Annotated in this window: 50 protein-coding genes and 6 tRNA genes (2 of these 56 cut by a window edge); 31 read left to right on the top strand and 25 right to left on the bottom strand. The window is 41.7% G+C overall.

Features of this window, described 5'->3' with window-relative positions:
• The 7 genes from DRZ93_RS09055 to bioA all read left to right on the top strand — a co-directional run.
• Window positions 1–1,243 carry the 3' portion of a sugar ABC transporter ATP-binding protein gene (locus DRZ93_RS09055; RefSeq protein WP_113746402.1) on the top strand. Its footprint begins 278 nt before the window's first position, so the window shows 1,243 of its 1,521 coding nt (coding positions 279–1,521); its start codon lies off the left edge, out of view; its stop codon occupies window positions 1,241–1,243.
• Between the two features lie 9 nt (window positions 1,244–1,252).
• On the top strand, window positions 1,253–2,230 hold the full coding sequence (gene alsC, locus DRZ93_RS09050; protein WP_113746401.1) for a D-allose ABC transporter permease: 978 nt from the start codon (window positions 1,253–1,255) through the stop codon (window positions 2,228–2,230).
• A gap of 15 nt (window positions 2,231–2,245) precedes the next feature.
• Window positions 2,246–2,929 (top strand): D-allulose 6-phosphate 3-epimerase, encoded by a 684-nt coding sequence (gene alsE / locus DRZ93_RS09045; protein ID WP_113746400.1) that lies wholly within the window; start codon window positions 2,246–2,248, stop codon window positions 2,927–2,929.
• 2 nt (window positions 2,930–2,931) lie between these two features.
• The gene (gene alsK / locus DRZ93_RS09040; protein WP_172458162.1) at window positions 2,932–3,849 is read left to right on the top strand and encodes an allose kinase; all 918 of its coding nucleotides are present in this window, start codon (window positions 2,932–2,934) and stop codon (window positions 3,847–3,849) included.
• Between the two features lie 9 nt (window positions 3,850–3,858).
• Window positions 3,859–4,308 (top strand): ribose 5-phosphate isomerase B, encoded by a 450-nt coding sequence (gene rpiB, locus DRZ93_RS09035; RefSeq protein ID WP_113746398.1) that lies wholly within the window; start codon window positions 3,859–3,861, stop codon window positions 4,306–4,308.
• A 280-nt stretch (window positions 4,309–4,588) separates the two neighbouring features.
• Window positions 4,589–5,257 carry a dethiobiotin synthase gene (gene bioD, locus DRZ93_RS09030; protein WP_113744804.1) on the top strand — a complete coding sequence of 223 codons (669 nt, stop codon included), beginning with the start codon at window positions 4,589–4,591 and terminating at the stop codon, window positions 5,255–5,257.
• Window positions 5,258–5,259: 2 nt separating this feature from the next.
• Window positions 5,260–6,606 (top strand): adenosylmethionine--8-amino-7-oxononanoate transaminase, encoded by a 1,347-nt coding sequence (bioA, locus tag DRZ93_RS09025; RefSeq protein ID WP_113746397.1) that lies wholly within the window; start codon window positions 5,260–5,262, stop codon window positions 6,604–6,606.
• Between the two features lie 180 nt (window positions 6,607–6,786).
• Here the strand turns inward: bioA and DRZ93_RS09020 are convergent, their stop codons facing one another.
• Both DRZ93_RS09020 and DRZ93_RS13710 read right to left on the bottom strand, forming a co-directional pair.
• Window positions 6,787–7,692, bottom strand: a complete 906-nt coding sequence (locus DRZ93_RS09020) for a Fic family protein (RefSeq protein ID WP_218564283.1) — start codon at window positions 7,690–7,692, stop codon at window positions 6,787–6,789.
• A gap of 26 nt (window positions 7,693–7,718) precedes the next feature.
• A complete protein-coding gene (locus tag DRZ93_RS13710) occupies window positions 7,719–7,913 on the bottom strand; it encodes a hypothetical protein (protein ID WP_218564282.1) in 195 nt (64 codons plus the stop codon).
• Between the two features lie 342 nt (window positions 7,914–8,255).
• Between DRZ93_RS13710 and DRZ93_RS09015 the strand changes: the two genes are divergently transcribed.
• From DRZ93_RS09015 to DRZ93_RS09005, 3 genes are all read left to right on the top strand, one after another.
• Entirely contained in the window at window positions 8,256–8,558 is a 303-nt protein-coding gene (locus tag DRZ93_RS09015; RefSeq protein WP_113746396.1) for an addiction module antidote protein, read from the top strand.
• A gap of 34 nt (window positions 8,559–8,592) precedes the next feature.
• Entirely contained in the window at window positions 8,593–8,868 is a 276-nt protein-coding gene (locus DRZ93_RS09010; RefSeq protein ID WP_342767048.1) for an addiction module antidote protein, read from the top strand.
• A 199-nt stretch (window positions 8,869–9,067) separates the two neighbouring features.
• Window positions 9,068–11,137: an IS1634 family transposase gene (locus DRZ93_RS09005; protein ID WP_113746395.1), complete on the top strand. Its 2,070-nt coding sequence runs from the start codon at window positions 9,068–9,070 to the stop codon at window positions 11,135–11,137.
• Between the two features lie 275 nt (window positions 11,138–11,412).
• Here the strand turns inward: DRZ93_RS09005 and DRZ93_RS09000 are convergent.
• From DRZ93_RS09000 to DRZ93_RS08990, 3 genes are all read right to left on the bottom strand, one after another.
• A tRNA-Met gene (locus tag DRZ93_RS09000) sits at window positions 11,413–11,489 on the bottom strand.
• Between the two features lie 12 nt (window positions 11,490–11,501).
• Window positions 11,502–11,577 (bottom strand) — tRNA-Gln (locus DRZ93_RS08995).
• A gap of 30 nt (window positions 11,578–11,607) precedes the next feature.
• Window positions 11,608–11,682, bottom strand: a tRNA-Gln gene (locus tag DRZ93_RS08990).
• Window positions 11,683–12,135: 453 nt separating this feature from the next.
• Between DRZ93_RS08990 and DRZ93_RS08985 the strand changes: the two genes are divergently transcribed.
• The 4 genes from DRZ93_RS08985 to ilvN are packed head-to-tail and all read left to right on the top strand — an operon-like array spanning window position 12,136 to window position 17,977.
• A complete protein-coding gene (locus tag DRZ93_RS08985; RefSeq protein WP_113746394.1) occupies window positions 12,136–15,231 on the top strand; it encodes an FAD-binding and (Fe-S)-binding domain-containing protein in 3,096 nt (1,031 codons plus the stop codon).
• The gene (locus DRZ93_RS08980) at window positions 15,228–15,737 is read left to right on the top strand and encodes a methyltransferase family protein (RefSeq protein ID WP_113746393.1); all 510 of its coding nucleotides are present in this window, start codon (window positions 15,228–15,230) and stop codon (window positions 15,735–15,737) included. The genes DRZ93_RS08985 and DRZ93_RS08980 overlap by 4 nt, the downstream gene beginning before the upstream one ends.
• A 19-nt stretch (window positions 15,738–15,756) precedes the next feature.
• Window positions 15,757–17,466 (top strand): biosynthetic-type acetolactate synthase large subunit, encoded by a 1,710-nt coding sequence (gene ilvB / locus DRZ93_RS08975; protein WP_113746392.1) that lies wholly within the window; start codon window positions 15,757–15,759, stop codon window positions 17,464–17,466.
• A gap of 4 nt (window positions 17,467–17,470) precedes the next feature.
• Window positions 17,471–17,977 (top strand): acetolactate synthase small subunit, encoded by a 507-nt coding sequence (ilvN, locus tag DRZ93_RS08970; protein WP_113744798.1) that lies wholly within the window; start codon window positions 17,471–17,473, stop codon window positions 17,975–17,977.
• Between the two features lie 147 nt (window positions 17,978–18,124).
• On the opposite strand, the gene DRZ93_RS08965 is transcribed toward ilvN, so the two are convergent.
• Complete coding sequence (locus DRZ93_RS08965; RefSeq protein ID WP_113744797.1) at window positions 18,125–18,430, bottom strand: barstar family protein; 306 nt, start codon at window positions 18,428–18,430, stop codon at window positions 18,125–18,127.
• Window positions 18,431–18,832: 402 nt separating this feature from the next.
• Window positions 18,833–19,021 (bottom strand): hypothetical protein, encoded by a 189-nt coding sequence (locus DRZ93_RS13575; RefSeq protein ID WP_113744796.1) that lies wholly within the window; start codon window positions 19,019–19,021, stop codon window positions 18,833–18,835.
• 492 nt (window positions 19,022–19,513) lie between these two features.
• On the opposite strand from DRZ93_RS13575, the gene DRZ93_RS08955 reads away from it, so the two are divergent.
• On the top strand, window positions 19,514–20,521 hold the full coding sequence (locus DRZ93_RS08955) for a suppressor of fused domain protein (protein ID WP_113746391.1): 1,008 nt from the start codon (window positions 19,514–19,516) through the stop codon (window positions 20,519–20,521).
• A 64-nt stretch (window positions 20,522–20,585) separates the two neighbouring features.
• On the top strand, window positions 20,586–21,833 hold the full coding sequence (locus tag DRZ93_RS08950) for an IS256 family transposase (RefSeq protein ID WP_113743108.1): 1,248 nt from the start codon (window positions 20,586–20,588) through the stop codon (window positions 21,831–21,833).
• A 424-nt stretch (window positions 21,834–22,257) separates the two neighbouring features.
• Here the strand turns inward: DRZ93_RS08950 and DRZ93_RS08945 are convergent, their stop codons facing one another.
• A complete protein-coding gene (locus DRZ93_RS08945; protein ID WP_113746390.1) occupies window positions 22,258–23,724 on the bottom strand; it encodes a DNA recombination protein RmuC in 1,467 nt (488 codons plus the stop codon).
• A gap of 273 nt (window positions 23,725–23,997) precedes the next feature.
• Between DRZ93_RS08945 and ung the strand changes: the two genes are divergently transcribed.
• From ung to DRZ93_RS08895, 10 genes are all read left to right on the top strand, one after another.
• A complete protein-coding gene (gene ung / locus DRZ93_RS08940) occupies window positions 23,998–24,702 on the top strand; it encodes a uracil-DNA glycosylase (RefSeq protein WP_373854314.1) in 705 nt (234 codons plus the stop codon).
• A gap of 24 nt (window positions 24,703–24,726) precedes the next feature.
• The gene (gene tyrS, locus DRZ93_RS08935) at window positions 24,727–25,911 is read left to right on the top strand and encodes a tyrosine--tRNA ligase (RefSeq protein ID WP_113746389.1); all 1,185 of its coding nucleotides are present in this window, start codon (window positions 24,727–24,729) and stop codon (window positions 25,909–25,911) included.
• 12 nt (window positions 25,912–25,923) lie between these two features.
• Window positions 25,924–26,586, top strand: coding sequence for a ribose-5-phosphate isomerase RpiA (gene rpiA, locus DRZ93_RS08930; protein WP_113744791.1), 663 nt, complete (start codon window positions 25,924–25,926; stop codon window positions 26,584–26,586).
• Window positions 26,587–26,737: 151 nt separating this feature from the next.
• A complete protein-coding gene (gene fliE / locus DRZ93_RS08925) occupies window positions 26,738–27,151 on the top strand; it encodes a flagellar hook-basal body complex protein FliE (protein WP_218564280.1) in 414 nt (137 codons plus the stop codon).
• A 66-nt stretch (window positions 27,152–27,217) separates the two neighbouring features.
• Window positions 27,218–29,113, top strand: a complete 1,896-nt coding sequence (gene fliF, locus DRZ93_RS08920) for a flagellar basal-body MS-ring/collar protein FliF (protein ID WP_113746388.1) — start codon at window positions 27,218–27,220, stop codon at window positions 29,111–29,113.
• Between the two features lie 9 nt (window positions 29,114–29,122).
• Window positions 29,123–30,259, top strand: coding sequence for a flagellar motor switch protein FliG (fliG, locus tag DRZ93_RS08915; protein WP_113744789.1), 1,137 nt, complete (start codon window positions 29,123–29,125; stop codon window positions 30,257–30,259).
• 18 nt (window positions 30,260–30,277) lie between these two features.
• Window positions 30,278–31,543 carry a FliH/SctL family protein gene (locus DRZ93_RS08910; protein WP_113746387.1) on the top strand — a complete coding sequence of 422 codons (1,266 nt, stop codon included), beginning with the start codon at window positions 30,278–30,280 and terminating at the stop codon, window positions 31,541–31,543.
• 3 nt (window positions 31,544–31,546) lie between these two features.
• Window positions 31,547–32,974 carry a flagellar protein export ATPase FliI gene (fliI, locus tag DRZ93_RS08905; RefSeq protein WP_113744787.1) on the top strand — a complete coding sequence of 476 codons (1,428 nt, stop codon included), beginning with the start codon at window positions 31,547–31,549 and terminating at the stop codon, window positions 32,972–32,974.
• A 5-nt stretch (window positions 32,975–32,979) separates the two neighbouring features.
• Window positions 32,980–33,435 (top strand): flagellar export protein FliJ, encoded by a 456-nt coding sequence (fliJ, locus tag DRZ93_RS08900; RefSeq protein WP_113744786.1) that lies wholly within the window; start codon window positions 32,980–32,982, stop codon window positions 33,433–33,435.
• 281 nt (window positions 33,436–33,716) lie between these two features.
• Window positions 33,717–35,813: a DEAD/DEAH box helicase gene (locus DRZ93_RS08895; RefSeq protein WP_113746386.1), complete on the top strand. Its 2,097-nt coding sequence runs from the start codon at window positions 33,717–33,719 to the stop codon at window positions 35,811–35,813.
• 109 nt (window positions 35,814–35,922) lie between these two features.
• On the opposite strand, the gene DRZ93_RS08890 is transcribed toward DRZ93_RS08895, so the two are convergent.
• The 6 genes from DRZ93_RS08890 to dacB form a co-directional block, all read right to left on the bottom strand.
• Window positions 35,923–37,104, bottom strand: coding sequence for an MFS transporter (locus tag DRZ93_RS08890; RefSeq protein ID WP_113746385.1), 1,182 nt, complete (start codon window positions 37,102–37,104; stop codon window positions 35,923–35,925).
• A gap of 63 nt (window positions 37,105–37,167) precedes the next feature.
• The gene (locus DRZ93_RS08885; RefSeq protein WP_113744783.1) at window positions 37,168–38,652 is read right to left on the bottom strand and encodes an RsmB/NOP family class I SAM-dependent RNA methyltransferase; all 1,485 of its coding nucleotides are present in this window, start codon (window positions 38,650–38,652) and stop codon (window positions 37,168–37,170) included.
• Between the two features lie 2 nt (window positions 38,653–38,654).
• Entirely contained in the window at window positions 38,655–39,152 is a 498-nt protein-coding gene (locus DRZ93_RS08880; RefSeq protein WP_172458160.1) for a DUF4357 domain-containing protein, read from the bottom strand.
• Window positions 39,153–39,247: 95 nt separating this feature from the next.
• Window positions 39,248–39,859, bottom strand: a complete 612-nt coding sequence (locus tag DRZ93_RS08875) for a hypothetical protein (protein WP_146740846.1) — start codon at window positions 39,857–39,859, stop codon at window positions 39,248–39,250.
• 134 nt (window positions 39,860–39,993) lie between these two features.
• On the bottom strand, window positions 39,994–41,208 hold the full coding sequence (locus tag DRZ93_RS08870) for a pyridoxal phosphate-dependent aminotransferase (RefSeq protein ID WP_113744780.1): 1,215 nt from the start codon (window positions 41,206–41,208) through the stop codon (window positions 39,994–39,996).
• Between the two features lie 102 nt (window positions 41,209–41,310).
• Window positions 41,311–42,810: a D-alanyl-D-alanine carboxypeptidase/D-alanyl-D-alanine endopeptidase gene (gene dacB / locus DRZ93_RS08865; protein WP_172458158.1), complete on the bottom strand. Its 1,500-nt coding sequence runs from the start codon at window positions 42,808–42,810 to the stop codon at window positions 41,311–41,313.
• Window positions 42,811–43,463: 653 nt separating this feature from the next.
• Between dacB and fabV the strand changes: the two genes are divergently transcribed.
• Entirely contained in the window at window positions 43,464–44,663 is a 1,200-nt protein-coding gene (gene fabV / locus DRZ93_RS08860; protein ID WP_113744778.1) for an enoyl-ACP reductase FabV, read from the top strand.
• Window positions 44,664–44,768: 105 nt separating this feature from the next.
• On the opposite strand, the gene folD is transcribed toward fabV, so the two are convergent.
• Together folD and DRZ93_RS08850 are read right to left on the bottom strand one after the other, a co-directional pair.
• Window positions 44,769–45,629 carry a bifunctional methylenetetrahydrofolate dehydrogenase/methenyltetrahydrofolate cyclohydrolase FolD gene (folD, locus tag DRZ93_RS08855; RefSeq protein ID WP_113744777.1) on the bottom strand — a complete coding sequence of 287 codons (861 nt, stop codon included), beginning with the start codon at window positions 45,627–45,629 and terminating at the stop codon, window positions 44,769–44,771.
• A gap of 39 nt (window positions 45,630–45,668) precedes the next feature.
• Complete coding sequence (locus tag DRZ93_RS08850) at window positions 45,669–46,496, bottom strand: sulfite exporter TauE/SafE family protein (protein ID WP_113744776.1); 828 nt, start codon at window positions 46,494–46,496, stop codon at window positions 45,669–45,671.
• Window positions 46,497–46,788: 292 nt separating this feature from the next.
• Here DRZ93_RS08850 and DRZ93_RS08845 point away from each other — a divergent pair.
• The 3 genes from DRZ93_RS08845 (at window position 46,789) to DRZ93_RS08835 (ending at window position 47,067) form a co-directional block, all read left to right on the top strand.
• Window positions 46,789–46,865 (top strand) — tRNA-Arg (locus tag DRZ93_RS08845).
• A 22-nt stretch (window positions 46,866–46,887) separates the two neighbouring features.
• A tRNA-His gene (locus tag DRZ93_RS08840) sits at window positions 46,888–46,963 on the top strand.
• A gap of 20 nt (window positions 46,964–46,983) precedes the next feature.
• Window positions 46,984–47,067 (top strand) — tRNA-Leu (locus DRZ93_RS08835).
• A 138-nt stretch (window positions 47,068–47,205) separates the two neighbouring features.
• Here DRZ93_RS08835 and DRZ93_RS08830 read toward each other — a convergent pair.
• The 9 genes from DRZ93_RS08830 to DRZ93_RS08790 all read right to left on the bottom strand — a co-directional run bounded on the left by DRZ93_RS08830 (window position 47,206) and on the right by DRZ93_RS08790 (window position 56,884).
• The gene (locus DRZ93_RS08830; protein WP_113746383.1) at window positions 47,206–48,735 is read right to left on the bottom strand and encodes an IS1634 family transposase; all 1,530 of its coding nucleotides are present in this window, start codon (window positions 48,733–48,735) and stop codon (window positions 47,206–47,208) included.
• Window positions 48,736–48,959: 224 nt separating this feature from the next.
• Window positions 48,960–49,202, bottom strand: coding sequence for a hypothetical protein (locus DRZ93_RS08825; RefSeq protein WP_113742985.1), 243 nt, complete (start codon window positions 49,200–49,202; stop codon window positions 48,960–48,962).
• Entirely contained in the window at window positions 49,195–49,974 is a 780-nt protein-coding gene (locus DRZ93_RS08820) for an ATP-binding protein (protein ID WP_113743686.1), read from the bottom strand. The genes DRZ93_RS08825 and DRZ93_RS08820 overlap by 8 nt, the downstream gene beginning before the upstream one ends.
• A 13-nt stretch (window positions 49,975–49,987) precedes the next feature.
• Window positions 49,988–50,770, bottom strand: a complete 783-nt coding sequence (locus tag DRZ93_RS08815) for a Mu transposase domain-containing protein (RefSeq protein WP_172458156.1) — start codon at window positions 50,768–50,770, stop codon at window positions 49,988–49,990.
• 266 nt (window positions 50,771–51,036) lie between these two features.
• A complete protein-coding gene (locus DRZ93_RS08810; protein WP_172458154.1) occupies window positions 51,037–53,973 on the bottom strand; it encodes an IS66 family transposase in 2,937 nt (978 codons plus the stop codon).
• A gap of 61 nt (window positions 53,974–54,034) precedes the next feature.
• Window positions 54,035–54,544 carry a hypothetical protein gene (locus DRZ93_RS08805; RefSeq protein WP_113745867.1) on the bottom strand — a complete coding sequence of 170 codons (510 nt, stop codon included), beginning with the start codon at window positions 54,542–54,544 and terminating at the stop codon, window positions 54,035–54,037.
• A 151-nt stretch (window positions 54,545–54,695) separates the two neighbouring features.
• Entirely contained in the window at window positions 54,696–55,010 is a 315-nt protein-coding gene (locus DRZ93_RS08800) for a hypothetical protein (protein ID WP_113743094.1), read from the bottom strand.
• A 16-nt stretch (window positions 55,011–55,026) separates the two neighbouring features.
• A complete protein-coding gene (locus tag DRZ93_RS08795) occupies window positions 55,027–55,839 on the bottom strand; it encodes a hypothetical protein (RefSeq protein ID WP_113745866.1) in 813 nt (270 codons plus the stop codon).
• 70 nt (window positions 55,840–55,909) lie between these two features.
• A complete protein-coding gene (locus tag DRZ93_RS08790) occupies window positions 55,910–56,884 on the bottom strand; it encodes a DDE-type integrase/transposase/recombinase (RefSeq protein ID WP_113746380.1) in 975 nt (324 codons plus the stop codon).
• A 675-nt stretch (window positions 56,885–57,559) separates the two neighbouring features.
• On the opposite strand from DRZ93_RS08790, the gene DRZ93_RS08785 reads away from it, so the two are divergent.
• Window positions 57,560–57,671, top strand: the 5' portion of a protein-coding gene (locus DRZ93_RS08785; RefSeq protein ID WP_113745870.1) for a hypothetical protein. 509 nt of this gene lie beyond the right edge of the window; only the first 112 of its 621 coding nucleotides appear in the window; its start codon is at window positions 57,560–57,562; its stop codon lies off the right edge, out of view.

Genomic DNA, 57,671 nt, shown 5'->3' with positions numbered 1-57,671 from the left:
TGAGTTAAGCATTGAAGAAAATATTTTTTTAGGCCGCATCCCTATGAAAAAAATTATGGGTCTGAAAGTTACCGATAACAAAATGATGTCTGAAAGAACAAAAGCCTTAATGGACTCAATAAATCTTTCAGCAGATCCTACTACACCAACATCAAGATTAAGTATTTCTGAAAAGCAGATGCTTGAGATTGTTAAGGCTGTGGCCTTTAATGCTCAGGTTATTGTAATGGACGAGCCAACTTCATCTTTGACCGAAGAGGAAGTAGGTAAACTTTTTGAAATTGTTAAAAAATTAAAGGCAGCTGGCAAAGGTATTGTTTATATCAGTCACAGACTGCGCGAGTTAAAAGAAATAGGCGACCGTATCACAGTGCTTAAAGATGGCACATCTGTAGGTACCATGGATATTAAAGACGTTACCATTGATCAGTTAATTACAATGATGGTAGGTCGTGAGCTAAAAGAAAGCTATATTCCTGAAGATAAGTCAGGTATTACCAGTGAAAAGATTCTTGAGGTTAAACATCTTTCAAGAAAGGACAATACAGTAAAAGATGTAAGTTTCGACCTCTTTAAGGGAGAAATATTAGGTTTTTCTGGCCTCGTTGGTGCCGGCCGTACTGAAACAATGTGCGCTATTTACGGTGCTGCACCAAAAAGCAGTGGCGAAGTAATTTTATGTAATAAAAAACTTAGTATTGATACTCCTTTTGATGGTTTACGTGAAGGTATTGGTCTTGTAACTGAAAACAGACGTGAAACAGGATTTTTCAAAAACTTCAGTATCAGCCGCAATATTATTCTTTCAAGACAGCTGCAAAAAGCCAGCCTTGGTGGAGTGTGGGGTCTTGTAGATGACAGTGACGAGGTTAAAGTTGCAAATAAGATGATAGGAGATCTACAGATTAAGTGTGTAGGTCCTGATCAGAATATTACAGAACTCTCTGGTGGTAATCAGCAGAAGTGCATTTTGGCAAAATGGCTGTCATCTGATGTTAAATTAGTTATTTTTGATGAGCCAACAAAAGGTATTGATATTGGCACTAAGTCAGAAATATACAAGATTATGCGCAAACTTACAGAAAAGGGTATAGGCGTAATTGTGGTATCCTCTGAACTTCCAGAACTTCTGTCTATCTGCGACAGAATAATTGTAATGAAAGAAGGATCAATAACTGCAACATTTGATTCATCAGAGGCAACAGAAGAAAAACTAATTAAAGCAGCAACCATTGGCTCATAGGAAAAGATCATGGACAAGAATTTAAAGAAAAAAGATTTTAGCTACTACTGGGATAAATACAGCACTGTATCTATTCTGTTTCTGCTGGTTATTGTGTTCTCAGCTCTGCAGCCGCAGGCTTTTATGACAACCAATAACTTTATTAAGATTATCGAGCAGAGCTCAATTAATATTTTAATTGGCTGTGGTGAGTTTTTTGCAATTCTGCTTGCTGGTATTGACCTGTCAGTTGGCTCTGTAATGGCCCTGACTGGCGTATGTACAGCCAAACTCATGCAGCTTGGTGTAAATCCATGGCTAGCTGTACTCATAGGTACAATACTTTTAGGTGCCAGTATCGGTTTTATAAACGGCTTTTTAGTAAATAAAACAGGTCTTCACCCATTTATTATTACAATTGGTACACTCTCTATATTCAGAGGTGTAACCATGATTGTAGCAAATTCAAGAACAGTTTCAGGTATTCCTCCTGAGTTTACAAGACTGGTTGGCGGCAAACTCTTTGATGTTCTGCCAATGCCAATAGTAATATCTCTGGCAACAGCTGGTATTCTGTTCTTTATCACAATGAAGACACAGTTTGGCAGAAATCTGTATGCCATCGGCGGTAACCCTCAGTCAGCATGGTATGCAGGTATTAATGTAAAGCGTCATGTTTTAATTGCCTTCATGATTTCAGGTGTGTGTGCTGGCCTTGCTGGTCTTGTCAACGTGGCTAGACTAGGTGCCGCAGAGCCAAATGCCGGTACAGGCTATGAGACATTTGCTATTGCCGCAGCAGTAATTGGTGGTACCAGCTTCTTTGGTGGTATTGGCTTTATTCCTAAGGTTGTAGTCGGTGGTCTTATTATCGGTGTTATTAACAATGGTCTTAACATGGCAGGTGTAAGCTCTTTCTATCAGCAGATTGCTATGGGATCATTGATTATCGTAGCAGTAACTCTAGATAGATATTTCGGCGCCAGCTCTAAAGTAGGTATTAAATAAAAAAGGAAAAAAAATATGAGTTCAGAATTTTCAGTAAGTCTTATGTGCATGGATTATCTGCACATTGAAGAACAGATTTTAGCCCTTAATGATGAGACTGATTACTATCATGCTGACTTAATGGATGGTCACTTTTGTAAAAATATTACAATGTCACCTGATCTTATAGCAGCCATCACCAAGGTTTCTAAAAAGCCAATGGATGTTCATCTTATGACTGTACATCCTAATGACTGGATTGAGCCTCTGGCCAAGGCAGGTGTTACAACTATCTGTCCTCATGCTGAGACAATCAACACTGATGCTTTTAGAACTATCAATCGTATCAGAGACTTTGGCTGTCAGGCAGGTATAGTGTTAAATCCTGCAACACCAATTGATGTAATCAAACATTATATCAACAGACTTTCTATGGTAACCATCATGACTGTTGATGTTGGTTTTGCCGGACAACCTTTCATTCCTGAGATGCTTGATAAAATCAAAGCTTTGGTCAAGATGCGTGAAGAGCTCAATCTTAACTTTAAAATTCAGATTGATGGAAGCTGCAATAACAAAACCTTTAAGCAGTTACATGAAGCAGGCGCAGATATTTTTATTCTTGGCTCTTCTGGTTTGTTTAACAGAGATAAGAATATACATACTGCTTTTGAGCAGTTACGCCATGACTTTAAAGAGTTAACAGGTCAAGAGGTATAAAATTGAGCAGCCAATATATACTTGGCATTGATATCGGTGGCACCCATATCCGTATGGGTGCTGTTGATGAGACTTTCAAGGTTCACTTTTTTGAAAAGACCAAGTCTCAGCCGATATTAGATACAGAAGCCCCACTTGATAGACTTTGTTCTTTAATCACTGAATTTGAAGAAAAGCACAGTATCAAGCTGTCTGCTGTATCTATCGGCTTTCCATCAACTATTGATGCGCCAAGACGTAAAGTAATCTCCACTCCAAATATAGCTTCTTTGCAGAATTTGGATGTGGTTGATTTTATAGAGAATAAATTAGGTCTAAGGACCTATATCAACAGAGACGTAAATTATTTACTTCTGTCTGATTTAAATAATCTTGAGTTAAATCCAACTCCTAGCTCCGTATGTGGTTTTTATATAGGAACCGGAATTGGCAATACCATTATGATCAATAACAGACTGTTGATTGGTAAGAATGGTAAGGCTGCCGAGCTTGGACACACCCACGTTATCGGTTTTGACGGACAGTGTGGCTGTGGCGGTAAAGGCTGTGTCGAGCTTCTGTCAGGTGGTCTTGCTCTGGCCCGTATTCAAAGGGAGTATTTTAAAGATACTCTTATTGATGACATATTTACTATGCATGCTGATACTGAGGTTATTGATAAGTATATTGATGATCTTGCAGCTACTGTATGCAATGAAATAGTGATAATAGATCCTGAACTATGTCTTTTTGGAGGCGGCGTCATTCAGATGGCCAATTTCCCAAAAGAACGCTTTGAAAAGTACATATATAAATATGCAAGAAAACCTTGTGAAGAGGGCAGCATAAGTATTGTCTATGTAGAAGATAATCCAGAGTCTGGAGTTCAGGGCGCAGGTATTTATGCCTTTAAACGTATTAATGACAGTAGTTATTTGTAGGAGAGTTATATGAAGATTGCACTTGGTAGTGATCATGTAGGAAGAGAACTTAAACTCAAATTAATGGAGTGGTTTGATGAGATTGGTATAGAGTACAAAGATTTTGGTGCATATACCTTTGATCGTTGTAATTATCCAGAGTTTGGTTATCCTGCAGCTAAAGCCGTAGCAGACAAAGAGTTTGATCGTGGCATCGTTATCTGTGGTACAGGCGTAGGTATTTCTCTCTCTGCAAACAAGGTCAAGGGCATTAGATGTGTATGTTGTTCTGAACCATATTCTGCCTTGTTATCAAGACAGCATAATGACACCAACATGCTGGCAATGGGATCACGTGTTGTAGGTTTTGATCTTGCAAAAATGATTGTTAAGATGTGGCTTGAAGGTGAATATGAAGGCGGAAGACATCAGGTCAGAGTCGATCAGATAAGTAAGATAGAAAATACAGGTAGTCTTTAACACATACAAATAAAAGGCAGAAACTAAAAAATCTGCCTTTTTTTATGGAGAATTCACCGTTCTATCAACATATTCTAACAACTAGTTGTCTGCTATACTGTCATAAAAAGATTCATATTTAACACTAAAGTATCTGCAGTGATCCAACCGTTGCAAACTTTTTAACAACCTGCAGTAAAGAGTTGTTGCACAAATTAAGCAAATTAGGGCATAAATGTCTTTCTTACGTGTAAACTTTCAGTATTAAAATTGAAAATTGAGCTAATGCTCTGAGGCTACTATGGGACAGGGTTTTTTTATTACAGCAACCGGAACTGATTTAGGTAAAACATATATAAGTGCTCTTATCTGCAAGGAGCTTAAAAATAAGGGTTTTAAGACAGGTTATTATAAGGCTGCCATTTCTGGAGCAGAGGATCTGTATAACAGTGATGCCTCATATGTGGCCTTAAGGGCTGGCCTTGATTTACACAATGATGTAAAGGTCTCCTATCTGTTCAAAGAGCCGCTCTCTCCGCATCTTGCTGCCCGCCATGAGCAGGTCACAATTGATAGGGAAATTATCAAGTGTGATTATCATAATATACTGCTAAAAAAGGATTATGTGCTGGTTGAAGGATCTGGCGGTATTGTCTGTCCTTTATCTCTTGAGGATGGTGACAGATTTATGCTCTATGATATGGTTGGCATGTTAAAGCTGCCATCATTCATTGTTGCAGATGCAGGGCTTGGTACTATCAATGCCACCATTACCACCATTGATTTTATGCAAAGCAGGGATTTAAAGGTGGCCGGCGTAATCTTAAACAACTTTGATCCGTCAGATGCCATGCATCTTGATAATCTTCGCAGTATTGAGCTTTTAAGCTCCTGTGAGGTTGTTGCCACAGTGCAGAAAAATGGTGAGAGACTGCAATATACTCATGAGTTTTTAACAGATTTTATATAGATATGACAACTGTAGATGTAGATTTAAAGTATATCTGGCATCCTGCTGCACAGATGAAGGATTATGAAAAATTCAGACCTCTTGCTATTAAGAGAGCACAGGGTGTCTACCTTTATACAGAAGATGGCAGGGAGATTCTTGATATTATAGGCTCCTGGTGGTGCAGTCTTTTAGGTCACTGCAATGCGCGTATCAACAAAGCTGTCACAGAGCAGCTTTCTAATTTAGAGCATGTGATTTTTGCCAACCTTACCCATGAAGGGGCGGCACGCCTGGTACAGCGACTTTCTAAGATTCTGCCTCCAGGCCTGTGCAAATTTAATTTTGCGGACAATGGCTCATCAGCTGTTGAGATGGCATTGAAAATAGCATTTCAGTATTGTGCACAGACGGGCAGGGAGCGCAAGATAAAGTTTGCCTGTCTGGAAGAGGGTTATCATGGTGAGACTATAGGCGCTCTGTCTGTAGGCTCTATGGATAAATATACAGCAGTATACAAGCCTATGATGATGGAGAGTATTCATATCAAGGCTCCTGACTGTTACCGCTGTCCCTTTAACTGCACAAGAGACAATTGCAAAGCCTTATGCCTGTCATCTGCAAAGGAGAGTATTGAAAAGCATGCTCATGAGCTGTGTGCGCTTATTGTTGAGCCTCTGCTGCAGGGTGCTGCCGGTATGCGGGTTTATCCTGAGATTTATCTTAAGGGGCTGCATAAGATCTGTAAAGATAACGATGTTTTATTTATTGCAGATGAAATTGCCACAGGGTTTGGCAGAACAGGTGAGATGTTTGCTTGCAGCAAGGCTGATATCAGCCCTGATATTATGACCTTGTCCAAAGGTCTTACAGCAGGCTATATGCCAATGTCTATAGTCTGCACCACACAGCAGATATTTGATGCCTTTTATGATGACTATCAAAAGGGTGTGGCCTTTATGCACTCACACACCTATGCTGGCAATCCATTAGGCTGTGCCTGTGCCAATGCAGTACTTGATATCTTTGAAGATGAAAATATTCTTGATGAGGCCAGGGACAGCGCTGCATTTTTAACCCAGGTGTTAAATGACAGATTTGGCGGACATAAGAATGTTGGAGAGATAAGACATATAGGTCTTATTCATGCCCTAGAGCTTGTAGCTGACAAAGATAGCAAGGCTGCTTTTGATCCAAAGGCGCGCACAGGATATAACATATACAGACACGCTCTGCTTGAAGAGGGGTTGCTGCTGCGCCCAATAGGTGATGTTCTATACTTTAATCCAGCTTTGAATATTAAAAAGGAAGATCTGTTAAAGGCTGTTGATAAAATGAGCAGATCTATTGATTATGTCCTAGGCAAGTAGTTATCTGCTGCCAGATGCTCCTGTATGGCATTTATTTTACAGATGCTAACAGGGGCAGGAGGTAAGGGCTGGCTGTATAAATCTTGGCTGAAAATCTGAGAGTATAGATAGTGAAGGAACGGATTTAAGAGGGGTGAGATCCTAGTTTACATGGCTCCCCGTTCCTTCACAGTTTTTAATTTACTTTAATAATCTTATTAAATCGTAATTTATATATGGCTTATTTCTGATTATAGATTCAGGGCAAAATAAGAGTTTTTTATTTACCAATGAGTTTAATGCCTTTCTTGCTGTAATAATACTGATATTCTCTGAATCAGATAAAAGCTTTGCGGTTATAGAAGTATTGGCAAAAGTAGATAGCCAGGCTTTCTCTTCATATTGTGTTGAGCAATTATGAAGACCGCTTGTTGCCAATTGTTGAATTTTACGTACCTTATCTAGCAAAAAAACTGACATTCTGTTTGTACTCTCTAAAAAGAAGGACAGCCACGTAAACCAATCTGGATTTTCTCCTCTTACTCCATTGAGAAAATCATAATAGCGTAATCTTTCCTTTTCCAGCTCCTCACTTACTAAAAAAATAGGATCATTTACAATACCAAATTTGACGGCCATTAAAGCTATTAAGATACGACCTAATCTACCGTTTCCATCTAGAAAAGGATGTATGGATTCAAATTGTGCATGCATTACTGCAAGCTTTAAAATAGGATGGGCTTGTTCATCAATTACAAACATATCTTCCTGTTGTCTATTAAAGCTGCTATGTTTTACACCATTTACATAATACTCTAGGTTTTCCATATAAGAAGATATTTGATTTGCCGGCACTGGGATATATACAGCATGCTCTATCTTTGAATCAGGACCAATAAAGTTTTGAATTTTTCTAAATTCACCTTTTGCGCTATTAGTGCCTCTTGCATTGTTCATCAGAATACTATGCAATGTTGTAATTAATCGGGTTGAGAATGGCAAACCTTCATTTATTATCAATTTAAGGCCTTCATTTAAGGCTAATTGATAGTCTATTACTTCCTGTAGTTCTAACTGTTTACGCTTATCTTTTTGGACATCAATCATATCCGAGAGCGTTACCTGAGATCCCTCTATTCTGTCGGAGTTGATTGGACAGATTCAGATAAAAATAACAAAGATAAAAGATGGCTGCCTACTGCAGAGAATTTTAATTCACTTTTTAACTCACCTATTGTATTAACAATAGTTGTAATCTGAGACAGCAGATTCAACCCTTGTCTCATAGTGACAGCTGGAGGTAGCATATGTAAGCCTTGTTTTGCCATAATACCACCAATATTTTTAAATAAATTTTTTATAATTATATATCTTACAATCAAATATTTGCATAGTTAAGATAACAAATAAAACAATATAGCTTTAATGTTTAGATAGTGTTTTAAATTAAGAAAACTTTAATTGAGCAATAGCCTCAGCAGGATCTGTCCCTTAAAGTACGTATATAGATAAGTATAGGTGCTATATTTTTTTCTGACTATATCTTCACTCTCTATAAGGGATTTTAATTTATACAGATCTTTGTTCTATCACCTGCTTTTTTAGCATCATTAAAGTGATCTGGCGTCCCAACTAATTAGCGAGTGATTATTCTAATACGTTGAAATTTAATACCTTGGCCAACAAGGCCGTCAATTGATTTTATAAATATCGATGAGGATTGTATCTGTTTATTAAATGATGCTTTAAAAACTAAAGATCTAAAATATGTTCTGACGACTCTTTGCGTACTGGCACGGTATAAGGGGATGTCCAAAATTGCTAAAGAGAGTAATACCAATAGAGCGCATCTGTATAAAATATTAAGTGAAAATGGAAATCCTTCTGCTAAAAAACTTATGCAGATAATGGATGTTCTTGGTATTGAACTGTCTGCAACTTTAAAAAAACATAATAATTTAAAAGCAATTTAGGTATACGCTATGAAGCTAGGTTTTAGTGATTTTGATGCTGCTGAATTTATTAATGATGAGCAAGATATTTTTTTATACTTTAAAAGCAGCATTTGAAGCGGATGAAGGTGATGGTGCTCTTATTTGTGAAGCTCTCAATGATATAGCAAGAGCACTTGAAATGAATGAAATATCCAAAAGTAGTGGAGATGCAAGAGAAAGCCTTTATAAATCTTTATCTTCTGTACGCAATCCTGAATTTGGCACTATATTAAAGATTTTGCGCCCACAATCTAAGACTTACAGTAGAACAACTAAAAGCACAAAATAATATTTAAGCATAGGCAAGGAAAAATTAAAGAATAGGTTTATAACCCTGAGATCGCAGGGTAAAAATACCTAGTTTTTTTTATTTTTCTTTATCCTACCAAAAATTCCTTGTTATCAATCAAATTTTTTTTGAATTATTTTTCTAAATGCCTTGACTTTTTTCTTGTTTTATGGTACGATTTACCCAATAGGAGGACATCATGGCCAGTAAAGATAAGAATCAAAATCACCCAGTTTTCAAGAACGTTGTTGCCAGCAAGAGAACCTATGCCTATGCTCTCTTGCAGGGGAAATCTGTATGGAATGCTGAAAAAGGCTATTCAACCCGTGTGGCACCAACTCAGATTGGATCTATCAAAAGCAAAGATGGTATTGGTGAGTGTGTTTTTAGTATTAACTTTCTCTCTGAAAATCCTGAGTTTATTCCATGGAAGGTTATACGTGTGGGACAGGGAAAGTTTGAGTACGAAAGACGCTCAGAAGCTGAAATCAAGGAAATAAAACAAAAACTTGCCGACTCTCAGGATATTTTGGATGATATTAAAGCAAATCCATCTAAACCCGGCATACGCACCAAGGCCTCTGTTGCTAGAAATTCTGGCTCTGCCACCCACAAGACCTGCGGCACTGCTCGTAAGTTTGGCGATTATTATCTGCTCAAATCCTTTATGGATAAGATGCCATCATTTAATATCCTTAAAAAGATTATGCCTGATGACAAATACATCCTGCTGGTATACATGATAATGACCTGTCTGTCCAAGGGTATTAAATCTATATCTTATGAGATTGAGGCTTTTGTCAGAGAGCACGCTCTTGATTTAGATATAAACTCTTATAAAGATCATATACAGAGACTGTATAAATACATAGATGAAAACGGCGTTATAAACGAGTTTGCCAAATTTAAAACTCAGTATCATAAAAAGAAAAATGGCAATAAGCACATGCAGTTTCTGGCTCTTGATGGTACTAACGTAGATAATGCCGGCAACTGCCTGACTAAGGCACAGTACGGCAAATCTAAAAGCGGTACAGACAACAAGGTTATTAATTTTATAACACTGGTTGACCAGAGCACACATGAGCTGTTTTCCACTGTTACATATGCAGGCAATATTACAGATGTGCTGACTGTGGAGTCAGTATGCAGGCAGCTTGTGGACAGAGGCGCCGGCGACAATATATCTTTAGTCTGTGACAGGGGATTCTGGTCTATCAACAATATCTCGGCCATGCTTGAGCATAATATATCCTTTGTGTGCAACTGTAATATAGCCAAGAGCAAACTTATCAAAGAGCAGGTAGATGCAATATCACGCGATCTGCTAAGAGACAGGGGTCTGGTTTTTAGCAGTAGCGCAGATATTACAGACACTGCGCCTAAACTGCTTGCAGGAAAGACTATACAGCTCCCATGGTCTTATACACAGAAGATTCTAAGTAAAATGGCAAGAGAAAATAATGAGTCTTACAAGCCTGTAAGGCAAAAGGAGAAAACTCTGTATGTACACTTTATTTTCTCCCGCGAGATATATGAAGAGAGCATGAATAAATATAGGGTTTTAATCAAAGAGCTCAATGATGCCTATGATATAGCCAGCAACTGGCAGGAGGTTATTGCAGGTAAAGAGCCATCTGAGCTTACTGCCGCTCATACCAATCTTTTAAAAGACAAGCTCGTTGATTTATTTCAATATAGTGATGAGGTTGCAGACACTGACTCCTCTTTTGACAAAAAGGAGCAGCCTCAACAACACTATTACCCAAGATACTATGTCATATCAAGGCTATGCAGACAAATAGCCACCAGAGTTCTGGTTTCTGACTGTGTGGATAATGTTATTGAGGCAAATGAAATATATGCGCAGAGAAATAATGTAGAGGTGGGCTATAGTATAATTAAAGGCGAGCTTGGAGGCTCTACACTCAATGCCTCCACCGATAAGACAGTAAATGCCAAAGTATTCATACTGTCTCTTGCATCAGAGGTGCAAAGACAAATGCTCGAGGCTAATAAAGTCTTTAATAAAGAGCAGATTAAAAACAATCTGCCTCCTGTAAAGCTTTGTCATAACTCATTTAGAGGCACACTGCGCTCTCTGGAGGCTATAGAGGCCACTATTGATAAAGAAAATGGATCTATAATATTCTCTGGAGGAATATTAAAAAGGCAGTCTGAGTTAATACGCTCATTTGGCATTGAGCCATTAGATACGCTGACACGTGCAGCATATGCCAAAGAAGAGGGTTTTAGCTTTAAACGATAGTTAAAAAAAGAAGATCTGGTCGCGTCCGGCGACCGGCTTCTGGTCATGAAATTAAGATTGATTCTCGGTATGTTTGGTGTGCGATCTTAGGGATACGCTGACACGTGCAGCATATGCCAAAGAAGAGGGTTTTAGCTTTAAACGATAGTTAAAAAAAGAAGATCTGGTCGCGTCCGGCGGCCGGCTTCTGATCTTGAAATTAAGATTGATCCTCGGTATGTTTAGTGTGCGATCTTAGGGTGATTTAGGTGAAATTATACGGAATTTTTTTAATGTGGTAGCTACGACGGGAATCGAACCTGTGACCTCAGCATTATGAGTGCCGCGCTCTGACCGACTGAGCTACGTAGCCACATTAAAAGTTTGGCAGGGGTACAAGGATTCGAACCTTGGAAATGGCGGAATCAGAATCCGCTGCCTTACCGCTTGGCTATACCCCTATTGTGACAGAGTCCTAAAAAATATCCCTTTGGCAGGGGTACCTGGGTTCGAACCAGGGCGTGGCGGGATCAAAACCCGCTGCCTTACCACTTGGCTATACCCCTAAGGTCTCTGTGTTTTTGTTCTTTTGTCTCAAGAACGGTGCTCATTATAAAGTAATTTAAAACGCTGTCAACAAAAAATTTAAAAAAATTTTATAAAAAATTTTAACATATTGATATATAAAGAAAATATGCATGAATTTTTCCTAAGAAAAAAGGCTTATGTTTTTATATATAAATTAATCTTAAGCAAATACCCTTAAATATATATTAATTCGGCCAGTATATGCTTTTGCCTAGCATGTTCTATACATACAGATCTTTATTGGTCTATTTTTATCAGTGTAGTGAAAAAATATAAAAAAAGTAATAATATAAATGCTGTTTTTTACTGTAAATATCGTGTTTATGTAAGTTGTGCACTACTATGAACCACTTGAGCAAAGCATGTCATTAATTGCTAGTATATGCACACTATAATTATTTTGCAGTTATATAAGTTTTTAGGAGCACGGTGTGATTCCACGCGTCGAGAATTTTGATAAATTAAAGGCTGACTATCAGCTCTATGTCAATGAACTTAAAAGCTCTGCATTTGCAGGTGATGTTGAGGACAGGTACGAAGCCCGTCTTTTATGTGCAACTGATAACTCAGTCTATCAGCTCCTTCCGCAATGTGTAATTTTTCCAAAAACAGCAAGTGATATACAGACTGCTTTGTCACTTGCCTCAAAGAAGTGTTATAAATCTATTGTTTTTGCTCCACGCGGCGGCGGTACCGGCACTAATGGTCAGTCACTGACCCACGGTATTATGATTGACTGTTCACGCTACATGAAGGGTGTAAGCGAGTTAAACCCGCAGTTGCGTGAGGTTACAGTGGAGAGTGGTGTCATCAAGGATGAGCTAAACGATCTGCTGCGTGAGCACAGGCTGTTTTTCTCACCTGAGCTTTCAACATCAAACCGCGCCACTATAGGCGGTATGATAAGCAATGATGCTGCAGGTCAGGGCTCTAATGTCTATGGCAGAACCTCAAATCATGTCAAAAGTGTCAGCATGGTATTGGCAGACGGCTCTTTAGAGACCTTTAAAGAGGTAAGCGGAGACGAGCTCAAATCCTGTCTGTCCCGTGAGGGTTTTGTAGGCGATATCTACAGAAAGTGTTACAGAATTTTAAAAGACAACAATGCAAGAGTAAAAGAGGTTTTTCCAAAGTTAAACCGCTTTATGACAGGTTATGATCTTGATCATGCCTATGATGCATCTACTGATACTTTAAATCTTGCCCGTCTTATATGCGGTGCCGAAGGTACCTTAGGTGTAGTTACATCCATTACTCTTGATCTGACTCCAATGCCTGAGTTCAGAGCTCTTTTGGTAATTAAATATGACAGCTTTGACTCGGCTTTGCGTCATGCCATGCCTCTTATCAGAGCCGGAGCGCTGTCAGTTGAAACTGTTGACTCAAAGGTTTTAAACCTGGCCAAAAAAGATCCTGTCTGGTATTCAGTGCGTGAGTATATTCAGGAGGTTGAGGGCTTTGATATTCAGGGTGTGAATATTGTTGAGTTTGCAGGTGCCGATGCCAAGGCCGAGCAGAGCAAGATGCAGAGTCTTTATGAGGATATATTAAAGCAGACTCAAAAAGAGGGCAAAGAGCGTGGCGGTATTATAGGCGCGCAGATTACAGACAGCGCTGCAGGCATAGCTGCAGTTTATGGCATGCGCAAAAAGGCTGTAGGTCTTCTAGGCTCGGCAGCAAGCAAAGAAAAGCTTGTGGCCTTTACCGAGGATACAGTGGTGCCGCCTGAGCATCTTGCCGACTATATTCTTGAGTTTAGGGCACTTTTGGACTCAATGGGTGTGGATTATGGCATGTTTGGCCATGTGGATGTGGGTCTTATGCATGTGCGTCCGGCTCTTGATCTGACAAAAGAAGAGGATAAGCAGAAATTAATAACCATCTCAAATGAGGTGGTCAAGCTTATTGACAAGTATAAAGGTCAGATGTGGGGAGAGCATGGACGAGGCTACAGATCATGCTTTGGCGAGATCTATTTTAAAGATCTCTATCCTGTGGCAAGAGAGATAAAGGCTGTCTTTGACATGGATAACAGATTAAATCCAGGCAAGATCTGTGTACCTCTTGGCATGGAGGGCTCACTTGTAGCGCTAGACAGTGTAATGCGCGGCGATCTTGACCGTCAGATACCAATATCGATACGAGAGAATTTTGAAAATGCCATGAACTGCAATGGCAACGGTCAGTGCTTTAGTTATCAGCAAAGCTCTCTTATGTGTCCAAGCTACCGCTACACCAAGGATCATGTCAGATCGCCAAAAGGCTATGCAGGTCTTATGCGCGAGTGGCTGCGTCTTATGGCCAAAAATGGTATCAATATTAATGCCATGGAGCTTGAGACTCTGACACGAACACCAAATCCTGTGCACTTTGCCAGACGTGTCTACAATACAATATGCGGCAAAGATGACTTTAATAAGGCCTATTATGAAAATATAAAGACCTGTGTAGCCTGTAAATCCTGCAAGACACAGTGTCCGGCCCATGTCAACGTAGCAGATTTAAACTCACGTTTTCTTGCCATGTACTATGACAGATATCTAAGACCTAGCATGGATCTAGTTGCACTGCACGCTGAGGTGCTGCTGCCATTGATGTCACGTTATCCAAAGCTTTTCAATCCAATTCTAAAAAGCTCGCTTAATGCCTATCTTGTCAAAAAGATCTTCAAATTTGTAGATCTGCCTCTCTTTAGCTCAGTGACACTGCACAGAGCCTGTCAGATGCACAATATTGCACTTCTTGATACTGATGGAGCTTTAAAGAGCAAGGCTGATGTGGTTATTGTCACTGATCCGTTTACAGCCTCATATGAAGTTGACGGTCTTGTTGAATTTGCGCTGTTTTTACAGAAGGTAGGCTATAGCGTGGTGATGCTAAAGCCTTATGTCAACGGCAAGCTGCGCGTGGTGCGCGGTGATAGACGCGGCTTTATAAACTTTGCAGCAAAGCAGGCTTCAAGACTGCAGCGCCTGTCTGATGCCTCCATGACTCTTGTAGGCTTTGATCCTGCTCTGACTATATGTTATCGCGATGAGTACAAGGAGCTTTTAGGCTCACGCCGTGGTGATTTTACCGTCTATCTGCCAGAGGAGTTTTTAGAGGCAGGCTTAAAGGAAGGTCCTCTGCATGACTTTATTGCAAGACACAAGGACAGATTAAAGGCACTGAGCACTACTGAGGACTTTGGCAAAACCTGGTATCTTTTTGCCCACTGCACCGAGCAGGCGCTGCTGCCGCGTGCCGTTCTTATGTGGCAGCAGGCCATGTCAGCCTTTGGACTGACTTTACTGCCAATACCTGTGTCATGCTGCGGTATGGCAGGTATGCATGGACATATGGCTCACAATCAGGATGAATCTTATTCTGTATGGCAACAGGGCTGGAAAAAGGAGCTTGATAAGCGTGATTTTGATGCCTGTCTTGTCACCGGTTTTTCCTGCCGCTCTCAGGTTTTAAGGATGGAGGGCAAAGCAGCAAGACATCCTGTTTATGTCCTTTATGACTTAGTGGAGAAAGTTGAATGACCAAAAGAGATCTGTTCTTTTATGCAGTAGGCTCTACAGCATTTTTTATAGTCGGACCGTGCATTATGTTGGTGCTAAAACACTTTTTTTCTGCACCATTTTTGCCAGATACAACATTTATGCCTGTTGTAGGTTATGTCATGTGTGCCCTGGGAGCCTTCTTTGCCGTATGGTCAAATGTTGAGCTGGTGCGCGTCGGTAAAGGCTGTGCAGGTGTTATAGGTCCTGTCAAACTCATGACCGAGACCAAGCATTTGGTCACCTCAGGCCCTTATGCCCTGTGTCGCAATCCCATGCATCTTGGTGTAATATTGTTTTACCTGGGGCTTGCTTGTGTTATCAACTCTTTGGCCTCTCTTGTATTACCGCTTGGCATGATTATCTTTGCCTTTAGTGTGGCAGTGCTCTTTGATGAAAAGAGACTGATGAGAGACTTTCCTGATGAGTATGCACAGTGGTCAGCACAGGTACCAAGGTTCATACCGAGGTTAGGATTGTTTAAATAGAAAAAATTAGGAGTTCATCATGACTATGTTGTCTGGTGCACAGATGTTAGTGCGATCTTTAGAGGATTTGGGTGTAGATACACTGTTTGGTTATCCAGGTGGCGCTGTGCTGGATATCTATGATGCACTCCTTGAGTCAGAAAAAATTCATCACGTACTGGCCCGTCATGAGCAGGGTGTAGCTCATATGGCTGACGGCTATGCCAGATCCACAGGCAAGGTAGGCTGTGCCCTGGTGACCTCAGGTCCTGGTGCCACTAATACAGTAACAGCCATTGCCACAGCCTATATGGATTCAATTCCTCTGGTTGTCATCACAGGTCAGGTGGTGGCACCGCTTATTGGCTCTGATGCTTTTCAGGAGGTTGATACTGTAGGTATTACAAGACCTATAGTCAAACACTCATATCTGTGCAAGAGTGCTCTTGATATACCAAAATTCATCCGTCAGGCCTTTTATTTAGCCTCAACAGGCAGACCAGGTCCTGTGGTTGTCGATATTCCAAAAAACTGCGTTTCACCATCAGTCAAGTTTGAATATCCGCCAATGACTGAGATAAAGATGCGCTCTTATAATCCAACCAAGCTAGGTCATAAAGGTCAGATAAAAAGAGCAGTCAAACTTCTAAGCGAGGCCAAGCGTCCTGTGCTTATGGTAGGCGGCGGTGTCATCCTTGGCAATGCCTCATCACGTATTAAAGATCTGGCCAAAAGATTCAATCTGCCTGTGACCTGTACTCTTATGGGTCTTGGCGGCTATCCTGGCAATGACAAGCAGTTTTTAGGCATGCTTGGTATGCATGGCACCTATGAGGCCAATGAGGCCATGGATAAGAGCGATCTGATTTTAGCCTTCGGCGTGCGTTTTGATGACAGAGTTACCAATGATGTCTCTAAATTCTGTCCTGCCGCCAAGATTATACATGTAGATATAGATCCTGCCTCCATTTCCAAAAATGTAGCCGTGGATGTGCCTATTGTAGGCGAGGTTGACAGTGTGCTTGGACAGTTTAATGATGCCATAGCCGAGCTGCAGTTAACCTGCGACAATCAGGCCATGAAGGAATGGTGGGCACAGATTGAAAAGTGGCGCAGCCGAAACTGCCTTAACTTCAAGGCCAAAGAGGATGTAATACACCCGGCTCAGATTATACAGAGCATTTACAAAGCTACAGGAGGTGATGCCATCATTGCCACCGATGTAGGTCAGCATCAGATGTTTACAGCGCTGTATCATCCTTTTAAAGAGCCGCGTATGCTTTTAACCTCAGGCGGTCTTGGTACCATGGGTTATGGTTTTCCTGCAGCCTGTGGCGCACAGTTTGGCAATCCTGACAAATGTGTCTGTCTGATTACAGGTGACGGCTCATTCCAGATGAATATTCAGGAGTTGTCAACCTGTCTTGAGTATGGCGTGCCTGTAAAGATTTTCATTCTGGACAATCATACTTTAGGTATGGTGAGACAGTGGCAGAGCATGTTCTACAGAGGACGCATCAGCTCCACCAATCTGCACTCCAATCCTGACTTTATAGCTCTTGCCAGAGCCTATGGCCATGAGGGCATCAGAATTGAAAAGCCAGAGGAGCTTGATGAGGGTATTGAGCGTGCACTTTCCATGAAAGACAGACTTGTAATTGTGGATATTGTCTGTGATACCGATGCCAGAGTGCTGCCTATGCAGCAGAAAAACGGCTGTATGTCTGATATGTTCTTAGCTGAGGAATAGAAAAATGCGTCATTTAGTATCTATTTTAACTGAAAATGAAACCGGTGCTTTATCTCGCATTGTAGGTCTGTTCTCACAGCGTGGCTATAATATAGAAACCATTACCGCAGCTCCTACAGATGATAAGACCATATCACGCATCAACATTTTGACCTATGGCGGTGCCGAGCATATTGAGCAGATTACAAAACAGCTGCACAAGCTTATCAACGTTATTAAAGTATCCTCCTTTGAGGAGAGTGATGATGCTGTAGAGCGCGAGCTGCTTTTTGTCAAGGTGCATACACCAACAAGAGCCATACGCGAGGAGCTAAAGAGTCTGTGTGATATCTTTAAAGCTGAGATTGTCGATGTAACACCTGATCTGTACATACTGCAGTATGTCAGCACCTCGGCCGATGTTGACAGATTCTTAAAGGTTATTTTGGAAACAGCTGAGATCATTGAGACTATAAGATCAGGTGTGTGCGGCATTGCCCGTGGTGAGCACTCACTGCAGCTGCCATCTTAAAGATTTTAGTTTGCAATTGCCAAGGGTCGCCACAAAGGCGGCCTTTTTTGTAATAAAGCTTGAGATGTAACACTCAACAGCCCTTTAACACAGCACAAAGACAACAGCTGCCATAAAGGCAGCCCTGGGTTTTTTCTTTGCTTTATATCAGAGCATCTGCAAAGTACAATCGTGTCCTGAATTGTCAGTATCCAAAATGATTTCTATAATAATATCCATGGTGTTTTGACCAAGCTCTCTTAAACTTTTTTCATAGCAAAGCCACCTGATATGTATAGGGGAGCCATACTCATGACGGCCAAAACCACCGCGCAGAATATCATTGAAGGCATCAAGGCTGCGTCCTATCTTCCAGTCAAGGCCGCAGGTGAAAACCCTCTCAACCTCATCATAAAAACCAGCCATGTCATTAAAGTGCCTTCCGTCAATGACAAACACCTCTCTTGTGTGCATAAATAAGATCCTTTTATTGCTTTATGCTTGTATCTGTAAGGGCATAAGTTTAGCTAAAGTACCTGACTGTAGATAGTAACTATAATTAATATAAGACCGAGCATAAAGAAGATTACCCGTCTTGAGCTGCGACCATAGCGCAGCAAGTAGGGGTTGCCTGCAAAGTCGCACAGTAAGCTTAAGTTTCTTAGAGATTAAATTATCAGAATAAGACACGCAAGCAAGGTTACAGTGTTGTAATGCTCCTACAAAAAAACTATGATATGAGCGCTGTTCATCTGCTAAGCTCATTGCTATCATCCCTGCGTTTAGCACTTTGTTTTTAGAAAAATCCCATACGCATCAGTGTTTGATTGAATTTTATTTTTTTTCTTCACTCAAACAACACTCCCCAATTTTTTTCTATGCTAGTGCCAGCAAAAACGAGGCAAGTCTGTCTTGAGAAATGAGATTTTCGGAAGGATGGAGTTTTAGAGCCTTTTTTATATAAAACTCAGAATTAACTAATTTAAGAGGCTCAAGATCCATAGCTTTTATAATGGTATCTATAGTGTCGGCATCTTTTTTTCCTTTGGTTGTTGTAATTGTCAATGGCTGATTTTACATCAAGTACGTCATTATCCTGAGCTGATAGCCGTGTAGACTTAGGAGTATAGATTTGAGCATTTTCAAAGCAATTTATGTAAAGCGTATTTTCTTTACTAAGGCACAAATGCATAACCATGGCCTTGTTGAGATTTGATGTGAACTGATTGATCGTCATATATGCCCCATATACTCTCAAACCTCTTTTTTTACAATAAAGATCAACGCTGCACCCTCATAAAGTTTTATATCTTTTATAGCACAGCATAAGGCAGGTGCAAATATCTTCCTTAAAGTGACTATAAAAAATTGTATGCATGGATAAAAGAGCTGGCTTTGACAGAGCCATAGCTGCTGTATAGCTTTTACCTCTGTAGAGATAAAAAAGTTTATTTAAGATGTCAGAGGCGTAAAAAACATGTATATTGAGCGCAGGAATTTTTTAGTATTGAGTACATGATACACAAGCTTTGATACACAAGATAAAGGCACATACTTATGACAGACAATGAAATACGCGCCACAATTGATGCATTAAATGCCAAAGATGATTATGATGGTATAATTGATTTTATAGCTACACTTGATAATGTTGACTTTGACTGCGCACTGCAGCTTGCAAGAGCCCATATCAACAAAGCCAACAGGGCAGAGCCATCTTATGCCTACAAGCTTTATTTAAATGCCTCTGATATTTTAGACACCTATGCCCAAAAGGGTAAGGACAGCCCGTCATGGCTGTTTTATAAAGGCTATACACTCTTTAAATTAAATTTAGTCTCAGAGGCTCTTATCCGTTTTGAAAGGGCTATGCGTTTTGTCACCATCAGTGACGGTGCTCTTTTTAATCAGATAGGCAATATGCTAAAGATCTGTAAAACCCTTGAGGCAAGACTGTCTGAGACTTTATCTGATGATGATCTTAATCTTATAGATGAGCATATACAAAAACATTTTGGTTCATACAGTGTTTTAAGTAGCAGCGACAGCATTGATCTAATAGATGTAGCCCCGACAGAGAGTCACAATTATCATGTGATTATGACAAAAGGTCTGTCAGCCTTTTTAATGGATGTGCCAGATGGTTTTGATAAAAAGAGCAATGCTCGTATTGAGCTTGCCATTGCTCTGCCATTGAAGTGGGATAAGAGCAATACCTGGCCTTTTGAGCTTTTAAGAAAATTAAGCATGCTTTTAAAATCTGGCAACAGATTTTTAGGCTTTGGCTTTACTTTTGATAATGAAAAAGCATTTGCCAAAAATACTGCCTATACAGGTGCCATGCTTACAGCCCTTGGCGATTATAGTAAGGAATCTCAGGCTATAGAGCTTGCAAATGGTGATACAGTCAATATTTTTCAGGTAGTACCGCTTATGCCAATGGAAGTTGCCTACAGACAAAAGCATCAGGCACAAGAGCTTTTAGATCTGTTTAAACTGCGTCATGTGGTACTAAGTCCATTAGTTGATGGCAGAGAGGATGTCTGTCAGTCAATAAGAGAGTGAACTAAAAACTGTGTAAACGAAGATAGATGATTTAAAATATAACCATTATCGGAGTTTACTTAATATGGCAAGAATTAAACATAGCCCAATGGCTGAAAAGATAGCTGACCTTATAATGGAGCACTACAACCCAAAAGATGCCCAGAGTGCTCAAGATGCTATTAAAGAAGCATTTGCACCTGTTTTTGAAAGGATCCTTAATACTGAGCTTGATGCTCATTTAGGCTATAGCAAGAGCAGCACTGATGAGAAGGAGACCACCAACAGGCGCAACGGCTATTCTAAGAAAACCATTCAAGGCTCATTTGGTGAGGCAGAGATCAACACTCCACGTGATCGTGAAGGAACCTTTGAGCCAGTAATTATCCCAAAAAGGGAAAAAGACGTATCTCAGATAGAGCAAAAGGTCCTGGCCATGTATGCAAGAGGCATGAGTCAGAGGGATATAAGCTCAACCATTGAGGAAATCTATGGTTTTAAGCTCTCTCAAGACAAGATCTCCACTATAACGGACCTTATCCTGTCGGATGTTAATGAGTGGCTTAACAGGCCGTTAAAGCCTCTGTATACCTTTGTCTTTGTAGACTGCATCTATGTCAAGATGAAGAATGACAAGGGCTCTACAGAGAATCATGCCGTATATGTAATATTAGGCTTAGATGCTGAGGGGTATAAAGAGGTTTTGGGGCTTTATATATCCCCAACAGAGTCAAAGTCATGTTGGATGAATATATTTGACAATATCAAGAGCAGAGGCGTTAAGGACATACTTTTCCTGTCTATGGACGGTGTCTCTGGTCTTGAAGACGGAGTAAAGTCTATATTCCCGCAGACAGTTGTACAAAGATGCATTGTGCACCTTATACGCAATGCCTGTAAATATGTCCCTTACAAGGATTTAAAGGCTTTCTGTGCCGACTGCAAGGCAATGTATGGAGCTATTAATGCAGAGGCAGCTGAGGAAGCTCTGCTGCACCTTATAGACAAATGGGGTGATAAATACCCTGGAGCTATAAGGGTGTGGGAGAACAATTTCAACCATGTAACACAGCTGTTTAACTATCCATCGGCAATACGCAAAATCATGTACACCACTAATGCTATAGAGGCCGTAAACTCCAGCTTACGTAAGGTCACTAAAATAGGTATGTTTGAGAACAAGAATGCCGTGTTTAAAGTCTTTTATTTAAGAATTACAGGCGACCTGGCCAAGAAATGGGGTGTGAGCAGAGTCAGGAACTGGACATCTGTCTTAAACCAGATGACATGCATTGATAGTCTGGCTGAACGTATAAGGCCATATATAAACTAGTTTTTAAGCGTATAGGAGCAAGCCCGCCGCGCGGATAGGTAATACTACGTATTACCTATGGGTTGTCGCATCCTGTAAAACATAGAGCCAAGGGAGACAAAACGTGATAAACATGGGATTCCTGCCCCCTCAGCCATTTATGGACAAGCCCCTACGGGGTTGGCTACGCCAATCCATAAAAGGCTTTCAGGGGCAGGAAGAGGCAAAATCATGAAATGAGGTATTGAATTGTTGAAAAAAACAAGATAGCATAAATTTAGATTCTAAAATTGCGCAATTAAAGAATAAGAGATCTTAGTTTACACAGATCTCCGTTCCCTCCCGTCAATAAGCGCCAAGAGCGTATAGTCTTTCTATTATGGCAGGTAGTACCTGCCATATAATCACACACTCAGTCTTAAACCTTTAAAGTCCAAAGATTTAATCAGCTAAGTTCAACCTTATCCTCTTTATCCTTGTCATCAATATCTATAATGCTGCCGTCGCTGATGGCAGGAGCCTGTCTTGAAAAGCTCTCAAGCAAGGAGCACAGACTGCCACGCCCTAGTGACAGACGGTTTTGTGCCTGCGCAAAGCTTGAGTGCAGCTGCTCAAGTTTTCTGCCGCTCTCATCAAAGGCCTCTTTGACAAGAAGACTCTTTTTATAGATAGCCATGGCATTTTTGACAATATCTTTGACCCTGTCATTCTGTGTGGCTAAAACCCACAGATTGGAGACTACACGCAGTGCAGGCAGCAAAGTCTGCGGGCTGACAAGATAGATATTTTTAGAGGCGGCATAGGCATACAGATCGCTTTTATACTCAAGTGCGCAGCTCAAAGCTCCGTCAACTGGCACAAACATAAAGATAAAGGATGGGGAGTTAAATGAGCTGTATTCATCATAACGGGCTGTGGCGAGCTCATCTATATGAGCTTTTATGGAATTTGTGTGCGCCTGTAGCGCTTTTTGTGCCAGAGCATTATCCTGTGCATTTACAAAATCTGTATAGGCTGTAAGAGAGCATTTGGCATCAATGATAATACATTTGTTCTCAGGTAGATTGACTATAACATCTGCTCTGCCCCTTTCATTGAGATCGCGACTGCCGGCCACCTCTCTTTTATACTCAAAGCCTTTGCGCAGTCCTGAGTTTTCAAGCACCAGCTCAAGCTGATGCTCTCCCCACATACCCTGTGATTTACCGCCTGATTTCAGGGCTTTTATCAGATCATCGGCTTTGAGCTTTAAATTAAGCTGTGCCTCATTGAGTCTGTCAAGCTCCTGTTTTAAAGCTCCTGACTGCTCTGAGTTTATCTTCTGCACCTTGGTTATAAGATCGCGAAATACATAAAGCTCTTCTTTTAAAGGCTGCACAGCCTTGCCAAAGGAGTTTAAGGACTGTTTTTGCAGATCATCACTGCGCTTTTGCACAATCTCCTCAGATAAGGACTTAAGGCGGCTTTCAAGCTCAAGAGACTGAATTTTATAGCGTCTGTCATTCTCCTCTGCAAGAAGCTCAAGAGCATCAACCTGCCCCTCAAGCGAAGCAATTTTCTTAATCTGCTCATTGTGCCTTGCTATAAAGCTTTTAAGCTCCAGATCTTTACTCTGCATGCTTTGTGTAAGCTCTTTTATTTTAAGATCAAGATTTTTATTATCCTGCCTTAGTGCAATGGCCATATGCTCAGTATCTTTTAGCACTAAAGACTGCTCTTTGTGTGCCTTATCAAGCATCTGCAGTCTTTGTAGCAGATCTGTATTTAATGTATCTAAGGCATCAGCCTTTGTCGACAGCTCAAGACTGTGTGTTTTTAGAGTATAGATGACATAGATAAGGTAAATGATGCACAACAGGGCGGCCAGGGCTGTATAGATACTGTGACGGGCAAGAAAATCGGCAATAAACATGGCTTTACACACAAAAATAAAACAAAAGACAATTATATGTCAAAAAGAGGGTTTTATTTTAATCCTAAAAGAACAGGACATTTTATTAAGCAAAATACTTATAGCCTGGCTTTGTAAAATATGGTCAAAAACTGTGTAAGCATTGTGCTTTTTCTATAATGAGGTTTGACCGCAGACGTAAAAAAAAGCATAATATCAAGATTATTTTACTGACTTTTATATGCTTTAGTATAAAGAGTATAAGAGCTAGGTCTTTTTTTATTGTTGTAGCACATACAGGAGATTTGTGTGAAAACCTGGCATGATATTATAGGCCCGCTAAAGGGTAGTGAAAGTTTTCAGAATGTTTTGCATTATGTGGCAGTAAAAAGAGCTGAGGGTGATGAAATCTATCCGCCTGACAGCGCCGTCTTCAATGCGTTTAAATATACAGCCTTTGATAAGCTTAAAGTTGTTATAGTAGGTCAGGATCCTTATCATGAGCCAGGTCAGGCCATGGGACTTGCCTTTAGTGTGCCTGTCGGTGTAAAAACTCCACCGTCACTTGCCAATATCTATCGTGAGCTTAAGGATGATATGCCAGGCTTTAGCGTACCTGAGCATGGCTGCCTTATTCCATGGGCAAGACAGGGTGTGCTTTTATTAAATTCAGTACTTACAGTTAAAAGCGGTGAGGCCAACTCCCATCACAATCAGGGCTGGGAGGATTTTACCGACGGCGTTATCAAGGCTTTAAATGACAACTGTGAAAATCTGGTCTTTATGCTCTGGGGCAACAGCGCAAAAGCCAAATGCAAGGATGTGGACAGAGAGCGTCATTTAGTGCTCGAGGCTGCACATCCAAGCCCGCTGTCTGCCTATCGCGGCTTTCTAGGCTGCAGACATTTTTCTAAAGCCAATACCTATCTGCACGAGCATGGCAAGACTGTTATCAACTGGCAGCTGCCTTTATACCTTGACGGCAGCGAGACATTATAGATTAAAGGATTTTAAGGAGATTTAATGATAGACGTAGAAAAGGCACTGCGCGAGATTGCCCGCGGCGCTCAGGAAATTATCCCAATTGAAGAGTTAAAGACCAAGTTAAGCTCAGGCCGTCAGCTTATTATCAAACTGGGCATGGATCCAACCGCCCCTGATATTCACCTGGGTCATACTGTAATTTTAAACAAGCTAAGAACCTTTCAGGAGCTTGGCCACAAGGTTATTTTAATTATTGGTGACTTTACAGCAGCTGTAGGCGATCCATCTGGCAAGAATACTACAAGACCGCAGCTCTCTCGTGAAAAGATTTTAGAAAATGCGCAAACCTATGCCACACAGGCCTTTAAGATTCTGGATAAAGAGAAGACTGAAATCAGATATAACTCTGAATGGCTCTCAAAGCTTGGCACCGATGGCACCATTGCTCTTGCCTCAAAACTTACTGTAGCAAGAATGCTTGAGCGTGAGGATTTTACCAAGCGTTTTCAGGGCGGTATTCCTATTGCCATTCATGAGTTTTTATACCCACTGTTTCAGGGCTATGACAGCGTTGCGTTAAAAGCTGACGTGGAGCTTGGCGGTACTGATCAGAAGTTCAATTTGCTCATGGGCCGTGAGCTGCAAAAGGATGCAGGTATTGAGCCACAGTGCGTACTTATGATGCCTCTGCTTGTAGGTCTTGACGGTGTCAAAAAGATGTCAAAGTCAGCTGGCAACTACATTGGCGTGCATGATGCTCCTGCCGAAATGTTTGGCAAGATTATGTCACTCTCTGATGATCTGATGTGGTCATACTTTGAACTGCTATCCTTCAGACCAATTGAGGAGATTGAGGATCTTAAAGAACGCTGTGCCTCTGGTATGAATCCACGTGATGCCAAGATTGAGCTGGGCCGTGAAATTGTTGCAAGATATCATGGTGATGAGGCTGCCAATGCCGCTGTTGATGGCTTTATCAATCAGTTTGCCAAAGGCGCTATTCCAGAGCAGATGGATGAGTTTACCCTTGAGTTTGTCTCACTGCCAAATCTTCTAAAGGATGCAGCATTATGCGCCTCAACCTCAGAGGCCATGCGCATGATTAAGCAGAATGCCGTAAAATGTGACGGTGAGGTCATCTCAGATGTCAAGGCCACCCTAGGTGCTGGCACCTATGTTATTTCTGTAGGCAAGAGACGTTTTGCCCGTATTACCATAGCCTAAGTTGAGGTATTTATGACTCAGGATGAATTAAAGGAAATGGTAGCCCTTGAGGCTTTAAAATATATTCCAAGCTCTGGTATTTTAGGTGTGGGCTCTGGCTCAACTGTAGTCAAATTTATTGAGGCCATACATAAAAACGGCATCAGGGTTGAGGCTGCAGTATCAAGCTCCAACAAGACTACAAAACTGCTTGAGCAGATTGGGGTGCGCGTGCTTGATCCAAATGAATGTGAGCCATATGCAGTCTATATTGATGGAGCTGATGAGGTCAATCCTGCCTTTGATATGATTAAAGGCGGCGGTGCCTGTCTTACCCGTGAGAAGATTCTAGCTTCCATGGCTGAAAAATTTATCTGCATTGTGGATAAATCAAAGCTTGTAGATACTCTAGGTGCCTTCCCTCTGCCAGTTGAGGTTATTCCAATGGCCCGTGAGCAGGTGGCCCGCACTTTACGTGCCATGGGAGCCAATCCTGTGCTGCGTCAGGACTGCATTACTGACAATGGCTGTGAGATTTTAGATCTGCATGATTTTATGATTGCAGATCCTGTGTCAATGGAACGACAGATCAATGCCATACCAGGCGTGGTCACTGTCGGTCTGTTTGCAGCCCGTGGTGCCGATGCAGTACTGTATGCAACAGAAGATGGAGTTTTAGTAAAAAACAGACCATAAAGATCTGATTTTGACAAAACTTTAGCAGTTGATGGCCGGCTCTTTGCTATAATTGCACGTACCGGCTTATCAACTTGAAAAGTTGGCATAATTCTTGAAATAGACCCTGTAGGTTTTTAAAAATGATAGAAATTTGACATCGGGGTTTATTATGAGTTTAAGTATCGACAGCACCGCAGCTTCTGCTTCAATTTTAAAGCAGTTAAACGATATGCAGTCACAGTTACAGACATTAGCACGTCAGGCCACACCGCAGACTGCTCATGTACAGAGTGAAACTGATGAGACTGCACAGGTTGCAATCAATGATACCAAGCCAGCTGCAAAGGCATCTGAGAGCATAGGTCAGTTCCAGGCCATGCTGCAAAATGCCTTTGAAGATATGAACATTCTGCAGAATACATCATCAGTGATGCAGTCACGCTTTGATGTCGGTGACAGAAGTTTATCACTTGCAGATGTAATGATAGCCTCACAAAAGGCCAGTCTGTCTTTTGAGGCTACACTGCAGATTAGAAATAAAATGGTTGATGCCTATAAATCGATTATGCAGATGAACGTATAATTCGTTCTAAAGAAAATATACAATAAGCATAATTTTAAAGAACAGAGTTAAGACAGGTTACAAACAATGGCAGATAACGAATATCCTCTGACACAGGGACAGAATACGGCAGGTGCTCAGGCCCTGCCTATGGATCCCAACACCCAGGCTGAGCCGCAACAGCAGCAGGCTCAGAACTCTGAGCCAGAGGTTTTTATAGATCCTGTACCACAGTCAGATCCACATTTAGACTCAACTTCTGGTGAAACTGGTCCACGATCATTTTCAGACAAGGCCAAAGATTTCATCCATCATGGTGAAGTTCTGCGCAAGTTCATTATCTTTGGCTTTTTAGTACTGTTTATTACCGGTGCCATTTTTGGACTTGTCTCTATTCAGAGCAGTCAGTCTGACAGCGCCTATCGTCAGTTAGGTCAGTACACTCCCTCACAGATTGGCTCAGTACTGGATTTTCTTGATACTGAAGGCTATCAGTATCAGCTGCGCGCTAACAATACCATTGATGTGCTGGCAGATGACTATTCAAAGGTCAGTGAAATGTTGCTACGCCGCGGTATTGCTCTGCCAAAGGAGAAGACTGATGATGGCAACAGCATCATTATGTCAGACTCTGGCTTTGGTGTATCACAGCGTTTGGAAGGCGAGCGCATCAAGCACGGTCGTGAGGTGCAGTTAGCCCGCGCCATCGAAAGAATTGAAGGCGTTGATCATGCCACTGTCCTTTTAGCCATTCCTAAGGAAAATGTATTTGCCAGAGAGAAACAAAGACCATCAGCTGCTGTTGTGGTAACTCTCAAAAACGGCGCCTATCTCTCCCCAGAGAATGTAAATTCTATCCGTTTCATGGTAGCTTCATCTGTACATAATCTTTTAGCTAAAGACGTATCTGTGACAGATCATACAGGTCGACTGCTAAGCGCCATGAACGCCTCAAGCGGTGCTGACAATAAACTGCAGCGCGAATTTGAAATGCGTACTATGCGCGAGGCTCAGTACAGAAGCAAGCTTGAGACCATTTTGACCCCTATGTTAGGTTATGGCAACTACTCTGCCGAGGTTGACGTGACCTTAGATACAACATTAGAAGAGGAAACCCGTCAGATGTACAATCCTGATAATCAGGCTGTACGTTCTGAGACTCTGCGTGAGGAAAAGGGTGCCGATGAGGTTGTAAATCCATATGGAGTACCTGGTTCACTGTCAAATCAGCCACCTGCCAATGCCGCTATTCCTCAGCAGCTAAAAGACGGTACTGCCAATGCCGCCAACTCCTCAAAGGATAGCAAGGAAAGCCGTGAGGCCGTGCGCAACTATGAAGTTGACACCACCATACGTCACACCACAAGACCTACCAATGTAGTATCAAGACTTACAGTATCTGTAGCTGTTGACTATGTACGCAATGTAAGCCCTGAAGGTGCTGTATCTTATGCTCCACGCTCACAGGAGGATCTCAACAAGATTGCTGATCTCGTACGTGGCGGTTTGGGACTTGATGAAAGACGCGGTGACGTGGTTCACGTTGAGACTGTATCATTCCCTCATGCTGATGAAATGCCTGCCCTCCCATGGTGGCAGCAGGAGAGCTTCTATCGCATAGCACGTATTGCAGGCGCTGTCATTGTAATATTGATTCTGATCCTCTTTGTAATCAGACCAATGATTCAGAAGCTGCTCTCAAACAAGAAAGAGGAGAATTTGGATCTGGACTACTCAGAGATGGATGATGAGCCAGCACTTGAGGGCAACGATGATCTCAACCTCATCGCTGCAGGCCGTGAGCTCTCTGACAGAGTCTACTCCATTAACCGTGAAGGAAGCATTGTTCTGCCAAATCTGCATAAGGATGAGGATCTGCTCAAGGCTGTACGTACCCTCGTATCTAACGAGCCAGAGTTATCATCCGAGGTGGTTCGAGAGTGGCTTAACTCTGATATTTCAGAGAAAGAGAATAACAAGTAAGGTGACATTATGGCTGAAACAAAAACTTCAAATGCTCTTGCCAAAACCGGTGGTCCTATAGGCAAGCCACAGGGCCCTGGTCTGTCAGTACCTAGCGAATATAACAGAAGTACCGGTCTTGAGCTGTCTGATGACGAAAAGGCAGCACTTGAGCGCCTGGATGGCCTTGATAAGGCCTCCATTCTGATGCTGTCATTATCTGAGGATGATGCAGCTCAGATCTTCCGTAATCTGCAGCCAAAGCAGGTGCAGAGATTAAGTATGCGTATGGCTGTGCTTGAGAACTTTGACCAGTTCTCGGTAAATGCCGTACATAAGACCTTTTTGGCATCCATTACCAAGCATTCAAACATCGGCTTTGGTTCTCAGGACTTTGTTAAAAATGCTCTTATTGCAGCTCTTGGTGAGGACAAGGCCGGCAACCTTGTGGATCAGATCAGCATGGGCTCAGGTTCACGTGGTCTTGATTCTCTCAAGTGGATGGATGCAAGACAGGTGGCCACTATCATTCAGAACGAACACCCACAGATTCAGACCATTGTGCTCTCCTATCTTGAGCCAGAGCAGAGTGCCAAGATTTTAAGTCAGTTCCCAGAGCAGACACGACTTGATCTGATTATGCGTATTGCCACCTTAGAAGAGGTTCAGCCAGCTGCACTTCAGGAGCTTAATGAAATTATGGAGAAACAGTTTGCAGGTTCAGCCGGTGCTCAGACAGCCAAGATTGGCGGTCTTAAGAGTGCTGCCAATATTATGAACTACCTTGACAGCAATACCGAGACTACTCTGATGACTGCCATTCAGTCTCAGGATAAGGAAATGGGTTCACAGATTAAAGATCTCATGTTCGTCTTTGAGAACCTCAATGATGTTGACGACAGATCCATTCAGACTCTGCTGCGTGAAATTCCTAATGAAATGCTTGAAAAAGCCCTCAAGGCTGCCGATGACAGACTTAAGATCAAGTTCTTCAAGAACATGTCCAAGCGCGCCTCCAAGGCCCTCAAGGAAGATCTGGCCTCTATGGGTCCTATCAAGCTCTCAGATGTTGAGGCAGCTCAGAAGGAAATTCTTACCATTGCCCACAGACTTAACGATGCAGGCGAGATTATGTTAAGCCGCGGACCTGGTGAGGAATTTATCTAAATAGGATTAAAGTAGAGTATGGATACAGAGCATAAATACAATGTACTAGGTCAAATAGAAAAGTCCTCCCTGACTGAGACACTAAAGCCAGGCAGACCTGGAGATCGCGTTATACGTAAAAAGGCTGTATTGCTTGATCGCACAGAATCAGACGCTTTTGCCCCAATGCACTGGCCTATGCTCGATGATGGCAAAAAACCTGGCACCAATGCCTTAGGTTATGCCACCGGCAACTGGTATGCCGAACAGCGCAAAAAGATTGAAGATGAGGAGCGTGCCCGTCTTGAGGCTATAGAAAAAGAGCGTGCTGAGAAGGAGGCTCTTGAGAAAGAGCGTGAAAGACAGCGCGAGCTTACTGTAGCTGAGCTTGAAAAGATTCGTCAGCAGGCCCGTGAAGAGGGTTTTGCCGAAGGTCAAAAAGAAGGCGAGGCCCAGGGCTATAACGCTGGTTTTGCCAAAGGTCAGGAAGAGGGTTATGCCCAGGGTCTTAGCAAAGGCCATGATGAGGGTGTACGCCAGGGGCTTGTTGAGGGCCGTGAAGAGGGCTTTGCCAAAGGCCAGGAGGAGGGTGTACAGAGCGGTACTGAAATGGTACAGGAGCAGGTGGAAAGATTCCGCATGCTAGCTGACATGCTCTCCAATCCTCTGCGCCAGGTTGACAGAGATGTTACCGATGAGATTATCTATATCATCTCCCGTCTTAGCTCCGTTATTCTAAAGCGCGAGATAAAGCAGGACGCCAAATTTTTGGCAAATGCCATAGACAAGGCTATGGAGCTGCTGCCAAATGCCTCACAGGGTGCTACAATCACTTTAAATCCAGATGATCTCTCCTTAATCGAGGCTTTAATTCCAAAGGAGTATCGTGAGCAGAACAACTGGAGTCTGCAGTCAAATGAGGCTTTAAACAGTGGCGATGTCACAGTGTCCAACGATATCTCAAAAATTGAGTGGCGCGTTGATGACAGAGTTGACAATCTTTTAAATGAATTTTTAATCAATGCCTCAGGCGTTGTAAATTCGGCCTTGCGTGAAAGTCTTGATAACTGCCCTGATTATGATGCTCTGCCAAAACATCCTTTAGCTCCTAATCCAAATTTAAGTGAGCTTAAGGATAAAATAGTCAAGGGTATAGACTCAGCCCCTTATACTGTAAATCAGGAAAATCAGCCAACAGAACCTATAGAGTCACAAACAGCAGAAGCTGTGAGTGATGATGGTGGCGAGGGCAAGAGCGAGAGCCTGTTTGATGGTATAAAGCACGATCCTTTTAAGGAAGAGTAGGGCATGGCAAATAATTTACTGCAGCGTCTGCGTCAGATTAATCTTGATATCAAAGACAGCGAGCCTACATTGTGCGGCAAGCTGACTCGTGTCGTAGGTCTTACTCTTGAGGCTGTAGGCCTTAAGGTGTCACTTGGCGACAGATGTATAATTGATACAGATGATGGCTTTATGAATGCCGAGGTTGTAGGCTTTTACAATGAAACCATCTATCTGATGCCAACTGAGCAGATGCAGGGTGTAAGACCTGGTGCTGTGGTCAGAGTTGCAACAGGCAATGCCTCCTTCCCTTATGGCGATCATCTTTTAGGCCGTGTTATTGACGGTATGGGCGATCCTATAGACGGACTTGGTCCTTTAATCTGCCCAAATGCCACACGCTATGTAACTCATCGTGTCAATCCAATGTCACGCGCTCCAATCAAGCAGCCGCTTGATGTAGGCGTACGTGCCATCAACGGACTTTTGACAGTGGGCAAGGGTCAGAGAATGGGTCTGTTTGCAGGATCAGGAGTTGGTAAATCTGTACTTTTGGGTATGATGACAAGAGGCTCTACAGCCGATGTGGTTGTAGTGGGCCTTATTGGTGAGCGTGGCCGTGAGGTTAAGGAGTTTATCGAGGAGATTTTAGGTGAGGAAGGTCGTGCCCGCTCTGTGGTCGTGGCTGCTCCTGCCGATGCCTCCCCTCTGATGCGTCTTAAAGGCTGTGAGACCACACTCTCTATTGCCGAGTATTTTAGAGATCAGGGCTATAATGTACTTATGCTCATGGACTCTTTAACCCGTTATGCTATGGCCCAAAGAGAGATTGCCCTGGCAGTAGGTGAACCGCCTGCCACCAAAGGCTATCCTCCATCAGTATTTGCCAAGCTGCCGGCTCTGGTTGAAAGAGCAGGTAACGGTCCTGATGGCTCAGGATCTATCACTGCCTTCTTTACTGTTTTAGTTGAAGGTGATGATCTGCAGGATCCAATTGCCGACGCTGCTCGTGCCATTTTAGACGGTCACATTGTGCTCTCACGTGAACTTGCCGATGCAGGTCACTATCCTGCCATTGACGTTGAAAAATCAATATCACGTGTTATGCCTGCTGTAGTGACGCAGGAACATCTGGTTATGGCCCGTACCATAAGACAGTGTCTTGCTCAATATACACAAAACCGAGAGCTTGTCTCCATCGGTGCCTATCAGAGAGGATCTGATCCGCGCGTGGATCAGGCCATTATGATAAAGCCGCATATTGATAACTATACACAGCAGGAGATGAAAGAGGTTATACCTTATACACGCTCTTTAGATGAACTGCGCAATCTGTCTATGATCCTTATCAATGATGCACAGAATAGGGTAAATCAGATGCAGCCACAGCAGCTTGCCGCCCCGCAGCAGAATCAGGCTGTAGCCTCTGTCTCCTTTAATGCCCAAAGGTAGTGTAGATGGCAGGTAATGACAAAGCCCTGCATTTAGTGCTCGATCTGCGAAAAAAGCAGGAAAACACTGCCCTTGAGCACTATATTGCCGCCAAAAACAAGGTGGCAAGTTATAAAGATCAGATAGCTCAGATTGACGGCTATAAGCAAAGCTATATAGATGATATGCAAAGAGCCGGTATGAACGGCTTTAGCGCTCAGCGTCTTTTAACTTTTCAGGACTTTTTAAACAAGCTTGATGCCATTAAGGCCCGTCAGGAGTATGAGTTGCAGCTGTGCATAGCTGATATGGATAAAAAGAACAAGCTGTATCTACAGGCTCAGAAAAACAGAAAAATCATTGAAAGTCTTCTTGAAAAACACAAACAGCAGCGTATTAAGGCTGAGCTTATCAAAGAGCAGAAGCTTTTAGATGAATTTGTTGTAGCCCACGCCGCCCGTCGCAGTTCACATCAGTCATAGGCTCTGTAGTGCCCTTTTGACAGTACATCCTTGTAAAAAATAATACAAAAAATATTGTAGATTATGTGATTTATATCTAATTTTATGTATAATAAAACACCTTTTTAATTTCGGGTCTTAAGTGGTTGTGCCTGAGGGTTATAGGCATCAAAGTATACCAGTATTGAGTTGAGTATCAGTTTATAGACAGAGCCTTGATTTTATCAAGAGCAGCTCTGCATCTAGATTGTAAAAAAGCAAAGTAGGGAAGAACTTGAAGACCCCATTTCTATGGAGTTTTTATGACAGATAATAATGTCACAGCAAACGAGATTTCAGAAAATACCACTGAAAATCAATCTTTAAATGTTCAGATGTCATCAGGAGCTGACAGCTCAGTGCTGCTTGAGGGTAGCGATGATATATTAGATGGCGATGATACTGAAATTGTCACCTTTGACAGCCTGTCTTTATCCAAGCAGGTACTAAAAGCCATCAAGGATTTAGGCTTTGAGAGCCCAACCCCTATTCAGGAAATGGCCATACCTGTTATGCTCATGCAAAAGGACATGATAGGTCAGGCTCAGACCGGTACCGGCAAGACTGCAGCTTTTGCTCTGCCTATATTATCCAATATAGATAAAAAAACACGTGGCATCTGTGCTTTAGTGCTTGAGCCTACCCGTGAGCTTGCCATTCAGGTTGCAGAATCTTTCCAGAGCTTTGCCAAATACATAACTGATTTTAGAGTAGCACCAATCTATGGCGGTGCCTCCTATGAAAATCAGATAAGATCACTGCGCCATGGCGCTCAGGTTGTAGTTGCCACCCCTGGCCGTCTTATAGATCTGATTGAAAGAGGCAAGATTGATTTATCATATGTCAAATATATGGTAATTGATGAGGCTGATGAAATGCTACGCATGGGCTTTATTGATGATGTGGACTGGATTTTATCCCATACTCCAGAACAGCGTCAGACAGCTTTATTCTCAGCTACCATGCCTGAGGCCATCAAGCGCATAGCCAAAAATCATCTGCATGAGCCGCAGGAGATTCACATTGAGTCTAAAACCACCACAGCAACTACAGTGCGTCAGCGCTACTGGGTGGTATCAGGTGTGCACAAGATTGATGCCATGACCCGTATGCTGGAGGTTGAAAGCTACGATGCTGTCATCGTCTTTGTCAGAACCAAGACCGATGCTGAGGATGTGGCTAACAAGCTTTTAGCCAGAGGTCTGGCCTGTGCCGCTTTGCATGGTGATATTCCACAGCGTCAGCGTGAGAAGATTATTGACAGATTAAAAAATGGCTCTTTAGATATTATTATTGCCACAGACGTAGCAGCCCGCGGTCTTGATGTAACACGTATTACCCACGTGTTCAATTACGATATTCCATATGATGCTGAATCCTATGTTCACCGCATTGGCAGAACAGGTCGAGCAGGACGCAACGGTGAGGCTATTTTATTTGTCTCCCCTCGTGAAAGACGTGCTCTGCGTCAGATTGAAAGAGTGACACGTCAGAAAATCGAGCCTATGTCCATGCCTACTATTGCCGATGTTAACAAGAGACGTCTTGAGAACTTCCGCAATCAGATTTTAGAGACTATTGATGCAGGTGAGCTTGGCATGTATCTTGAGGTTATCTCAGATATTCTCAATGATGATGCCATTGAGCCTGAGGTTTTAGCTGCAGCTCTTGCCAAGATGGCACAAAGAGATGGTGCTCTGCTTTTAGATGATTCAATACCAGAGCCAAAGGTCAAAACCTTTGATGACAGAAATGAGCGCTTTGATCGTGGTGACAGATCTGACAGACGTGACAGATCACGCCTGCCATCAGCTGTAGCATCACCTCTGCGTGAATTCCCTGAGATGCAGATGGTGCGCTACAGACTGGCCGTGGGCCGTCGTGACGGCGCAAAACCTGGACAGATTGTAGGTGCCATTGCCAATGAGGCAGATATGGACAGCAAGTATATAGGTGAGATATCAATTTTTGATACCTTTACCACTGTAGATCTGCCAGAGGGTATGCCAGAGAGTACACGCAATATTCTCTATAAGGCCAGAGTCTGCGGCCGAGCTTTAGAGCTTAGAGAATATACTGCAGAGACTCCTCGTTCACGCTCACGCCGTGATGGCAGAGATCATGACAGATCTGATTACAGACGTGACAGAAATTATGCTGCAGATGATAACAATGAGGGCGAATATCGTCATGAGGCCGGTGATATCAACGGCAACAGCGTAGATTACAGACCACGCAAGAGTGTACGCCGTGAACTGCGCCGTCCATCATTTGGCGATTTTACCCGCTCCCGTCTAGATAAAAGACCTAATATCAAGGGTGAAAGACGCTCAAGATCATCACGCCGCGACGGCTTTTAAAGATATGGCCATGCTTTGATGGCCATAAAACAGACATAAAAAAAGAGATCTTTATGATCTCTTTTTTTATGAGCAAAGCTTTTGTTACAACTTCTTTTTAATACCTTATTTAGTGTATATGCTCCTGCTTTTTGACAAAGTGCAGCAGAACACAGGCTGCAAGTGAGATTAAAGCCCCGGTCAGATAAATACTTTTATAGCTGTAAAGTGATGATAATGAGATCAGAGCGCCGCCTATAATCTGTCCTGTGGTGCAGGCATTGATATACACAGATGTGGCCTGACCTGGAATCTTAACCAAAAGCTCCTGAAAGAAAATCATGCCAAGATTTGAGACTAAAGCTATAAAGGTAGCAGAGAATATCTGAATGAGTAAAAGTTGTGTCAGTGAGCTGCACAGACACATGGCACCAAGGAAGATAACCAGGCAGTATGAGCCTGCTATGACCAGAAATTTAAGGCCCAGGCGTCGTACCATGCGTGCTGCTAAAAACATAAGCGGTATTTCAATAAAGGCAGCCAGACCTAAGATCATACCTGGCAGATGCTCATCAGTTTTAAGCTCCTGCGTCAGATACAAAGGCATGGTTACAATATAGGACGAAAAGGCCGTAAAGAGCAGGGCTATAGCAATAAAGAGCAAAATGACCTGTCTGTTTTTATAAAAACTGCCTGAGCTTTTGTGATGCTCTATCACAGGGCCGTCAAAAGTTATATGCGGCAGAAAGAAAAAGGCGCTGAGCATGGCTATAAGATACATGGCAGAGCAGGTATAAAACAGGGCATTAAAGCTAAAATCTGTGGCTATAAAATAGGCAATAGGCGGACCTACTGACCAGGAGAGGGAGGCTAAAGAACGCAGAAAGGTGGTGTACATTACAGATGTGGTCATGTACTTTAAGGCATATTCGCGCGCTGAAGCAAAAATCTGCGGATAGGCTACAGGATAGATGGATAAAAGCACAAAGCCTAAGGTGCAAAACAGGATAAACTCAGGCTGTGAGGATAGAAACAAAGGACTTGCAATGCCAAAGAGGCAGGCAATGGAAATAATAAGAGGCCTTGCTATGATGCCATCAGAGAGTCTTGCCGCCCCCTGTACCACAAAAATAGAGATAATAGGCAGAATAACAAAGATTGATGAAATCTCAAAGGCACTGTAGTGTAACTGCACCGTCATATAAAATGACAGCACCGGTACTATAAGCGATCCGGCAAAGGTAATGCACAGACACAAAAGTATATAGGTGACAACAGAGCCTTTACGTCTGGATCCTGGGGTATTAAACATAGGCAAAAAAAATGTAAAAAAACTTGAGCCTGAGCTCAAGTTTTAAAGTAAAAATCAGTTTAATCAGGCAATGCGCTTGAGCTTTGCCATATAAAAGCCATCAAAGCCACTGCTTGGCAGCACTACCTTGTCTTCTATAAACTCAAAGCTGTCTTTATGCTCATTGCAAAATGCTTCTATCTGCTTTTGATTTTCAGATGGCAGAATAGAGCAGGTGGCATAGACAATGATACCGCCCACTTTGGCAATTTTGCTGTAGCGCTCCAAAATATCCTTTTGAATCTGTCTTAATTCAATTAAAGAGGCTCTGCTGTCGCGCCATTTTGAATCTACAGTACGGCGCAGCACACCTGTACCTGAACATGGGGCGTCAATAAGCACACGATCAGCATGCTCATACAGTCTTTTTATAATCTTGCTTGAGCTGATATGACGCGGCTCAATATTAAAGGCCCCGGCGCGTCTTGCTCTCTTTTTAAGCTCGCTTAGCTTCCACTCTTGAGTATCAAGGGCAATAATAGAGCCTTTGCCCTGCATCAGAGCTGCTATATGCAGGGTTTTGCCGCCGGCTCCGGCGCAGGTGTCTACCACTCTAAGGCCAGGCTCAAGCTCCAAAAATGGAGCTATAAGCTGTGATCCTGCATCCTGCTGCTCAAATAAACCATTTTTAAAGCTTTTGGTTCTAAATAAAGCTGAATTTGATGTAACCTCAAGCGCAATTGGCGAGTCTTTGACAGGACGTGTCACCACACCCTCCAAAGACAGCTCTTTGGCCAGATTTTCACGGGTGGTTTTTAGAGTATTGGCTCTTATAAAACGCTTTGGCTCAAGAGCAAGACAGGCACGCTCTGCAGCCCAGAGCTCCTTGAGCTCCTTTGAAGCCAGCTCCTCAAGCCAGATAGGGCAGCCCTGAGAGAGCAGTGTATCCTCATTGGCCTCATTAATGCGCTTTATTACACCTGAGCGGTCAAAACCCTCACAGTCAAGATTTGGCACCGAGAACTTCTTGACCATGCAGTAGACAACTATAAGACGGTTGACATGACGTGAAAAATCAGACGGTCTTTTAAGTCCTGCCACATAGGCATAATAGGATAAATGCGAGAACATGGCATTTATCTGCTTGATGATAAAGCCCTGCTCTACACTCTCAAGCTTGACCTTGGCAAAGAATATGGAATAGGCCTTATCAAGGGTTTTTCCCTCAACAAAAACTGCATTTAAAATACTCTGCACCAGACGGATCTGAAATGGTGAAAAGCCAATGCGCTTTTGTCCATCTTCAAGATTTAAATAGTCAATGTTAAGATCAGGACCCTCATGTCTTTTAAAGTCACGGCCATATCTTGCATTCTTTGCAGAAAAATCTCTTACACCATCTTTTGAGAAGATCTGAGCTCTGCGCTCTTTAAACTCACCCTCATCTGAGCGGCGAGGGCGCGATTTGTGATTGAACGGCTCTTTTGCAAACTTTGAGCTGCCATCTTTTTTTAAAAATTTATTAAAGATCTTTTTCTTAAAAGAAGGTTTTGGCGCATTATTATTCATGCTTATTTTCCTGTTTTGCTTTTTTTAGCTTTGTGTCCGTAGCCTGAGTCCTTGAGGCTAAAGCCCTCTCTGTTGACAAAAACATCAAGTCCTGGACGCAGTGTGCCTGCTATTAAAGAGGCGGCACGTGAGACACTTTCAAATTCGTAATCTTTGGTAAAGACAAAGCAGTTGTGAACTGGATCTAAAATAATTATACCATTATCAATAAGCTTATCTTTAAGATCAACAATATACTGAGGCAGAGTATTGGCACAATAGAGTGTAACCTGTGAATCCTTGGTTACAACAAAACGTGGTTTATGCCTTTGACCCTGTGGATAGCCCCTTGCTGTTACATTCTTTACCTGATAGGTATAAAGCTCATTGTCAGAGAGCGTGGCTGTATGTCTTAATAGACCCTTTAGCTGCATGAGGGCATTATACGTGTCTATAGGGACAAGGGCGTGAGTCTTTCTGCCATCCTTGTCTGTCACAAACAATACTTCGCTGTCGCTCATTGAGCCATATTTTCCTTGCATGAGGCACAACAATAAAATTTTGATTATTGTAGCATAAACACAAAAATATAGCCCTTTTATTCAAAAGCCTTGCATCACTCGCTGCGCTTGCCTGTGGCGCTCTGTATAACCACGCTGTGGGCATGCTTTATCATATCATGTATAAGATTGACAATAAGGTTGAATGAGAGCAAAAAGAAATAGGTAAAAAGACTTAGACATATGATATTGACAAGATACATATGCCTTATAGTTAAAAATTCCATGACCATGGAGGTAAGGATAAGCTCACTGCTGTAAAAGCTTACAAGAGAGAGTGAGAGGATAAAGGCTGTATGTTTTAAAGACTTTTTTATCTTGTAAAAAAGATTGTCCTCTTTTTGTGTCACCTTGATATTCAGCGTGGATAACTGCAGATAGATAAAGTAGGCAAGAGCCGAGGCTATAGCTGCAATCAAAAGCAGAGCAATACCTAAAGAGAGCACCATAAAGATCACAGTCTGATTGAGCTCACTTAAAATGTTGTAAGGTGAGATTAAAGTAATAATGACAGAGAGAAATACACAGAGTATAAGAAGATAGATACGGGCAAATTTACTTTTGGTATCCTGTGCCACCTCAATATATGTGGTGCTCTCAGGAATATTTTCAAGCTCTTTTGTAAACTTGTGTATGATGCCGTCGCCTTTATCCTCTTTTTTATCCATATTTGCCTCCATAATCATATACTTATGTCTTAATAATAATGGCAAAAAGGCAATTATTCCAATATCTGTGATGCTAAATTTGAGCAGATATACAAAAAAGCCTCGCAAGAGCGAGGCCTTTAGATAAAAAGAGATTACTGATGATAATGCTTTAAAAAACGCTCAAAGCGATCGCAGGCATCATTTAGAACATCTACATCTGGTAAAAATACAAAACGCAGATGATCAGGTGCTCCCCAGTTAAAGCCAGTACCCTGCACCAGCAGCAGTTTTTCCTGGCGCAGCAGATCAAGACAGAGTTTCTGATCATCCTTTATATTGAATTTTTTAATATCAAGTTTAGGGAACATATACAGTGCACCTAAAGGCTTGACCACAGACACGCCGTCAATGGCATTGAGTCTTTCATATAAAAGCTCTCTTTGTGTATGCAGTCTGCCGCCTGGCACTATAAGCTCATTGATACTCTGATAGCCGCCAAGTGCAGTCTGAATGGCATACTGCAACGGAACATTGGCACAAAGACGCATGGCCATCATAATCTTGATGCCGTCAATATAGCCCTTAAGTGCTGCCTTTGGACCTGTTATCATCATCCAGCCCTGACGGAAACCGCAGGCTCTGTATACTTTGGACAGACCGTTGAAGGTAATGATAGGCACATCATCACACAAGGTGCATATACTTCTGTGGGCCACATCATCATATAAAATCTTGTCATAGATTTCATCGGCAAAGATAATAAGCTCATGCTCGCGGGCTATGGCTATAATCTCCTGTAAAAGCTCTGTTGAGTATACAGCACCTGTAGGATTGTTTGGATTGATAATCACCAGAGCTCTGGTTCTTTTGGTGATTTTCTTTTTAATATCATCAAGATCAGGAAACCATGAGGCCTGCTCATCACACATATAGTGAATAGGACGGCCGCCGGCTAATGACACACCTGCTGTCCATAAAGGATAATCAGGGGCAGGGACTAAAACCTCATCGCCATTGTTTAAAAGAGCATTCATGGACAAGGTTATAAGCTCAGATACGCCATTGCCTATAAAGACATCTTCAACATCCACAGTCTTAAGGCCTTTTTGCTGATAGTACTGTGCAATAGCCTTACGGGCTGAGAATATACCGTTTGACTCACAGTAGCCCTGTGAGTTTGGTATATTTCTTATAACGTCACGTATCACCTCTTCAGGCGCCTGAAAGCCAAAGGTTGCCATATTGCCTATATTGAGCTTTAAAATACGCACACCCTCATCTTCCATGCGGCATGCTTCCTGATGGATCTTGCCTCTTATGTCATAGCAGACATTATCAAGCTTGTGTGATTTTTCAAATAATTTCATATGACTACCTCGACTTGGTATTTACGTGCATTATAGCCCCGAATCAGTCAAAAATGACCTTAATCAGGGCTATATTTGTACACATGCTGAATTTAGGCGCACTTACTGCGGTGCGCGCTCTATAGGCTGTTCGTTGTAGATCTTCTCTAAAAGATAGCGCTCATAGCCATAATGCGGAGAAGGCATAATGCGGTATTTAACTCTGTCTCTTGTTCTTTCATCATAGGATATGGAATTGGCAAAAATAACAAAAGGTACAGTAGCTCCGCTTTTGGTTTTAACAAAGCCTGCTAGATTATAAACATTCTGCAGTGTACCGGTTTTGGCTATGACATTGCCCTTAAGTGGTTCCTGTGAGGTTGAGGCTCGCCACTGCAGAGTACCTGACTGTCCTGATACAGGTAAAAGCTCCATGAATCCTAAATTCTTGTTATGCTTTTGAATATAGCTTAAAACCTCTAAAAGATTGTTGGCCGAGAGCAGATTGTGCGGAGAGAGGCCTGATCCGTCTACAATGTAGGCATTGCCAAGATCGATGTCGGCATACTGCTTTAAAATAGAACGCATGGCTCTGTCAGCTCTGTAATAGGTGGCAGGCAGATTGTAGTACTCAGCTGCAATATTTTTAGCTATAGTATCGGCATAAAGATTGTTGGACTTTTGCAGCATGTATTTGACCAGATCGCGCATAGGAGCTGATTTTATCTGATAGATAGCCTGCACATCATCACTTGGGGTCATGACAGCCTCAATACCGCCTGTAACCTTGATATCAAGATCGTTTAAAATCTTAACCGTCCAGTCTAAACCCCAGCGCACAGGATCGGCAATGGCCAAAGATATAGGATAAGGTCTGCCATTATTGTCAGCTGGCAGACAGCCTGTCAAATGATAATTGTTGTCAATAAAAAGATTGGCCTCAAGCTCACAGTCACCGCCATAATCTCTGTTGCTCACAGCCACCACATCTGAGGTGATACGTATAGGAATACCAGCAGGAATGACAGGAGTGGCGCGTGAGCCTACACCGTCTGTGGCAAGTTCGGCATAGGTGCAGTTGCGGTTAAGCACAATTGAGGCTGACGGGGCTGTAAAACATACAGGCAGATCATCCCAGGACCAGCCGTTGCCGCGTGACTTGCCTGAAAAGCGCGATATATCCAAAAGCACACGGCCATTTATACCTTTAACCCCTGTGTCGCGCAAAAAGGCTAACATCTGACGGTATTTTTGTGTGGTAAGAGTAGGATCTCCTGTAAACTTGATGATGACATCCGAGTGTAAAACTCCATCTTTATCAATAAGCAGAGAGTTGCTATTGGCATCTATAGCTTTTTTCTGCACCAGAAGCTTGGTGGTTAAAGTAAAGTCATGCCCCAGATATAAAACAGCAGCTAAAGCTGTTATCACCTTTTGTGTTGAGGCTGGATGAAAATAAGTTTCATTGTTATAACCATAAATGGTTTTACTGCCTGGCAGGGTATAGGCCACTGCAATAGATGAGCCTGCAACAGGTTTGTCACTTAGGGCTATGGCATTGGCAGAGCCTACTGCAAATACAAGGCATAAAGGGGCTAAAAGAGCCCTTAGTGTTTTATTCAATCTAATCTCCGACTAAAAAGTATTTTTTAACGCAAGTGACGCTTTTTACGCCTGTGTTTAGATACTATCTTAAAATCTGACAGCATCGAGATCTTTTCTTTTTAAAGGCATAAGCTTTTTTGTCAGTTTTACATGACATAAAAGTCAGCAGTAAGCAGTAAGCCTTTGCTATCTATAAACAGAGCAGAAAAACTTTTTGCAAAAATTATACTTTGTCACAATCAAGGCGACAAGATAGGATGCCCTGAACCTGAGGAGCCAAGAGAGTGCTCTAAAGTCTAAAGTCAGTTTTTTTAAGCTAAATACAAAAATGAACATATGAAAAACTTTTTCAATTACCTTTAAAAAAGCACTTTAATGCAGGATTGTTGCAAAAAGAGTGCGCTCTAAAGTGCTCTTACAGATGGCATGTCTTTGAGCCTTTTGTATAACAATAAGCAATACAAAGTTTGGCGGCAGGTAGGGGATATTGAGGCTAAAATTTTAATGTTTTTTAAAAAAGTAACAGCTTTGCACTTAAATTACATATAAATTTGTAAAAAATGGCAGTTAAATTTATTTTTAAATCAAGCTTTTTAGTACTGTTGTGAAATTAGGGCGGTACATAGTATATAATTGCATAAATCAGATAGAGATTTAACGGAGAGTATTTGATGATTATTGAACCTAAAGTGCGTGGTTTTATCTGTACAACTACACATCCAGAAGGCTGCAGAGCCAATGTTGCCAATCAGATTGCCTATGTCAAAGAGCATGGCAAGATTGAAAACGGTCCTAAGAAGGTACTGGTTATAGGTGCCTCAACAGGTTACGGTCTGGCCTCAAGAATCAGTGCCGCCTTTGGCTCAGGCGCTGCCACCTTAGGTGTATTTTTCTCCAAGTGCGGCTCTCCTAAAAAACCAGGTCATGCAGGCTGGTACAATACAGCAGCTTTTACCGAGTTTGCCACCAAGGAAGGTCTGTACGCCAAAAATATCAATGCCGACGCATTTTCAGATGAGTGCCGTGCCAAGGCCATTGAGATGATAAAACAGGATTTAGGCAAGATTGACATGGTGGTCTACTCACTTGCAAGCCCTGTGCGCAAAATGCCAGATACAGGTGAGGTAGTACGCTCATCATTAAAGACCATAGGCAAGGATTTTACCTCAACTGCCATTGATACCAACCGCGACTGCATTATTGAGGCTACTGTAGAGACAGCAACCGATGAAGAGATTGCAAATACTGTAAAGGTTATGGGCGGTCAGGACTGGGAGCTGTGGATGAAGGCTCTAAAGGATGCCGATGTTCTTGAGAACAACTGCAAGACTGTAGCCTATAGCTATATTGGTACTGAAATCACCTGGCCTATCTACTGGCACGGTGCTCTTGGCAAGGCCAAAGAGGATCTTGACAGAGCAGCTAAGGCCAACCGTGAGCTTTTAGCTTCACTTGGCGGCGATGCCCGTGTTGCTGTCTTAAAGTCAGTGGTAACTCAGGCCTCATCAGCCATTCCTGTAATGCCTCTTTATATCTCCATGTGCTTTAAGGTAATGCGTGAGCAGGGTATTGATGAGAGCGTTATTGCCCATATCTACAGAATGTTCAAAGATGCTCTTTACGGCAATGCTGCTGAAGTTGATGACAATGGCCGTATCCGTATGGACAGCTGGGAGCTGCGTCCTAGCGTACAGGATAAGTGCAAGGAGCTGTGGCCACAGGTTACAACCGAGAACTTAAAAGAGCTTACTGACTATGAGCAGTATAAAAAAGAATTTCTGCAGCTCTTTGGCTTTGAGGTTGAAGGTGTTGACTACAGCGCCGATGTCGATCCTGATGTCAAATTTGACTGTGTGGATATGATTGATTAGTTTTGTGTTAGTCAGGGGCACCGCAAGGTGCCTTTTTTGTGCCTGCAGAAATACAGGATAAAAAAAATCCTGCAGCAGGTGCAGGATTACATCATTAAAAGTTATCTATTTCTGACCTATATGATCTTTATAGGCCTGTACTGTATTTTCCATTAAAGTTGCCACAGTCATAGGACCTACACCACCTGGCACAGGGGTAATATAGGAGGCATGCTTTGCAGCCTCATCATAGTCAACATCGCCGCATAAAGAACCATCTTCAAGACGGTTGATACCAACATCAATAACAATGGCACCATCTTTGATCCACTGCCCGTTTAAAAAGCGAGGCTTGCCCACAGCTACAACTACAAGATCGGCCTTACGGACAAAAGACTCAAGATCCTTGGTGAATTTATGGGTTACAGTAACAGTGGCACCTGCAAGCAAAAGCTCAAGAGCCATAGGACGGCCTACAATATTTGAGGCTCCTACCACTAAAGCATTGACACCCTTTAAATCATCTCTGACAGTTTTGAGCATAGTCATAATACCCTTTGGGGTACAGGCTCTTAAGGTTGGAATTCTCTGAGTCAGACGGCCAACATTGTAAGGGTGGAAGCCATCAACATCCTTTGACGGTACAATCTTTTCAATAACTCTGGTCTCATCAAGACCCTCTGGCAGCGGAAACTGCACTAAAATACCGTCAATGGCCTCATCTGCATTGCACTTGTCAATAAGAGCCTCAAGCTCATTTTGTGTTGTTGTAGCTGGCAGATCATAGGCTATGGTATTGATGCCCACATCTTCACAGGCTTTTTTCTTGTTGCGCACATAGACCTGAGAGGCTGCATTGTCGCCTACTAAAATAACTGCAAGGCCAGGTTTTCTAAAACCACTGTCAGTAAAAGCAGCAACCTGATGGGCAAGCTCAGCCCTGAGATTTTTTGCAATTTCCTTACCATCTATAATGTTTGCGCTCATAAAAAATCCTATGTTAAATAAAAATATTCAATCTGTATATTATATAGCAGACAAAAGCATTCTGACACTTACAATCAAAAGAGCTATGGCAAAAATTCTCTTTAGCGTAACAGGGCTGATACTTTTGCCGGCCTTTACGCCCAAAGGAGCTGTGAGCACCGAGAGAGGGATGACACATAAGGCGGCAATGACATTGACATAGCCAAAGGTGCCAAAAGGGGCATTATCAGGTGTCTGGCCTGTGGTCAGCAGAATAATGGCGCCTGGTATGCACACAAATAAAGAGACAGCAGATGAGGTGCCTATGGATTTGTGCGGCGGTACTGAGCAGGCATTTAATACAGGCACTGTCAGCGTGCCACCACCTACGCCGAGCATAACGGAAAAGGATGAGATTAAAAAGCCTATTACATTTTGAAAAAAAGGTCGCGGCAGTGAGTCAAACATAGGTTTGGCCCTGGCTCTGAACAGTGTATTGAGGCTGTTTACTATCATAATGCAGCCAAAGAGTATGGCAAGCCACTGACCGCCGTAAAAAGATGAGATTAAAGATCCGGCAATAACACCAAGGATCAGGCCAAAAGCCCAGGTCTTGATAACATCTGTATTGGTATTGCCTTTTTTATACTGCGCAAGAGCTGCCGTAATTGAGGTTGGTATCATACACATAAGTGAAGTGCCGGTGGCTAGAACCATGGCAAGATCTGGATCTACATGCAGTGCATGAATAAAGACAAAATACAGTACAGGGACAAAGACTATACCACCGCCAATACCTAAAAGTCCTGCAAGAAAACCTGCAGCAATACCACATACAGAGAGAATGGCAATATTGATAAGTATCTGCTCAAGACTAAGCTCCAGCATAAGCACCTCTTTAAAAAAAACTTGTAGGCCTATTGTATTTTAACGTCTTAAAAATACAAGTTGCTTTAGTTTTAAAGCAGGCTTTATGCCAGAGGAGGGCATACACTGCAGCATGATCTTAAAATGCAAAAATTCTTTAAAATCAATGATATAATATTTTTTATGTGAAAAATATTAAAAAATATTTGACGTGGGTAAATTTAGTACATATAATAGGCTCCCGTTGATTGATGATGAGCACACAGACTTCTGGTCGGCATCTCTTAGAGATAGTTCAATTGACTTTAGGTTTGCGTCCTTAGCTCAGTTGGATAGAGCAACAGCCTTCTAAGCTGTGGGTCAGAGGTTCGACTCCTCTAGGACGCGCCATCTAAATTAACACATGACAATGGTGGCTGTAGCTCAGTTGGTAGAGTCCCGGATTGTGATTCCGGTTGTCGTGGGTTCGAGCCCCATCAGCCACCCCATCATTGTCATTTTTCCTAACGCGGGAGTGGCGAAATTGGTAGACGCACCAGATTTAGGTTCTGGCGCCCTAGGTGTAAGAGTTCGAGTCTCTTCTCCCGCACCACCTAATAAAATAATCCATATCTCTTCAATAAATTTCACTTCAAGATCCCTAAGATCGCACACCAAACATACCGAGAATCAATCTTAATTTCATGACCAGAAGCCGGTCGCCGGACGCGACCAGATCTTCTTTTTTTAACTATCGTTTAAAGCTAAAACCCTCTTCTTTGGCATATGCTGCACGTGTCAGCGTATCTAATGGCTCAATGCCAAATGAGCGTATTAACTCAGACTGCCTTTTTAATATTCCTCCAGAGAATATTATAGATCCATTTTCTTTATCAATAGTGGCCTCTATAGCCTCCAGAGAGCGCAGTGTGCCTCTAAATGAGTTATGACAAAGCTTTACAGGAGGCAGATTGTTTTTAATCTGCTCTTTATTAAAGACTTTATTAGCCTCGAGCATTTGTCTTTGCACCTCTGATGCAAGAGACAGTATGAATACTTTGGCATTTACTGTCTTATCGGTGGAGGCATTGAGTGTAGAGCCTCCAAGCTCGCCTTTAATTATACTATAGCCCACCTCTACATTATTTCTCTGCGCATATATTTCATTTGCCTCAATAACATTATCCACACAGTCAGAAACCAGAACTCTGGTGGCTATTTGTCTGCATAGCCTTGATATGACATAGTATCTTGGGTAATAGTGTTGTTGAGGCTGCTCCTTTTTGTCAAAAGAGGAGTCAGTGTCTGCAACCTCATCACTATATTGAAATAAATCAACGAGCTTGTCTTTTAAAAGATTGGTATGAGCGGCAGTAAGCTCAGATGGCTCTTTACCTGCAATAACCTCCTGCCAGTTGCTGGCTATATCATAGGCATCATTGAGCTCTTTGATTAAAACCCTATATTTATTCATGCTCTCTTCATATATCTCGCGGGAGAAAATAAAGTGTACATACAGAGTTTTCTCCTTTTGCCTTACAGGCTTGTAAGACTCATTATTTTCTCTTGCCATTTTACTTAGAATCTTCTGTGTATAAGACCATGGGAGCTGTATAGTCTTTCCTGCAAGCAGTTTAGGCGCAGTGTCTGTAATATCTGCGCTACTGCTAAAAACCAGACCCCTGTCTCTTAGCAGATCGCGTGATATTGCATCTACCTGCTCTTTGATAAGTTTGCTCTTGGCTATATTACAGTTGCACACAAAGGATATATTATGCTCAAGCATGGCCGAGATATTGTTGATAGACCAGAATCCCCTGTCACAGACTAAAGATATATTGTCGCCGGCGCCTCTGTCCACAAGCTGCCTGCATACTGACTCCACAGTCAGCACATCTGTAATATTGCCTGCATATGTAACAGTGGAAAACAGCTCATGTGTGCTCTGGTCAACCAGTGTTATAAAATTAATAACCTTGTTGTCTGTACCGCTTTTAGATTTGCCGTACTGTGCCTTAGTCAGGCAGTTGCCGGCATTATCTACGTTAGTACCATCAAGAGCCAGAAACTGCATGTGCTTATTGCCATTTTTCTTTTTATGATACTGAGTTTTAAATTTGGCAAACTCGTTTATAACGCCGTTTTCATCTATGTATTTATACAGTCTCTGTATATGATCTTTATAAGAGTTTATATCTAAATCAAGAGCGTGCTCTCTGACAAAAGCCTCAATCTCATAAGATATAGATTTAATACCCTTGGACAGACAGGTCATTATCATGTATGGAAAATCCTTTATCTTTATACATACATTCTCTTAAACTTTATACACACGATCCAATTTGACCTTTTGCATTGAATCTTAACCTTATACACGACCTCCACTTTAATCACTGAATCTTTAAAAGTTACGGGCAATCTTCACTGTATACAGCTGATCCATATTTTTTCTTATTAAATCAAATAAAAGGCCCTAAGTTGCCTTAGAGCCTACCGTGTTACTTTTTATAGGTAAATTTTAGCGACTTTTCCCAGTAGCCTATAGAGCGGATCTTTGATACCGCATAAATACCACTCCTTACTCTCAAGACCATAGTCCAGCATATAGCCTGTCCAATGACTCCTGCCGTTTTTAAGAGTATTCTTGAGATAAATGGTATCTCCGATCTTCAGAGCATGCTCATCAATTAATATAAGATCTCTGCTGTTGCTATACTCTAAACGGCCAATAATTAATGGCTTAGACATTCTTGCTATCCTTTAGTGTTGCCAGCGGGTCTACAAATGGCTTTAGGACGATATCAAAAGCACAGTTTTTTATTCTCCTGACAAGAGCATCGGCTACGGCAGATCCAATATTATCAACCCTCGCAGCAATTCCACTGTCAGCAAGCTGTGTGGCAAAAATAGTTGACCCCACATTTATTCTATCGTCTAAAATATCATGTAGATATTTGGCATAATCAGAGTTTTGGAACTCTGTTAGGAATAAATCGTCAATTATTAATATTTTAATTTTTTTTAGACGTTCCCTGAGTCTATGCCTTTCTTCTATGTTCATACATGCACATAGCTCCATCAGATCTGAGGCCGTATAATATTCTGTAGAAATTGCTCTTGAGCATGCCAGTCTGCCCAGTGCACATACAAGCTCAGTCTTGCCTGTCCCAGAGGCTCCTCTAATGATTATGTTCTGATGCTTGGTCTCAAAACCTAATGTTGTCAGCTCAGCAATTAAAGATGCAGACAGTCCTCTGGACTCCTCAGCATCGATTGTATCTATAGTTCTGATACCTTTGAGCCTGCTCTTTTTAAGTATTGTTTGACTTTTTTTCATATGCAGATAGTCAATATGCTCCTGGACTGCAATACTGATTCTCTCCATAAAATTAATTTTGTTATATATCTCTGGTTGCTGCAGTTGTCTTAACAATGCCTCTGAAAAGCCAACGAGCTTTAATCCTCTTAATGATTTTAAAACTTCCTGCTCCATCTCCAGCAGTACAACTTTATTTGTCATTGATATTTCCTTATTATTCCTTGATTGAAGCAGATAAAATTAAGCCATTTGAGTCACGGTATACCCCGTTCTCATCCACTGTAAGATCAGGCTTGATGCTGTTTTTTAAATGTGCGATATCAGATGCCATGTCTGTGGCACTTATAGCTTTTGTCCGTGCACTATAAGCCTCTTCGATGCGTCTGGCATATAGACTACGGACTGAATCGTAATTTCTATAGTCATCCGGCATTTTCATGACCTCGTTTAAAACCTCAGAGAGAATGGCCTTGTTGGAGCTGTGAATGTACATATTAAGCACGGATAAACAGGATTTTAATGGAGCGCTACGTGTGTGCTCTGACTTATATTTACAATAAGTATAAAGCTCATGAGATAATCGTTGCGCCTCACTTAAAACGTCGTCAATAGTGCGATATTTACGCTTTTCAATGACCTTCTGGTGATTTTCTGGCATATGATCGTGCTGTGTTGAGTTTTTAGCGTCAGAGTCTTTTAACTTGGCATGCGTAGCTATAAGTTTGCTGTCACAGTAAATACTCAATGAGTTTTCATACTCTTTCACTGTCACCGTGTGATTTATATATTTATATGGCACTGAATACAGCTTGCCATTATGCTCAATATGGTAGTTTCTGCGTACCTTTGCATACGATACAACGGCATAGGACGGTATTACATTGATCATGGCTCTTGCATGAGATTTTTCACAATGTTCAAATAAAAATTCACGGGTTGTGTTTGGATCTTTGTGAAAGTAACTAGTAACTATTGCGACCCTAGATTGTAAAACCAAGTCAGATTACTATAACTCCCATGGGGAAACCCATAGGATCTGCCTTGTTGCAAATAGATTAGAGTAGCCATGCCGGCTTTGATATATGGCTATAGACGGTCAGCAGCTCGAGTGCAGAGAGTGTAGGATCATTAGAGGCTTTTATTTAAATGCATGCTTTGATAAAAAGCCTTGTTATCAGAGGTAAAATTTTCAGCAGCGCTCAATATAAGACACATTTAATCACTTATATAGGCCTTGGCTCACAAAGAGCCGAGGCTTGGTTATCATTCTCCATGACTTAAGATCAGAGTCTTGAAATCGTATGGGGTAAGTCCTTCATAGCTGATTTCATCAAATATGGTCTTATTAGCCTTATCATACAGCCCAATGCGGATCTTTACTTTATTGTCCCCATCTTCAATAATTTCTGTTCTTGATTTTGGCAGTGAAACTGCATGTGACTGCATACCTTCGAGCATCAGTTTCTGCACAATTCTATATCTGATATTGGCCATAAGCCATAATGTATACTGCGTAAATGATACATTATTCATTGTACAGGTATTGGCAATAGTCAGGTGATCTGCAAAAGTCTGAGCACTGTCCGGGTGATTTAAAAACTGGAAACTGTGACGCGCACAGGCTCCCAGCCTTATAGCTCTTTCAGCTGCTGATGAGGATAGCTCTATATGTGGTTTATCTACAAACTCTCTGAGCTTTGTCTCCTGATTGAGCAGATAGATAAGAGGACCAGAGACAGCATGCTGATTTGATTTTCTGTATTTGACACGGCCATGGCGACTGCCAGAGCATTTAATAACTATATTGCCATTTTCTCTGATTATGTGTCTTACCACATCAAATATAGCATCCAGCACCTTAGAGGATATATTCTTTCTGTACTTTTCTATCTCATCTTCAAATGAGGTGCCTTTAATGATAGCTTCCTGCCAGGCGCTGCTGTCTATATAAAACAGGCAGTTGATGAGGTAATAGACAATAAAACAGTCTCTGTTCAGAGCAGATAAAGATTTTGCACCTTTATTCTTTTGCTCATATTTTATCAGGTTCTCCATAAAAGCACTCATCTCACAGCCATCTGGCAGCAGATATTGATTGTAGATTTTAAGCAGTCCTGATTCAGTTAAATAGCGGTGCAGAGGTCGTCTGGCATGAGTCCAGCACGAGGCATGGCAGATATCTATGCCGGCCTTTTTAAACTCCTCGACGGCAGCATCATAACCTGCATAGCCATCAGTGGTTATAGTATCAATTGAGCTTGGATTTTTACTGTCGAGCAAATCCAGGACATTGTCAGCATTTCTACTGTCTGAGGCTCTGAAATAGGTGGCACTTACCTCCTCCGTCCAGGATGTGGCCATACACCATAACTGTGACTTTTTAATATAACCGCCTTTAGTCTTTTGCGAGCGTACCTTAAGTGTGGTCTCGTCCATAATAACGCTGCGACAGTTATAGAGCATGTCATTATGAATAACCTCAGCCACTCCATGGAAAAAAGCTCTTGAGCCTCCATTTATAATATCTGTGATATGTACACGCGACCAGTCAACACCCAGGCCGTTGAGCATGGTGGTAATACGGCTCTTAGGAGCACTGAGCATGGCAAACATTGAGTGTAATGCACTCATAAGCCCAGCAGATAGAGCGCATTTATTAAAGCATGGCAGCAAGGCAAAGGCATCAAAATCAAAAGTGTTGGGATTTATAATGTCATTTCTGCCCTTATAGCTAATTAAATCATGGGCTATATCATGTGAGCTTTTAACTGCACCATCATGGCGGCAGATATTCTGCAGGATCTTCTTGTTAACCTTAGCTTTATTGTCTGAGTTTTTAAGCTCGCTGTTATCTGCAGACTCATTCGTGTGGGTTTTGGGTGTATTTTGTCTGTCCTGATTTGTAACAATAACCTCTTGATTTAATGACTGTTCTATTTTTGAGTCACATTCGTTTGAATTACGAACACCTTCCTCAGGCCTATCATCGCTTCTGGTTTTTACCTCATAGGTATCATAGGCAGTTATCAGAGCAGGATTGTATTCTATGGTAGTGCCGCAGCCTACACCTATGAGATTCTGTACAGCACTGAGGCTGATTTTGGTATCAATACCCTGATACTCTTTAACCTCATTTGCTCTTTTAACCTTGCCGTCAAATTTAAATTCATGGATATGTTTGCATGTAGGGCAGTAGCATCTGATTCTAAAACCTGTAGGCACTTTGATGGCTTTTGTAATGTCGCTGTCTTTAGAGAGATTTAAAATGCTCCTTTCTTCTGCAAGTGGATCTAAAACCACACCTGCTGAGTTTTTATTATTTTTTCTAATCTCACCTGACAGCTCAATAACACTTTGCACGCTTTGCAGTGTGGACATGCTGTCAGCACAGCACTCTTTCTCCTCCACATCACACATTAAAGAGAGCTCTTCCATGTCCCTGTCATCGTGGCTGACTATAGAGGCCGCTGCCACATCTACATCTTTATGCTCTGTATAATCAGGGTATGTGGCATAGGTTGGTGCAGTATTTTCGCTGTCTTTTGGCTCTACGTTATTTGCACTGGCGCTCTCTGAGCCTTTTATGCTGGAATCTGAGCTATTTTCAGAATCGCTCTGGATTTTATAGTTTTTATTGCTCTCGCTTTGTGATGATACATATGTACCCCTTATATATCTGCCAAGTTGTGCAGTAGCAATGCGGGCATTGGATAAAAATATCATCAGATATGAGTTAATCTCTTTTAGATTATATAAATCCTCAGGAGGATTGTCCTTTATAAGATTTGCAAAGGCATCTCTGTTATCCTTGATAAAGGTGAGTGCATTGACTATAACGTCCTTCTGGCCTGCATTGCCTGCCTTGAGCTCCTCAATTTCATTCTTCTGTTCAGAAGTTAGCTTCTTATAATCGGCAACAGAGTCATTTAGCTCGTTTATACGTGTATCCTGACTTTTAATATGGGCTCGCAGCCTGGTTATGATATCAATCTGGCTTTTCTGCTCTTTAACAGAATGACTCTGTAGCTCCTGCATTTCTTTTTTATGCTGCTGGCTCTGCTCCTGCATCTCTTTTTTATGCTGCCGGCTCTGCTCCTGCAGCAGAGCAATAAGCTGCTCCTTGCTAAGAGCATTTAAGTCTGTACCTGCAATATTGGTGGCAGGGGCTGTGTTACTGTTGTTGCGATCTAAGTGAGCCATATTAATATCCTTATATCCGTATTGTACCGTACCTGAGGCCAAACCCATAGAAGTATGCAGGTCAGCTTTGCTTCCTGCGTCTGCTGTTATTCATTGCCTTGCACTGCTCCATGGTGTAATAGCAGTTGTTTATTATCTTGCCCAGATATATGGTCTGAGTTTTATACTTGTCATCGACTTTAAAGCGCTTACGCTCGACCACATAGATAAAATTACCTGTCTTATAGATACGGACATCAGGACCTGTGGGCAGATTTTTAACCTTGCTCAAATCCACGCCATGCTCTTTAAGTGTGGTATTAAGCCTGGCATGCCTGCGCCTCGTTGGTACAGAGCCATCTGGAACTTCGCGTAAAGACAAATCCTTTTTAAAGCGGCTATGAAACTCTTCCATAGAGTAATAGGTATTATCAACCACACGGCCTACAATAGTTCTTATTCTCTTTTTTCTTCCAGTAGCTTCATCTACCTGAGTTTTATATACAGCCACATAAATTTTGCCCTTGTCTTTATATACTGATACAGGCTCATCCTGTGGCAGATTTTTTATGGAATTTTTATCAATAGGCATAATAAACACCTCAATTCGTGGATAGGTCAATTATACCATAATTATATTGATAAATAAAGAAAATCACCTAAAATAACAGCATTTTTAGGTGATTTATATCACAATTCTATACAGATATTTTTCTTTTATTTTCAATGGTTTAAATCGCAACTTAAGTATCAAGTCTTAGCAGCTCTTCAAGCTCACTGCGAGTATAAGAAAGGGGAATTTTTCCTTCATCTAGCTCTATATCAAAACGACCAGAGTTGAGTACTCTGCGTACCAGCGAAGTTCCACTACTATCCACTATAATCATCGTGGCTATGGTCCTTTTCTTGTTAAAGGTAAGTACTGCTATGCGGTCTACTCCGTTCCAGCCAACACCAAATGCATTATTAGACAGCTGAGCTAAAAGCCTGTACATGCCAAAACGGCCACTGACAGGCTCTCGGACCAGCACAATACGCATATTCTGAGGTAAAAACATTATCTATCTCCTAAGCTCACGCCTGATTTATGCCAATATGACTTATAAGTTTTGCTATAGATAGCTCTGGCTCAGCTACACTGCAGTATTCAAAAGAGATAGTGCCCATATTTACTTTTATCAAATGATTTGATTTAGTATCTGAGTGGGTTACACCATCCTGATTTATAAGCGCAGGAACCGATTTGACGCCGTCTTCTTCCTCTGTTTGACTTCTTAAAGCCACCGACATGGTTGATGAACCTGCCATATCATGTGAAGGCAGAGCTTCAGCTGGTAGTGTTGTATCTGCTAAGGGTGTGGCCTCTGACTGAGCATCATCAATTACATCTATAAAACTAAATGGCTTTAACTTTTCAGAGCAGACATAACTGCCTTGGGTATCTGCCAGCTCATGCTCTTTATTGTTCTGTGGAATATCATTGTTATAATGAAGTATTAGTGTTGGCAGATACATGCCATCGGCAGACTTAAGCAGCGTACCATTCTCAATACAATATTTTGTGGTAGGATGTGAAAACTGTCTTATGATTTTATAACCGAAGTGATTTGAAATACCAAACTTTTTACAAATATATGCTAATCCTCTTCCGTCCTTCACCAGACGGTATATTTCTTTAAGCAATGTTATCAAGGCCAGTTGCTCGCGACTTTCAAACAGATCACCTAAGATCTCTCGGGCGAAAATTAAAATGCTACGCTGAGTGGCCATACCATACTTATGGCTTAATTGATAAGAGCAAAGCTTGGTCTGAATCAAATCGTTAGTAAGAGCCTTACGTTCTTCTTCAGAAAGATTATTTACAGATTTTAAATTTGGGCGATCCATATAGTCTCCTCCGTTTTGGAAATATTCTATATAGATCAGCGACTTTTTAAAGGGTCCTAATAGTTTCTAGTTACTTGTGAAACGGTGCCTGATTTATGTATTTATCAATCATTTTCTGCAGGCAGATATTGTGCTCTTGCAGATTCAACTCCTGTTTTGTATCATATTTACTAATCACTCTTTCAGTCAATAGTCGTACCGCAAATTCAACCCTTGACTTATGAGTCGGTGACCTTGGAGAGGCGGGTGATATAAATACACCAAACTGTGATAGGTAATCATTAAAAGATCTGTTTGTTACAGACTCTCCATGCACGCTGCAGTCTTCAACCCATGCCTTCGCATTATCTGGAATAATCTCATGTGGCAGACATCCCCACCGTTGAAAAGCATTAGCTAATGCATTACATGTTGCCTCAGTACTCTGTCTCTGGACAAAACAGCCAAATGTATAGCAGCTTGCAGACCACGTAGCTACAAAGACACTGAATGTCTCCTTAATACCTCCAGTCAATGTCAATTCAAGTTTGGTGCCTGCAAAATCAATCTCGCAGCTAACTCCATACGGCTTGTCTATGATCATGACAGGATCTTTACTCTGTATTTTAAGCTTGTCTTCAGCATCCTTCAGTAGGCGATAAAATGAGCTCCTAGTTATAGGGGTAACGGAGGAAAAGCTACACTCATCAATATATCTGAAATAATAAAACTGTTTGTTTTCACGAGTAATTATTCTATCTAAAGCAATCTCTTCAAAATCAGGCTGATGCTCTGACCTGGAAATGCAGGCGACCTTTTTTGCATCATCATTCATGCTATTTGAGCTTGTTGAGCCATAGCAGATATATAAAAGCTCCTGATTGCTTTTGCTTTTTAAAATGTTCTCACTTACAACATTGGCCTTAAATAATCTTCTTTGAATATGGGCCACTGTTATTCGTGATATGCGCTCTCTTATGCCAATAGCAGATTTAGTGAAGCCAGCAAAAGTCAGCCTCGCTATAGTCCTTATTTGCTCAGAGTTTAATGTTTTACCTTGAGACATATTTTCTCCATATAGTTTACTGCGTTAAATCCAGTATCTAACGCTTCGATGGAGCTATTATCTAAGGAAATTCCTGATGTTTATGTATTAAAGTGTACTATTCTGCCCCAAAGGGCGTTGGCACATTCCCCTAGAATATATAAAGTGAAGCGACCTACTATGATAGATGGAGTATCGTCACCTTTTGTATTGCCTTTTTTACATTGTGAATATACCTTGCCAATACGTGATTTCCAGTCTTTGACAAGGGCTTTTGAAATTTCCGGGTTTCAATCTCGGTTGATCTTATTAATAACCAACACCAAATCCTATATATATCAATCAATGAATCTGATCTTTAATCTTTAAATCTTGGTTTTAACTATAGATCCGGGACGTTTTATATCATTCCTAAATTTGCTCTTGAATTCCTAATCTTCTCGCCTGATCCTGATCTTGTAATCGCAGTTCTGCCTTTTGCACATATCTTATGTTATGCAAACCTTTATTCTTAAGCATATACATCAGATCTTATTGCATTATTTTAATGCACTCGTCTACAACGCAGCTCTTTTTATGGCTACTTTATGTAAACTATTGAACATTGTTAGAATCAACTAAAAAGTTGTTTTGCTAGGATATTAGAAGGAGAGGTGAGCTCACTTCCGCCAAGAATAAAGAGCTCACACTACTTGAATGTTTATTTTAACACAAAATTTATTTTCTAATATTGATGAGCTCAATGAAGCCATCAATAATGGCCTTTCAAAGCCTATAAGATTGCTTTTACATAAAGATGCTTTTCAAT

Source organism: Anaerobiospirillum thomasii (assembly GCF_900445255.1).
Lineage (GTDB): Bacteria > Pseudomonadota > Gammaproteobacteria > Enterobacterales > Succinivibrionaceae > Anaerobiospirillum_A > Anaerobiospirillum_A thomasii.
The sequence above is the reverse complement of the archived record's forward strand: the minus strand, read 5'-3'. Positions and strand labels throughout refer to the sequence as shown.

Bases quoted from the DNA above. Each gene is read 5' to 3' on its own strand.
- alsC (WP_113746401.1), top strand. From the start codon at position 1,253: ATGGACAAGAATTTAAAGAAAAAAGATTTTAGCTACTACTGGGATAAA.
- alsE (WP_113746400.1), top strand. From the start codon at position 2,246: ATGAGTTCAGAATTTTCAGTAAGTCTTATGTGCATGGATTATCTGCAC.
- rpiB (WP_113746398.1), top strand. From the start codon at position 3,859: ATGAAGATTGCACTTGGTAGTGATCATGTAGGAAGAGAACTTAAACTC.
- bioD (WP_113744804.1), top strand. From the start codon at position 4,589: ATGGGACAGGGTTTTTTTATTACAGCAACCGGAACTGATTTAGGTAAA.
- bioA (WP_113746397.1), top strand. From the start codon at position 5,260: ATGACAACTGTAGATGTAGATTTAAAGTATATCTGGCATCCTGCTGCA.
- DRZ93_RS09020 (WP_218564283.1), bottom strand. From the start codon at position 7,692: ATGATTGATGTCCAAAAAGATAAGCGTAAACAGTTAGAACTACAGGAA.
- DRZ93_RS13710 (WP_218564282.1), bottom strand. From the start codon at position 7,913: ATGGCAAAACAAGGCTTACATATGCTACCTCCAGCTGTCACTATGAGA.
- DRZ93_RS09010 (WP_342767048.1), top strand. From the start codon at position 8,593: ATGCTGCTGAATTTATTAATGATGAGCAAGATATTTTTTTATACTTTA.
- DRZ93_RS09005 (WP_113746395.1), top strand. From the start codon at position 9,068: ATGGCCAGTAAAGATAAGAATCAAAATCACCCAGTTTTCAAGAACGTT.
- DRZ93_RS08980 (WP_113746393.1), top strand. From the start codon at position 15,228: ATGACCAAAAGAGATCTGTTCTTTTATGCAGTAGGCTCTACAGCATTT.
- ilvB (WP_113746392.1), top strand. From the start codon at position 15,757: ATGACTATGTTGTCTGGTGCACAGATGTTAGTGCGATCTTTAGAGGAT.
- ilvN (WP_113744798.1), top strand. From the start codon at position 17,471: ATGCGTCATTTAGTATCTATTTTAACTGAAAATGAAACCGGTGCTTTA.
- DRZ93_RS08965 (WP_113744797.1), bottom strand. From the start codon at position 18,430: ATGCACACAAGAGAGGTGTTTGTCATTGACGGAAGGCACTTTAATGAC.
- DRZ93_RS08955 (WP_113746391.1), top strand. From the start codon at position 19,514: ATGACAGACAATGAAATACGCGCCACAATTGATGCATTAAATGCCAAA.
- DRZ93_RS08950 (WP_113743108.1), top strand. From the start codon at position 20,586: ATGGCAAGAATTAAACATAGCCCAATGGCTGAAAAGATAGCTGACCTT.
- DRZ93_RS08945 (WP_113746390.1), bottom strand. From the start codon at position 23,724: ATGTTTATTGCCGATTTTCTTGCCCGTCACAGTATCTATACAGCCCTG.
- tyrS (WP_113746389.1), top strand. From the start codon at position 24,727: ATGATAGACGTAGAAAAGGCACTGCGCGAGATTGCCCGCGGCGCTCAG.
- rpiA (WP_113744791.1), top strand. From the start codon at position 25,924: ATGACTCAGGATGAATTAAAGGAAATGGTAGCCCTTGAGGCTTTAAAA.
- fliE (WP_218564280.1), top strand. From the start codon at position 26,738: ATGAGTTTAAGTATCGACAGCACCGCAGCTTCTGCTTCAATTTTAAAG.
- fliF (WP_113746388.1), top strand. From the start codon at position 27,218: ATGGCAGATAACGAATATCCTCTGACACAGGGACAGAATACGGCAGGT.
- fliG (WP_113744789.1), top strand. From the start codon at position 29,123: ATGGCTGAAACAAAAACTTCAAATGCTCTTGCCAAAACCGGTGGTCCT.
- DRZ93_RS08910 (WP_113746387.1), top strand. From the start codon at position 30,278: ATGGATACAGAGCATAAATACAATGTACTAGGTCAAATAGAAAAGTCC.
- fliI (WP_113744787.1), top strand. From the start codon at position 31,547: ATGGCAAATAATTTACTGCAGCGTCTGCGTCAGATTAATCTTGATATC.
- fliJ (WP_113744786.1), top strand. From the start codon at position 32,980: ATGGCAGGTAATGACAAAGCCCTGCATTTAGTGCTCGATCTGCGAAAA.
- DRZ93_RS08895 (WP_113746386.1), top strand. From the start codon at position 33,717: ATGACAGATAATAATGTCACAGCAAACGAGATTTCAGAAAATACCACT.
- DRZ93_RS08890 (WP_113746385.1), bottom strand. From the start codon at position 37,104: ATGTTTAATACCCCAGGATCCAGACGTAAAGGCTCTGTTGTCACCTAT.
- DRZ93_RS08885 (WP_113744783.1), bottom strand. From the start codon at position 38,652: ATGAATAATAATGCGCCAAAACCTTCTTTTAAGAAAAAGATCTTTAAT.
- DRZ93_RS08880 (WP_172458160.1), bottom strand. From the start codon at position 39,152: ATGAGCGACAGCGAAGTATTGTTTGTGACAGACAAGGATGGCAGAAAG.
- DRZ93_RS08875 (WP_146740846.1), bottom strand. From the start codon at position 39,859: ATGGATAAAAAAGAGGATAAAGGCGACGGCATCATACACAAGTTTACA.
- DRZ93_RS08870 (WP_113744780.1), bottom strand. From the start codon at position 41,208: ATGAAATTATTTGAAAAATCACACAAGCTTGATAATGTCTGCTATGAC.
- fabV (WP_113744778.1), top strand. From the start codon at position 43,464: ATGATTATTGAACCTAAAGTGCGTGGTTTTATCTGTACAACTACACAT.
- folD (WP_113744777.1), bottom strand. From the start codon at position 45,629: ATGAGCGCAAACATTATAGATGGTAAGGAAATTGCAAAAAATCTCAGG.
- DRZ93_RS08850 (WP_113744776.1), bottom strand. From the start codon at position 46,496: ATGCTGGAGCTTAGTCTTGAGCAGATACTTATCAATATTGCCATTCTC.
- DRZ93_RS08830 (WP_113746383.1), bottom strand. From the start codon at position 48,735: ATGATAATGACCTGTCTGTCCAAGGGTATTAAATCTATATCTTATGAG.
- DRZ93_RS08825 (WP_113742985.1), bottom strand. From the start codon at position 49,202: ATGTCTAAGCCATTAATTATTGGCCGTTTAGAGTATAGCAACAGCAGA.
- DRZ93_RS08820 (WP_113743686.1), bottom strand. From the start codon at position 49,974: ATGACAAATAAAGTTGTACTGCTGGAGATGGAGCAGGAAGTTTTAAAA.
- DRZ93_RS08810 (WP_172458154.1), bottom strand. From the start codon at position 53,973: ATGGCTCACTTAGATCGCAACAACAGTAACACAGCCCCTGCCACCAAT.
- DRZ93_RS08805 (WP_113745867.1), bottom strand. From the start codon at position 54,544: ATGCCTATTGATAAAAATTCCATAAAAAATCTGCCACAGGATGAGCCT.
- DRZ93_RS08800 (WP_113743094.1), bottom strand. From the start codon at position 55,010: ATGTTTTTACCTCAGAATATGCGTATTGTGCTGGTCCGAGAGCCTGTC.
- DRZ93_RS08795 (WP_113745866.1), bottom strand. From the start codon at position 55,839: ATGGATCGCCCAAATTTAAAATCTGTAAATAATCTTTCTGAAGAAGAA.
- DRZ93_RS08790 (WP_113746380.1), bottom strand. From the start codon at position 56,884: ATGTCTCAAGGTAAAACATTAAACTCTGAGCAAATAAGGACTATAGCG.